57 protein-coding genes and 1 pseudogene (1 of these 58 cut by a window edge) are annotated in these 53,506 nt (G+C 71.0%); 28 read left to right on the top strand and 30 right to left on the bottom strand.

Going from position 1 to position 53,506, the window contains the following annotated elements; all coding sequences use genetic code 11:
* The 3 genes from IEZ27_RS55380 to IEZ27_RS38580 form a co-directional block, all read left to right on the top strand.
* A protein-coding gene (locus tag IEZ27_RS55380; protein WP_308427337.1) for a helix-turn-helix transcriptional regulator crosses the window boundary here: on the top strand, window positions 1-2,761 show its 3' portion. It extends 95 nt beyond the left edge of the window; the window shows 2,761 of its 2,856 coding nt (coding positions 96-2,856); its start codon lies off the left edge, out of view; the stop codon is at window positions 2,759-2,761.
* Window positions 2,762-2,845: 84 nt separating this feature from the next.
* Window positions 2,846-4,264 (top strand): aldehyde dehydrogenase family protein, encoded by a 1,419-nt coding sequence (locus IEZ27_RS38585; protein ID WP_189651799.1) that lies wholly within the window; start codon window positions 2,846-2,848, stop codon window positions 4,262-4,264.
* Window positions 4,265-4,443: 179 nt separating this feature from the next.
* Window positions 4,444-5,289 carry an aldehyde dehydrogenase family protein gene (locus tag IEZ27_RS38580; protein ID WP_189651798.1) on the top strand — a complete coding sequence of 282 codons (846 nt, stop codon included), beginning with the start codon at window positions 4,444-4,446 and terminating at the stop codon, window positions 5,287-5,289.
* On the opposite strand, the gene IEZ27_RS38575 is transcribed toward IEZ27_RS38580, so the two are convergent.
* From IEZ27_RS38575 to IEZ27_RS38565, 3 genes are read right to left on the bottom strand one after another with little or no spacing between them, the layout of a single operon-like run.
* Window positions 5,286-6,725 (bottom strand): amidase, encoded by a 1,440-nt coding sequence (locus IEZ27_RS38575; RefSeq protein ID WP_189651797.1) that lies wholly within the window; start codon window positions 6,723-6,725, stop codon window positions 5,286-5,288. The two genes, IEZ27_RS38580 and IEZ27_RS38575, sit on opposite strands and share 4 nt — an antisense overlap.
* Window positions 6,726-6,744: 19 nt before the next feature.
* Window positions 6,745-6,918 carry a hypothetical protein gene (locus IEZ27_RS38570; protein ID WP_185845077.1) on the bottom strand — a complete coding sequence of 58 codons (174 nt, stop codon included), beginning with the start codon at window positions 6,916-6,918 and terminating at the stop codon, window positions 6,745-6,747.
* Window positions 6,911-7,741, bottom strand: a complete 831-nt coding sequence (locus IEZ27_RS38565; protein ID WP_189651796.1) for an SPFH domain-containing protein — start codon at window positions 7,739-7,741, stop codon at window positions 6,911-6,913. The genes IEZ27_RS38570 and IEZ27_RS38565 overlap by 8 nt, the downstream gene beginning before the upstream one ends.
* 57 nt (window positions 7,742-7,798) lie before the next feature.
* Between IEZ27_RS38565 and IEZ27_RS38560 the strand changes: the two genes are divergently transcribed.
* The gene (locus tag IEZ27_RS38560) at window positions 7,799-8,977 is read left to right on the top strand and encodes a threonine synthase (RefSeq protein WP_229824736.1); all 1,179 of its coding nucleotides are present in this window, start codon (window positions 7,799-7,801) and stop codon (window positions 8,975-8,977) included.
* A 22-nt stretch (window positions 8,978-8,999) separates the two neighbouring features.
* Here the strand turns inward: IEZ27_RS38560 and IEZ27_RS38555 are convergent, their stop codons facing one another.
* The 3 genes from IEZ27_RS38555 to IEZ27_RS38545 are packed head-to-tail and all read right to left on the bottom strand — an operon-like array spanning window position 9,000 to window position 12,383.
* Window positions 9,000-9,689: a hypothetical protein gene (locus tag IEZ27_RS38555; RefSeq protein WP_189651794.1), complete on the bottom strand. Its 690-nt coding sequence runs from the start codon at window positions 9,687-9,689 to the stop codon at window positions 9,000-9,002.
* On the bottom strand, window positions 9,686-12,079 hold the full coding sequence (gene hrpB / locus IEZ27_RS38550) for an ATP-dependent helicase HrpB (RefSeq protein WP_189651793.1): 2,394 nt from the start codon (window positions 12,077-12,079) through the stop codon (window positions 9,686-9,688). Before hrpB ends, IEZ27_RS38555 begins: the two co-directional genes overlap by 4 nt.
* Complete coding sequence (locus IEZ27_RS38545) at window positions 12,066-12,383, bottom strand: ArsR/SmtB family transcription factor (protein WP_125643432.1); 318 nt, start codon at window positions 12,381-12,383, stop codon at window positions 12,066-12,068. The genes hrpB and IEZ27_RS38545 overlap by 14 nt, the downstream gene beginning before the upstream one ends.
* Before the next feature lie 85 nt (window positions 12,384-12,468).
* Here IEZ27_RS38545 and IEZ27_RS38540 point away from each other — a divergent pair, with 85 nt between their 5' ends.
* Window positions 12,469-13,620: an MFS transporter gene (locus tag IEZ27_RS38540; RefSeq protein ID WP_189651792.1), complete on the top strand. Its 1,152-nt coding sequence runs from the start codon at window positions 12,469-12,471 to the stop codon at window positions 13,618-13,620.
* Here IEZ27_RS38540 and IEZ27_RS38535 read toward each other — a convergent pair.
* A complete protein-coding gene (locus IEZ27_RS38535; RefSeq protein ID WP_189651791.1) occupies window positions 13,569-14,183 on the bottom strand; it encodes a TetR/AcrR family transcriptional regulator in 615 nt (204 codons plus the stop codon). The genes IEZ27_RS38540 and IEZ27_RS38535 overlap by 52 nt on opposite strands.
* A gap of 71 nt (window positions 14,184-14,254) precedes the next feature.
* Between IEZ27_RS38535 and IEZ27_RS38530 the strand changes: the two genes are divergently transcribed.
* Complete coding sequence (locus IEZ27_RS38530; protein WP_189651790.1) at window positions 14,255-15,220, top strand: GumC domain-containing protein; 966 nt, start codon at window positions 14,255-14,257, stop codon at window positions 15,218-15,220.
* An 80-nt stretch (window positions 15,221-15,300) separates the two neighbouring features.
* Window positions 15,301-15,987 (top strand): hypothetical protein, encoded by a 687-nt coding sequence (locus IEZ27_RS38525; RefSeq protein ID WP_189651789.1) that lies wholly within the window; start codon window positions 15,301-15,303, stop codon window positions 15,985-15,987.
* Here the strand turns inward: IEZ27_RS38525 and IEZ27_RS38520 are convergent.
* Together IEZ27_RS38520 and IEZ27_RS38515 are read right to left on the bottom strand one after the other, a co-directional pair.
* Complete coding sequence (locus IEZ27_RS38520; RefSeq protein WP_125643422.1) at window positions 15,979-16,809, bottom strand: undecaprenyl-diphosphate phosphatase; 831 nt, start codon at window positions 16,807-16,809, stop codon at window positions 15,979-15,981. The genes IEZ27_RS38525 and IEZ27_RS38520 overlap by 9 nt on opposite strands.
* 118 nt (window positions 16,810-16,927) lie before the next feature.
* Complete coding sequence (locus tag IEZ27_RS38515) at window positions 16,928-17,740, bottom strand: NmrA family NAD(P)-binding protein (RefSeq protein WP_189651788.1); 813 nt, start codon at window positions 17,738-17,740, stop codon at window positions 16,928-16,930.
* A gap of 75 nt (window positions 17,741-17,815) precedes the next feature.
* Between IEZ27_RS38515 and IEZ27_RS38510 the strand changes: the two genes are divergently transcribed.
* The 3 genes from IEZ27_RS38510 (at window position 17,816) to IEZ27_RS38500 (ending at window position 19,496) form a co-directional block, all read left to right on the top strand.
* Entirely contained in the window at window positions 17,816-18,736 is a 921-nt protein-coding gene (locus IEZ27_RS38510; RefSeq protein ID WP_189651787.1) for an AraC family transcriptional regulator, read from the top strand.
* A complete protein-coding gene (locus IEZ27_RS38505) occupies window positions 18,733-19,242 on the top strand; it encodes an HAD domain-containing protein (RefSeq protein ID WP_189651786.1) in 510 nt (169 codons plus the stop codon). The genes IEZ27_RS38510 and IEZ27_RS38505 overlap by 4 nt, the downstream gene beginning before the upstream one ends.
* Before the next feature lie 62 nt (window positions 19,243-19,304).
* The gene (locus IEZ27_RS38500) at window positions 19,305-19,496 is read left to right on the top strand and encodes a PspC domain-containing protein (RefSeq protein ID WP_125643413.1); all 192 of its coding nucleotides are present in this window, start codon (window positions 19,305-19,307) and stop codon (window positions 19,494-19,496) included.
* A 21-nt stretch (window positions 19,497-19,517) separates the two neighbouring features.
* On the opposite strand, the pseudogene IEZ27_RS54395 reads toward IEZ27_RS38500, so the two are convergent.
* Window positions 19,518-20,870: pseudogene (locus IEZ27_RS54395) on the bottom strand (FAD-dependent monooxygenase); the annotation flags it as partial.
* Between the two features lie 67 nt (window positions 20,871-20,937).
* Between IEZ27_RS54395 and IEZ27_RS38490 the strand changes: the two are divergent.
* Both IEZ27_RS38490 and lipB read left to right on the top strand, forming a co-directional pair.
* Window positions 20,938-21,486: a TetR family transcriptional regulator gene (locus IEZ27_RS38490; RefSeq protein WP_189651785.1), complete on the top strand. Its 549-nt coding sequence runs from the start codon at window positions 20,938-20,940 to the stop codon at window positions 21,484-21,486.
* Entirely contained in the window at window positions 21,483-22,118 is a 636-nt protein-coding gene (lipB, locus tag IEZ27_RS38485) for a lipoyl(octanoyl) transferase LipB (protein ID WP_189651784.1), read from the top strand. Before IEZ27_RS38490 ends, lipB begins: the two co-directional genes overlap by 4 nt.
* A 4-nt stretch (window positions 22,119-22,122) precedes the next feature.
* On the opposite strand, the gene IEZ27_RS38480 is transcribed toward lipB, so the two are convergent.
* The 4 genes from IEZ27_RS38480 to IEZ27_RS38465 form a co-directional block, all read right to left on the bottom strand.
* Entirely contained in the window at window positions 22,123-22,677 is a 555-nt protein-coding gene (locus tag IEZ27_RS38480; RefSeq protein WP_125643408.1) for a TetR/AcrR family transcriptional regulator, read from the bottom strand.
* The gene (locus tag IEZ27_RS38475) at window positions 22,670-23,506 is read right to left on the bottom strand and encodes an alpha/beta fold hydrolase (protein WP_189651783.1); all 837 of its coding nucleotides are present in this window, start codon (window positions 23,504-23,506) and stop codon (window positions 22,670-22,672) included. The genes IEZ27_RS38480 and IEZ27_RS38475 overlap by 8 nt, the downstream gene beginning before the upstream one ends.
* A 248-nt stretch (window positions 23,507-23,754) precedes the next feature.
* A complete protein-coding gene (locus IEZ27_RS38470) occupies window positions 23,755-25,284 on the bottom strand; it encodes an amino acid permease (RefSeq protein WP_189651782.1) in 1,530 nt (509 codons plus the stop codon).
* Between the two features lie 98 nt (window positions 25,285-25,382).
* On the bottom strand, window positions 25,383-26,420 hold the full coding sequence (locus IEZ27_RS38465; protein WP_189651781.1) for a zinc-binding dehydrogenase: 1,038 nt from the start codon (window positions 26,418-26,420) through the stop codon (window positions 25,383-25,385).
* Window positions 26,421-26,518: 98 nt separating this feature from the next.
* Between IEZ27_RS38465 and IEZ27_RS38460 the strand changes: the two genes are divergently transcribed.
* Window positions 26,519-27,073 (top strand): TetR/AcrR family transcriptional regulator, encoded by a 555-nt coding sequence (locus IEZ27_RS38460; protein ID WP_189651780.1) that lies wholly within the window; start codon window positions 26,519-26,521, stop codon window positions 27,071-27,073.
* Between the two features lie 15 nt (window positions 27,074-27,088).
* Here IEZ27_RS38460 and IEZ27_RS38455 read toward each other — a convergent pair whose 3' ends face one another.
* Window positions 27,089-27,634, bottom strand: coding sequence for a type 1 glutamine amidotransferase domain-containing protein (locus tag IEZ27_RS38455; protein ID WP_189651779.1), 546 nt, complete (start codon window positions 27,632-27,634; stop codon window positions 27,089-27,091).
* 111 nt (window positions 27,635-27,745) lie between these two features.
* On the opposite strand from IEZ27_RS38455, the gene IEZ27_RS38450 reads away from it, so the two are divergent.
* Window positions 27,746-28,012: a heavy-metal-associated domain-containing protein gene (locus IEZ27_RS38450; RefSeq protein WP_125643398.1), complete on the top strand. Its 267-nt coding sequence runs from the start codon at window positions 27,746-27,748 to the stop codon at window positions 28,010-28,012.
* Window positions 28,013-28,019: 7 nt separating this feature from the next.
* Here IEZ27_RS38450 and IEZ27_RS38445 read toward each other — a convergent pair whose 3' ends face one another.
* On the bottom strand, window positions 28,020-28,373 hold the full coding sequence (locus tag IEZ27_RS38445; protein WP_189651778.1) for a ribosomal maturation YjgA family protein: 354 nt from the start codon (window positions 28,371-28,373) through the stop codon (window positions 28,020-28,022).
* 147 nt (window positions 28,374-28,520) lie between these two features.
* Here IEZ27_RS38445 and IEZ27_RS38440 point away from each other — a divergent pair, with 147 nt between their 5' ends.
* From IEZ27_RS38440 to IEZ27_RS38420, 5 genes are read left to right on the top strand one after another with little or no spacing between them, the layout of a single operon-like run.
* Window positions 28,521-30,338 carry an ABC transporter substrate-binding protein gene (locus IEZ27_RS38440; RefSeq protein ID WP_189651777.1) on the top strand — a complete coding sequence of 606 codons (1,818 nt, stop codon included), beginning with the start codon at window positions 28,521-28,523 and terminating at the stop codon, window positions 30,336-30,338.
* A complete protein-coding gene (locus tag IEZ27_RS38435) occupies window positions 30,335-31,390 on the top strand; it encodes an ABC transporter permease (RefSeq protein ID WP_189651776.1) in 1,056 nt (351 codons plus the stop codon). The genes IEZ27_RS38440 and IEZ27_RS38435 overlap by 4 nt, the downstream gene beginning before the upstream one ends.
* Window positions 31,387-32,268, top strand: coding sequence for an ABC transporter permease (locus IEZ27_RS38430; RefSeq protein ID WP_189651775.1), 882 nt, complete (start codon window positions 31,387-31,389; stop codon window positions 32,266-32,268). The genes IEZ27_RS38435 and IEZ27_RS38430 overlap by 4 nt, the downstream gene beginning before the upstream one ends.
* Window positions 32,265-33,245 (top strand): ABC transporter ATP-binding protein, encoded by a 981-nt coding sequence (locus tag IEZ27_RS38425; protein ID WP_189651774.1) that lies wholly within the window; start codon window positions 32,265-32,267, stop codon window positions 33,243-33,245. The genes IEZ27_RS38430 and IEZ27_RS38425 overlap by 4 nt, the downstream gene beginning before the upstream one ends.
* Window positions 33,242-34,246, top strand: a complete 1,005-nt coding sequence (locus tag IEZ27_RS38420; protein ID WP_189651773.1) for an ABC transporter ATP-binding protein — start codon at window positions 33,242-33,244, stop codon at window positions 34,244-34,246. Before IEZ27_RS38425 ends, IEZ27_RS38420 begins: the two co-directional genes overlap by 4 nt.
* Before the next feature lies 1 nt (window position 34,247).
* Here IEZ27_RS38420 and IEZ27_RS38415 read toward each other — a convergent pair whose 3' ends face one another.
* A complete protein-coding gene (locus tag IEZ27_RS38415; protein WP_189651772.1) occupies window positions 34,248-35,072 on the bottom strand; it encodes an NmrA family NAD(P)-binding protein in 825 nt (274 codons plus the stop codon).
* Between the two features lie 61 nt (window positions 35,073-35,133).
* Window positions 35,134-36,309 carry an FAD-dependent monooxygenase gene (locus IEZ27_RS38410; RefSeq protein ID WP_189651771.1) on the bottom strand — a complete coding sequence of 392 codons (1,176 nt, stop codon included), beginning with the start codon at window positions 36,307-36,309 and terminating at the stop codon, window positions 35,134-35,136.
* 73 nt (window positions 36,310-36,382) lie between these two features.
* Between IEZ27_RS38410 and IEZ27_RS38405 the strand changes: the two genes are divergently transcribed.
* Window positions 36,383-36,955: a TetR/AcrR family transcriptional regulator gene (locus IEZ27_RS38405; protein WP_189651770.1), complete on the top strand. Its 573-nt coding sequence runs from the start codon at window positions 36,383-36,385 to the stop codon at window positions 36,953-36,955.
* A gap of 22 nt (window positions 36,956-36,977) precedes the next feature.
* Here IEZ27_RS38405 and IEZ27_RS38400 read toward each other — a convergent pair whose 3' ends face one another.
* From IEZ27_RS38400 to IEZ27_RS38380, 5 genes are all read right to left on the bottom strand, one after another.
* The gene (locus IEZ27_RS38400; RefSeq protein WP_189651769.1) at window positions 36,978-37,616 is read right to left on the bottom strand and encodes a maleylpyruvate isomerase N-terminal domain-containing protein; all 639 of its coding nucleotides are present in this window, start codon (window positions 37,614-37,616) and stop codon (window positions 36,978-36,980) included.
* A gap of 101 nt (window positions 37,617-37,717) precedes the next feature.
* A complete protein-coding gene (locus IEZ27_RS38395; protein ID WP_189651768.1) occupies window positions 37,718-38,464 on the bottom strand; it encodes a nucleotidyltransferase domain-containing protein in 747 nt (248 codons plus the stop codon).
* A gap of 53 nt (window positions 38,465-38,517) precedes the next feature.
* Window positions 38,518-39,456 carry a ribose-phosphate diphosphokinase gene (locus IEZ27_RS38390; protein ID WP_189651767.1) on the bottom strand — a complete coding sequence of 313 codons (939 nt, stop codon included), beginning with the start codon at window positions 39,454-39,456 and terminating at the stop codon, window positions 38,518-38,520.
* 18 nt (window positions 39,457-39,474) lie between these two features.
* Window positions 39,475-39,918 (bottom strand): GNAT family N-acetyltransferase, encoded by a 444-nt coding sequence (locus tag IEZ27_RS38385; protein ID WP_189651766.1) that lies wholly within the window; start codon window positions 39,916-39,918, stop codon window positions 39,475-39,477.
* Between the two features lie 68 nt (window positions 39,919-39,986).
* Complete coding sequence (locus IEZ27_RS38380; RefSeq protein ID WP_229824735.1) at window positions 39,987-40,640, bottom strand: HAD family hydrolase; 654 nt, start codon at window positions 40,638-40,640, stop codon at window positions 39,987-39,989.
* A 133-nt stretch (window positions 40,641-40,773) separates the two neighbouring features.
* Here IEZ27_RS38380 and IEZ27_RS38375 point away from each other — a divergent pair, with 133 nt between their 5' ends.
* Complete coding sequence (locus IEZ27_RS38375) at window positions 40,774-42,573, top strand: alkyl/aryl-sulfatase (protein ID WP_189651765.1); 1,800 nt, start codon at window positions 40,774-40,776, stop codon at window positions 42,571-42,573.
* Window positions 42,570-43,619, top strand: a complete 1,050-nt coding sequence (locus IEZ27_RS54390) for an MBL fold metallo-hydrolase (RefSeq protein WP_229824734.1) — start codon at window positions 42,570-42,572, stop codon at window positions 43,617-43,619. Before IEZ27_RS38375 ends, IEZ27_RS54390 begins: the two co-directional genes overlap by 4 nt.
* A gap of 13 nt (window positions 43,620-43,632) precedes the next feature.
* Here the strand turns inward: IEZ27_RS54390 and IEZ27_RS38365 are convergent, their stop codons facing one another.
* Window positions 43,633-43,860: a hypothetical protein gene (locus IEZ27_RS38365; protein ID WP_125643373.1), complete on the bottom strand. Its 228-nt coding sequence runs from the start codon at window positions 43,858-43,860 to the stop codon at window positions 43,633-43,635.
* A 51-nt stretch (window positions 43,861-43,911) separates the two neighbouring features.
* Window positions 43,912-44,802, bottom strand: coding sequence for a maleylpyruvate isomerase N-terminal domain-containing protein (locus tag IEZ27_RS38360; RefSeq protein WP_189651764.1), 891 nt, complete (start codon window positions 44,800-44,802; stop codon window positions 43,912-43,914).
* A gap of 183 nt (window positions 44,803-44,985) precedes the next feature.
* On the opposite strand from IEZ27_RS38360, the gene IEZ27_RS38355 reads away from it, so the two are divergent.
* The gene (locus IEZ27_RS38355) at window positions 44,986-45,738 is read left to right on the top strand and encodes an NAD(P)H-binding protein (protein ID WP_189651763.1); all 753 of its coding nucleotides are present in this window, start codon (window positions 44,986-44,988) and stop codon (window positions 45,736-45,738) included.
* Window positions 45,739-45,789: 51 nt separating this feature from the next.
* On the opposite strand, the gene IEZ27_RS38350 is transcribed toward IEZ27_RS38355, so the two are convergent.
* From IEZ27_RS38350 to allB, 4 genes are all read right to left on the bottom strand, one after another.
* Entirely contained in the window at window positions 45,790-46,125 is a 336-nt protein-coding gene (locus IEZ27_RS38350; RefSeq protein ID WP_189651762.1) for a paraquat-inducible protein A, read from the bottom strand.
* Between the two features lie 64 nt (window positions 46,126-46,189).
* Window positions 46,190-46,993: an inositol monophosphatase family protein gene (locus tag IEZ27_RS38345; protein ID WP_189651761.1), complete on the bottom strand. Its 804-nt coding sequence runs from the start codon at window positions 46,991-46,993 to the stop codon at window positions 46,190-46,192.
* 119 nt (window positions 46,994-47,112) lie between these two features.
* Complete coding sequence (alc, locus tag IEZ27_RS38340) at window positions 47,113-48,255, bottom strand: allantoicase (RefSeq protein ID WP_189651760.1); 1,143 nt, start codon at window positions 48,253-48,255, stop codon at window positions 47,113-47,115.
* Complete coding sequence (allB, locus tag IEZ27_RS38335; RefSeq protein WP_229824733.1) at window positions 48,252-49,214, bottom strand: allantoinase AllB; 963 nt, start codon at window positions 49,212-49,214, stop codon at window positions 48,252-48,254. Before allB ends, alc begins: the two co-directional genes overlap by 4 nt.
* Here allB and IEZ27_RS38330 point away from each other — a divergent pair.
* Entirely contained in the window at window positions 49,167-49,550 is a 384-nt protein-coding gene (locus IEZ27_RS38330) for a FadR/GntR family transcriptional regulator (protein ID WP_229824732.1), read from the top strand. The genes allB and IEZ27_RS38330 overlap by 48 nt on opposite strands.
* A 17-nt stretch (window positions 49,551-49,567) precedes the next feature.
* On the opposite strand, the gene IEZ27_RS38325 is transcribed toward IEZ27_RS38330, so the two are convergent.
* The gene (locus IEZ27_RS38325; RefSeq protein WP_189651759.1) at window positions 49,568-50,062 is read right to left on the bottom strand and encodes a hypothetical protein; all 495 of its coding nucleotides are present in this window, start codon (window positions 50,060-50,062) and stop codon (window positions 49,568-49,570) included.
* Between the two features lie 403 nt (window positions 50,063-50,465).
* On the opposite strand from IEZ27_RS38325, the gene IEZ27_RS55150 reads away from it, so the two are divergent.
* The 4 genes from IEZ27_RS55150 to IEZ27_RS38310 all read left to right on the top strand — a co-directional run bounded on the left by IEZ27_RS55150 (window position 50,466) and on the right by IEZ27_RS38310 (window position 53,460).
* A complete protein-coding gene (locus IEZ27_RS55150) occupies window positions 50,466-50,588 on the top strand; it encodes a hypothetical protein (protein ID WP_268246114.1) in 123 nt (40 codons plus the stop codon).
* A gap of 166 nt (window positions 50,589-50,754) precedes the next feature.
* On the top strand, window positions 50,755-51,270 hold the full coding sequence (locus IEZ27_RS38320) for an RNA polymerase sigma factor (protein ID WP_229824731.1): 516 nt from the start codon (window positions 50,755-50,757) through the stop codon (window positions 51,268-51,270).
* Window positions 51,267-51,848, top strand: coding sequence for a hypothetical protein (locus tag IEZ27_RS38315; RefSeq protein WP_189651757.1), 582 nt, complete (start codon window positions 51,267-51,269; stop codon window positions 51,846-51,848). Before IEZ27_RS38320 ends, IEZ27_RS38315 begins: the two co-directional genes overlap by 4 nt.
* Window positions 51,849-52,827: 979 nt before the next feature.
* Window positions 52,828-53,460, top strand: coding sequence for a hypothetical protein (locus tag IEZ27_RS38310; RefSeq protein WP_189651756.1), 633 nt, complete (start codon window positions 52,828-52,830; stop codon window positions 53,458-53,460).
* The last annotated feature ends 46 nt before the right edge of the window (window positions 53,461-53,506 follow it).

Genomic DNA, 53,506 nt, shown 5'->3' with positions numbered 1-53,506 from the left:
GACGGCCGTGCTGATGGGCGGAGAGGCGGGGGTCGGCAAGAGCCGGCTCGTGCAGCGCTTCGCCGAGTCCTGTCTGGCCGACGGCGCTCAAGTGCTGATCGGCGGGTGCGTGGAGCTGTCGACCGAGGGTCTGGCGTACGCGCCCTTCACCGCCGCGCTCAGGCAACTCGTCAGGGAGCACGGACCGGCCGCGGTGGCCGCGCTGCTGCCCGAGGGGGCCGAGCGCGATCTGGCCAGGCTGCTGCCGGAGTTCGGCGAGCCCAGCGGCGACGGGGAGACCGACACGGGCCGCGCCCGGCTCTTCGAGCAGTTCCTCACTCTGCTCGAACGGCTCGCGGACAGCCGCCCCACGGTCCTCGTCATCGAGGACATCCATTGGGCCGACCGGTCCAGCCGCGATCTGATCGCCTTCCTCAGCCGCAACCTGCACGCCCCGCAGGTGCTCATCCTCATGACCTACCGCTCCGACGACCTGCACCGGCAACATCCGCTCCGCCCGGTCCTGGCCGAGCTCGGCCGGGTCAACGGCGTGCACCGCCTGGATCTGCCCCGCCTGTCGCGGGACGAGGTGGCCGCCCAGATGGCCGGCATCCTCGGCGCGGCCCCCGAATACGTGAAGGTCCAGAAGGTCTACGAACGCAGCGAGGGCATCCCGCTGTTCGTGGAGGCCCTGCTCGACGGCGGCGAGGACTGCACGTTCCCCGAGTCGATGCAGGACCTCATACTCAACGCCGTCGAACGGCTGCCCGAGGAGACCCAGCGCCTCCTGCGCATCGCCGCCGCCGGCGGCAACCGGGTCGGCCACGCGCTGCTGGCCGCCGTCAGCGGTCTGTCCGACCTCGACCTGGAGGCGGCCCTGCGGCCCGCCATCGCCGGGAACGTGTTGCAGATCGCCGACAACCGCGCCTACGTCTTCAGGCACGCGCTGATCCAGGAGGCCGTGCACGAGGAACTGCTGCCCGGCGAGTACCAGCGCCTGCACGCCCGGTACGCCGAGGAGATCTCCAAGGACCGCACGCTCGTGCCGCCCGGCCGCGCCGCCCTCGAACTGGCCCACCACTGGTACGGCGCCCGCAACGACCTCTGGGGCCTGGTCTCCGCCTGGGAGGCCGCGCAGAAGTCGTTCAAGGCGTACGCCTACACCGAGGCCGTGCCGCTGCTGGAACGCGTGCTCATGCTCTGGGATCGGGTCCCCGACGCCGCCCGGCGCATCGGCGCCGACCACACCGCCGTGCTCGAACGCGCCTCCGAGGCCGCGAACGCCGGCGGCGAGGTGGACAAGGGCGTGAAGTTCGTCAAGGCCGCCCTGGCCGAGCTGGACGAGACCGAGGAACCCGGCCGGGTCGCGCAGCTCATCGTGCGGCAGGCGTCGTTCAAGGTGTCCAAGGGCCAGATGGGCGTGATCGAGCTGCTCAGGCACGCCCTTCGGCTCGTCCCCGAGCCGGGCCCGGTGCGCGCGGAGGTCGCCATGACGCTGAGCAGGCAGCTCATGCTCCGCGGCAACATCGCCGAGGCCGAGGAGCTGATCGTCGAAGGGCTCGACCTGGTAAGGCGGTCCGGCGACCGATGCCTCGAAGGCGACCTGCTGATGAACCTGGCGCTCGGCCACTCGCTCAGAGGCGAGCTGGAGCAGGTCATCGCCGTCAACGAGCAGGCTACGGGGCTCGGCAAGGCCGGCGGCTCGGGCCGCATCATCGTCAGGGCGATCGGCAACAACATCGACTCCCTGATCGACATGGGCCGCGCCGAGGAGGCCCTGCGCCTGTCGGAGGAAGGCTGGCGGTACGCCAAGAAGTACGGCCGGCTGCGCGGCAGCGGGCTGTTCATCCTCAACAACTGGGCCGAGGCGCTGGAGTCGCTCGGCCGCTGGGACGAGGCGCTCGACCTGGTGGAGAGCGCGCTCAACTACGGCCCCAGCCTGCGCACCCAGTACGCCCTGCTGCGCGTGCGGGCCGACATCGGGCTGGCCAGGGGCGAGCTGCAGCTCGTCGAGGGCATCCTGTCGGAGATCGGCGTGCTCAAGGACCGCCCGGAGGACTTCGTCCAGGACGTCATCAGCAACGCGCGCCTGCACATCGGCTGGCACCTGCTCAAGGGCGAGCCGTGGGCGGCGCTGGCCGTGGCCGAGCGGGCGCTGTCGCATCCGCGGTTGCCGAGCAAGGCCATGCTGGGCTGGCGGCTGCTCTCGCTGCTGCGCACGGTCTGCGACGCGGCCGAGGACCTCGAACCCGGTCGTACCGCCGCGGTCCGGGCGCACGCCGCCGAGGTGGCGGCCGAGCTCACGATCAGCGGGCCGGTGGCGGAGGCGTACCGGCTGTCCTACAGCGGTGACTTCGACGCCTCCGCGGCGGCGTGGGAGCGGCTGATGCGTCCGCACAACCAGGCCAAGGCCCTGCTGCGGGCGGCCGGCTGCGCGGCCACGAGCGGCGACAGGGAGGGTGCGGCGGTCCGGCTCGGGCAGGCGCGCCCGCTGGCCGTCGCGCTGCGCGCCACCCCGCTGGTCGAGCAGATCGAGGCGCTCTCACGCCGCGTGGGCGGCGGCCAGCAGGCCCAGGAGGCGACGTCGGAGGTGCTGACGCCGCGCGAGCTGGAGGTGCTGCGCCTGGTGACCCAGGGCCGGACGAACAGGGACATCGCCGCCGAACTGTTCATCTCGGCGAAGACGGTGAGCGTGCACGTGTCGAACATCCTGGCCAAGCTGGGCGTCACCACCCGCGGAGAGGCCGCCGCGGCGGCGCATCGCCTGTCACTCCTGTCCTAGAGGCTCCGCGCCCCTCTGAGCACTCGGACCGACCGTCTACGCTGGCAAGGTGATGTCCCTATACCTCACCCTGGGCTGACGCCGATGTTCGACTACGCACCCGCGCCAGAGGCGCGCGACATTGTCGATCTGAAGCCGTCGTACGGGTTGTTCATCAACGGTGAGTTCGTGGACGGCTCCGGCTCCTCCTTCAAGACGATCAACCCGGCGACCGAGGAGAAGCTGGCGGAAGTCGCGTCCGCCTCCTCCGACGACGTCGACCGGGCCGTGCAGGCGGCGCGCAAGGCGTTCGGCGTGTGGAGCGCCCTGCCCGGCGCCGAGCGGGCCAAGTACCTGTTCCGCATCGCGCGCCTGATCCAGGAGCGGGCCCGCGAGCTGGCCGTCCTGGAATCCCTCGACAACGGCAAGCCCATCCGCGAGTCCCGCGACGTCGACGTGCCGCTGGTCGCGGCCCACTTCTTCTACTACGCGGGCTGGGCCGACAAGCTGGCCTACGCAGGGTTCGGCACCAAGCCGCTCGGTGTGGCCGGCCAGGTCATCCCGTGGAACTTCCCGCTGCTCATGCTGGCCTGGAAGGTCGCGCCCGCGCTGGCCTGCGGCAACACCGTCGTGCTCAAGCCGGCCGAGACGACCCCGCTGACCGCGCTGCTGTTCGCGGAGATCTGCCGGCAGGCCGAGCTGCCGCCCGGCGTGGTCAACATCATGACCGGCGCGGGCGAGACCGGCGCCGCCGTGGTGGCCCACCCCGACGTCAACAAGGTGGCCTTCACCGGCTCGACCGAGGTCGGCCGGATCATCGCCCGCGCGGTCGCGGGCACCGACAAGAAGCTCACGCTGGAGCTCGGCGGCAAGGCCGCCAACATCGTGTTCGAGGACGCGGCCATCGACCAGGCGGTCGAGGGCATCGTCAACGGCATCTTCTTCAACCAGGGCCACGTCTGCTGCGCGGGCTCCCGGCTGCTGGTGCAGGAGTCCGTCCACGACGAGCTGCTGGAGTCGCTGAAGCGGCGGCTCGGCACGCTGCGGCTCGGCGACCCGCTCGACAAGAACACCGACATCGGCGCGATCAACTCGGCCGAGCAGCTCGCCAAGATCCGCGAGCTGTCCGAGGCCGGGGCCGACGAGGGCGCCGAACGGTGGTCGCCGGCGTGCGAGCTGCCCGACCGGGGCTACTGGTTCCCGCCGACCCTGTTCACCGGGGTCGCCCTGTCCCACAGGATCGCCCGGGAGGAGATCTTCGGGCCGGTGTTGTCCGTGCTGACCTTCCGCACGCCCGCCGAGGCCGTGGAGAAGGCCAACAACACCCCGTACGGGTTGTCGGCCGGGGTCTGGACCGAGAAGGGGTCGCGCATCCTGTGGATGGCCGACCGCCTGCGGGCCGGGGTCGTCTGGGCCAACACGTTCAACAAGTTCGACCCCACCTCGCCGTTCGGCGGCTACAAGGAGTCGGGCTATGGCCGTGAAGGCGGGCTCGCGGGGCTGGAGGCCTACCTTGACGTGTGATCATCGCCGTGCCGGGCGGGCCGGGCGGCGTGCCCAGGCCACCCGCGGCCACGCCTTCGCCCGCGCCGGGCGGCCCGTACGCGTCGGCTGGTACGCCCACCGCTGCGGCGTCAGCCGGTGCGGCCAGGTGTTCGCCCCGGTTCAGACGTCGCAGGAGTCCACGTGGAGAGGTCGGGGCGATGAGTAGGTTGTCCGTCAGAAAGACCTACAAGCTGTACATCGGCGGGGCCTTCCCGCGCTCGGAGAGTGGGAGGTCCTATCCCGTGACCTCGCCCAAGGGTGACTTCCTCGCCAACGCCTCACGCGCCTCGCGCAAGGACGCGCGCGACGCCGTGGTGGCCGCGCGCAAGGCGTTCCCCGGCTGGTCGGGCGCGACCGCCTACAACAGGGGGCAGATCCTCTACCGCGTCGCCGAGATGCTGGAAGGGCGGCGCGGGCAGTTCGCCGAGGAGCTGGGCACGGGCAAGAAGGCCGCCCTGGAAGCGGTGGACGCGGCGGTCGACCGGCTGGTCTGGTACGCGGGCTGGTCCGACAAGATCACGTCGGTCCGCGGGGCGGCCAACCCGGTGGCGGGGCCGTACTTCAACCTGTCCTCGCCGGAGCCGACCGGGGTCGTGGCCGTGGTCGCGCCCGCCGATCCGCTGCTCGGGCTGGTGTCCGTGGTCGCGCCCGTGATCGTGACCGGCAACACGTGCGTCGTGGTCGCCTCCGAGCCCTCGCCGCTCGCCTCGATCACGCTGGCCGAGGTGCTGGCCACGTCCGACCTGCCGGGCGGGGTGGTCAACGTCCTGACCGGGCGGCAGGCCGAGCTGGCGCCCTGGCTGGCGGCCCACATGGACGTCAACGCGCTCGACCTGACCGGGGTCGAGGACGCCGACCTGGCGTTGCGCTGCGAGCAGGAGGCGGCCGAGAACCTCAAGCGCGTGCTGCGGCCCGTACACGAGGACTGGACGGCCGATCCGGGGATCGGGCGGATGACCCGGTTCCTGGAGACCAAGACCGTCTGGCATCCGGCCGGCGTCTAGGAGAAACCGGGCGGCCGCAGCGGCGGGTGGGCCGCCTGGAGCTGGGCGGCCAGGGCCAGCAGGTGCGGCTCGCCGCCCGGCGGCGCCACGAGCTGCACGCCGATCGGCAGCGCGCTGGAGTGGGTGGCGACCGGCACCGTGATCGCCGGCCAGCCGCACATGTTCCAGGGGCCGGTGGCGGGGGCGTACCTGACGTTGGCCAGCAGGTTGCGCACAAGGCCGCGCCGGCCCCAGCGTTCGGCCCGCGGCGGGAGGGCGGCCAGCGCCGGCGTGATCAGCACGTCGGCGTCGCCGAACCAGGTGTCGGCGCCGTAGCCGCTCCAGCGTTCGCGCCCGCGACGGCCGTCCAGGTTGAGCGCGGTGAGCACCCGTCCGGCGCGGGCGAGCGCGCGGGTGCGGCGTTCGAGGAGGCGCGCGTCCAGGCCGCCGGTCGCGGCGGCGGCCCGGCCGAGCCAGGTGGCGACCGTGGCCGGGCCGAGCCAGGCGGGCAGCCGCCGCGGGTGCTCGACGACCGTGTGCCCGGCCTGCCGCAACGTCTCGGCCGCCGCCCGTACCGCGGCCTGGAACTCCCGGTCGACGGGCAGTCCGGCGGGCAGCGGCTGCGGGGCGTAGGCCACCCGCAGGTCGAACGGCTCGGGGCTGTCCTGGGGCGGCTGGGGCTCCCACACCTCGTCGTCGTCCGCCCAGACCGAGCGGAGCATGCGCGGCTTCGGCTCGACCCGGCGGCCGGTACGCCACGCCTCGGCCAGCGCCGGGTCGGCGGCCAGGACGGACAGCGCGAGCGACAGGTCGGACGCGGTCGTGGCGAGCGGGCCGTTCTCGCTGAGCCCGTCCCAGTCGTCGGCGGGCGGCGGGACCAGGCCGGTGCCCGGCTTGACGGCCAGCACGCCGCAGCAGGCGCCCGGGATGCGCAGCGATCCCATGCCGTCGTTGCCGAGCGCAATCGGCGTCATCCCGGCCGCCACCGCCGCCGCGCTGCCCGAGGACGAGCCGCCGGCCGTACGGGCGGGGTTCCAGGGGTTGCGGACGATCCCGTACGTGCTGTCGCCGAAGCCGACCAGCCCCAGCTCCGGCAGGTTCGTCAGGCCGACGACCACCGCGCCCGCCGCGCGCAACCGGGCCACGGCGGGATGGTCCTCCAGGGCGGGGACGTCGGAGGTGCCGGCCGAGCCGCCGCGGGTGGGTTCGCCGGCCACCTCCAGGTTGTCCTTGACCGCCACCGGGACCCCGGCGAGCGGCAGGTCGGGCAGGTCGCGGCGTTTCCCGACGGCCCGCGCCTCGTCCACCGCCCGCTCCCTGACCAGCCGGAACGCCCCGACCCGGGAATCCCGTTCCGAGATGCGGTGAAGGTGCTCCTCAACGACGGTCGTGGCCGTGACGTCGCCGCGCCGGACGGCCGTCGCGATCTCGATGGCGGTCCTGCCTGCCCACAACATGTCTAGAGTGTGCAGGTTTTCACTCTTCCTTGCGAGAGCTCCTGCCCGGCTCCCGCCCGGCCTCCTTCAACGCCAGCCGCAGTGCGAACTCGATCTGCGCGTTGATGCTGCGCAGGTCGTCGGCCGCCCACTTGGCGATGGCGTCGTAGACGGCCGGGTCGAGGCGGAGCAGGAGCTTCTTGCGCTCAGCCATACAGACTGCCGGTGTTCACCACCGGCTGAGTCGCCCGGTCACCGCACAGGACGACCAGGAGGTTGGAGACCATCTGGGCCTTGCGCTCCTCGTCGAGGTCCACGACCCCCTCGGCGGCCAGCCGGTCGAGCGCGAGCTGGACCATGCCGACCGCGCCCTCGACGATCCGGGTGCGGGCGGCGACCACCTGGCTGGCCTGCTGGCGCACCAGCATGGCCTGGGCGATCTCGGGCGCGTAGGCCAGGTGGGTGATGCGGGCCTCCAGGATCTCGATCCCGGCCAGCTCGGTGCGCTCGCGCAGCTCGGCGGTCAGCTCGCCGGCGACCTCGGCGCCGTCGCGCAGGCTGGTGCGCTCGGGGTCGTGCGAGTCGTACGGGTGCGTGGTGGCGAGGTGGCGCACCGCGGCCTCGGACTGGATCGCGATGTACTCCTCGTAGTCGTCGACGGAGAAGGCGGCCTTGGCCGTGTCGCTGACCTTGTAGACCACCACCGAGGCGATCTCCACCGGGTTGCCGTCGGCGTCGTTGACCTTGAGCTTGGCGGTCTCGAAGTTGCGCACCCGCAGGCTGATCCGGCGCTTGGTGGTGAACGGCGCCACCCACTGCAGGCCCGGCACCTTGACCGTGCCGACGTAGCGGCCGAGGAACTGCACGACCTTCGCCTCGTTGGGGTTGACCACGGTGAAGCCGGTGGCGGCGAGCGCGAAGAGCACGACCCAGGCGATTCCGAGCGTCTCGATCGAGACCAGCGCCGCGCCGCCCGCCAGCACGAGGAGGACGAGCAGGACCAGGAATCCGTTGATCCGGAAAGCACGACGTTCCATCGCGACTCCTTGCTATCGAAGTGATATCACCATGATAGCCATATAAACTCCATGCGCGTGAACGGATCTTCGCTTGCCATCCGCCAGCGCTCGCTGGGCGACCCTTCGATCGAGTTCCCGCTGTCTCCGCCGCTCACGAGGGGCTGCCCGCGCACCAGCACCGACGAGATCGCCTACCCGGTCGAGGTCGTCTACGACTACGCGCGCCTCGACAAGGGCCTGTTCGACCAGGCGCCGGGGCCGGACATCGGGCGCTGGTCGCCGCTGCTGCCGCCGCTGGAGGCGCCCACGCTGGGCGAGGGCGGCACGCCGTTGCTGGAGTTCGACGGGATCTACCTCAAGGACGAGTCGCAGAACCCGACCTGGTCCCACAAGGACCGGCTCAACCGGGTCGCGATCAGCGCGGCCCTGACCGAGGGCGCGCCCGGCGTGGTGGTGGCCTCGTCGGGCAACCACGGCGCCTCGACGGCCGCGTACGCCGCCCGCGCCGGGCTGCCCGCCATCGTGCTCGCCTCGGCGCAGTCGCCGGCCGGCGTGCAGGCGTTCGTCCGGGCGTACGGGGCCCAGGTGTACTCCGTACCGGTGGACGAGCGGTGGCCGCTGCTGCGGGAGATCGTGGACCGGCTGGGTTACCACCCGATCAGCAACCAGACGGTCACCCACACCGGGCACCCGTACGGGCCCGAGGGGTACAAGACGATCGCGTACGAGCTGTTCCTGCAGCTCGGACGGGTTCCCGCGGCGGTCTTCGCGCCCACGGGCTACGCCGAGTTGTTGTTCGGGACGTGGAAGGGCTTCACCGAGCTGCGGCTGCTCGGGCTGGCCGGGGCGACGCCGCGGATGTTCTCCTGCGAGCCGGCCGCGGGCGGCCCCAACGCGCGCGCCCTGGCCGAGGGGACGCCCGCGGCGATCGTCGAGCTCGGGGCCAGCGAGGCGTACGGCATCGCGGGGTCGGTCGGCGGGCACCGCGGCGTGCTGGCGGTCCGCGACAGCGGCGGCGAGGCGGTGCTCGTCACGGACGAGGAGATGCGCGCGGCCCAGCGGGACCTGGCGCGGCAAGGGGTGTGGCAGGAGTTGTCGGGGGCGGCGGGCCTGGCGGGCTACCGGAAGCTGCGGCGGGACTTCGACGGGCCCGTGGTGTGCATAGGCACGTCCAGCGGGTTCAAGGACATGGGGGTGGGCGAGGAGGTCTTCCCGGTGCGGGCGGGCCTGACGGTCGCCGACCTCGCCCCCTGACGCCCCTGCGCGGGGACGGCCGTCAGGGCTTGAGCCAGACGCGGAGAGGGCCGAGCGTGGTGAAGCCGTGGGCGAGGGCGTCGGAGGGGTCGCTCTCGTAGCCGACCAGCGGGCGGCCGGGGAACAACTCGGCCGCCGTCGCCACCGTGCCCGCCCAGGCGGCGGCCAGGTCGCAGCCGGAGGCGAAGACGTTCGAGACGCCCGTCACCGTGCCGCTCGCGTTGAGCACGGCGCCGCAGACGACGTCGCCCCCGATCCGGCCGCACAACACCCGTACGTCGGGGTCGTCGAGCAGCGCGGGCGGGAACAGGTCCGGCGCGCCGCCGGAGAAGCAGGCGTCCGCCCACTCGCGCAGCGCGCCCGCGTCGGCGGCCACCTCCCACGCGATCGGGTCGCCGGTGGCGGCCAGGAGGGGGCCGCGCGGCGCCTCCGGCGCGGGACGGTGGATCCACTCGGCCGAGAACAGCACGTCGAAGCCCGGCAGGTCGAGCGTGGCGAAGCTGTCCTTGACCGAGGCGCCCGAGGACGCGTCGATGCCGCCGAGCACGTCGGCCGCCCCGGCCTCGGGGGAGAGCGTGACGGCGTCGGGATAGAACAGAGGGGTTCTGGCCGGGTTCGTCCAGGCGAGTGGGCCGAAGACGCCGGGGCGGCCGTGCGCCCGGCACATCGACTCGCACCAGGCGGCGTTGTTGCGGACGGCTTCGTCGATCATGGTCGGCTCCGGTTGGCGCGGCGGGTGGGCGGCGCGGTGAGCGGGTCCTCCGGCCATGGGTGTTTAGGGTAGCGGCCCCTCATCTCGGCCCGTACGGACCGGTAGCCGTCACGCCAGAACGAGGCCAGATCGGCGGTCACCGCCACCGGACGCCCCGCGGGCGAGAGCAGGTGGACCAGCAGCGGGACGCCGGCGATGCGCGGGGCCTCGTCCCAGCCGAACAACTCCTGGAGCTTCACCGCCAGCACCGGCTGCTCGCCCGAGTAGTCGATCCTGATCTGCGAGCCGCTGGGGACCTCGACACGTTCGGGGGCCACGTTCTCCAGGCGTTCGCTCCACGGGATCAGGCGGCGCAGGGCGGCGGCCACGTCGATCCGCTCGACGTCGGAGCGGCGGCGGGCCCTGGACAGCTCCGGCTCCAGCCACTGGTCGGCCAGGGCGATCAGGTCGTCGGTGGCGGGCCACGGGGGGCCGGCCGCGCGGTGGGCGAAGGTCAGGCGGTCCTTCAGCTCCTTGGCCTGCCGCGTCCAGGTCAGGAGGTCTTCGGTGCGCAGGCCGTGCAGGATGGCGGGGCGTACGTCGGCGTCCTTGAGCGGGGTGGCGGACAGCTCGATCGCGCCCAGGCGTTCGACCACGCGGGCCGACACGTCGCCGCGCCGCTCGCCCGGCGGGACCCGCCAGGTGACCTCCTCCTCGACCACGGCGGGCAGGGCCAGCCGGGCGATCTCCTCGTCGATCACGACGGCCTGGCGTACGCGGGCCGAGGCCGAGCCGGTGGGCCTGTCGGCGACCGCGATCGCCAGCCAAGGCGCGGTGGCCAGGCCGGAGCCCTCGGCGAGCTGGGCCTGCGTGCCCGAGGCCATGAGGTAACCGCCGCCGCGCCGCCGTGCCACCCGCTCGGGGAACGCCAGCGCCACTGCCATTCCGGCCAGCACGTCGTCGCTCACCTCGCGCCGGTCGTCCGGAGGACGGCGATCGGTGACGCGGGTCAGGCGGGCGGTCTCCTGGCGCCAGCGGGCGGCGAAACCCGTGCCGCCCCTCCGGGCCGCGCGCCAGACCTCGGCCAGGTCGTCCCCCGCGTCCCTGGGCAGTTGCTCCGACAGCAGCGCCACCACCTCCGCCGCCCGCGGCCCGAGGTCGAGCAGGGCCCTGGCCAGACGGGGATGCACGCCCGCGAGCGCCATCCGCCGCCCGCGCGCGGTCACCCGCCCGGACTCCAGCGCTCCCAGGACCTCCAGGGTGCGGAGTGCGGCCGTCATCGCGGCGGGCGGCGGCGGGTCGAGGAGGGCGAGGCCGACGGCGTCCGCGTCGCCCCAGCAGGCCGCCTGGAGGGCGAACCCGGTCAGGTCGGCCAGCGCGATCTCCGGCCGCGCGTGGTCGGCCAGCCGCTCGTGCTCGGCGGCCGACCAGCAGCGGTAGACCGCCCCCTCGGCCTCCCGCCCGGCGCGGCCGGCCCGCTGGTCGGCGGACGCCTTCGAGACCCTGACCGTGGTGAGCGAGCCGAGCCCCCGGGCATGGTCGGTACGGGGCTCGCGGGCCAGCCCGGAGTCCACCACCACGCGGACGCCCGGCACCGTCAGGCTCGACTCGGCCACCGACGTGGCCAGCACCACCCGGCGGGCCGTACCGGGCGACAGGACGGCGTCCTGCACGCGGGCGGGCGCCTGGCCGTGCACCTGGAGCACGTCGAGGTCGCCCAGCATCCCGGCGACCCGGGCGATCTCGCCCACGCCGGGCAGGAAACACAGGACGTCGCCGTCGCGCTCGGCGTAGGCACGCCGTACGACCGAGGCCACGTGGGACAGCAGCGCGGGATCGACGCGCAGGCCGTGCGGCGGCGCGACCGGGCGCTCCGGCGGCGCCCACACGGTCTCCACCGGATGGACGGACCCGGAGGCCGCCACCACCGGCCCGCCGAGCAGCATGGACCACGGGGTCGCGTCGGCGGTGGCCGAGGTGGCCAGCAGGCGCAGGTCGGGCCGGAGCGTGTCGCGTACGTCGAGCAGGAACGCGAGGGCGGTGTCGGCGTCGAGGTGGCGTTCGTGGCACTCGTCGAGCATGACCGCGTCCACCCCGGCGAGCTCCTGGTCGCGCTGGAGCCGCTGGAGCAGCACGCCGGTGGTGACGACCTCGACCATGGGGTTCGCGCCGGTGTGCCGCTCGCCGCGGATCGTGTAGCTGACGCCCATGCGCCGGGCCGCCGCGCGTACGGCCAGCCGCCGCGGTTCGGCGACCAGCACCCGCAGCCCGGCCTCGGCCAGCGCCAGGGGCACGACCGTGGTCTTGCCCGTGCCGGGCGGCGCGGTCAGCACCGCCGTACGGTGCCGGTCGAGTGTGGCGAGCAGCTCGGGGAGCGCGTCGTGGATGGGGAGCCGGTCAGGTCGTGACATGCGAGGCCGACAACACCGAGTCGAGCAGACCGGGGAAACGTTCGTCGAGGTCGTGGCGGCGCAGGCTGATGAACTTGAGCCTGCCCTCCTGCTTGGAGACGATCACGCCTGCCTGCCGCAGCGCGCGGTAGTGGTGGGAGGCCGTCGACTTGTGGACGCCGAGGTGGTCGCCGGCGGCGCTGCACGTCATCTCGCCGAGGGTGGCCAGGCGGATCACGATCTCCAGCCGGACGGGGTCGGAGAGGGCGCGGAGAACCTCGGTGAGCTGGATGTCCTCCTTCGAGGGGTGCGGTAGCAGGCGCATGGTGGCACCCTACCTCCCTCCTATTGTTTGACAACTATCCAACCATGATGACAGTTTGACGTGCGTCCAACTGTGTGGAGGTTTCATGAGTTCCCGGCTTTATCCCCTCGCCGCCGGAAATTTCGCTGTCGGTACGGGCATGTTCGTCACCGCGGGGCTGCTCACCCCCATCTCCGCGGACCTCAAGATCTCCACGTCGGCGGCCGGGCAGCTCATGACCGTGTTCGCGCTGGCGTACGCGGTGTTGTCGCCCTTGCTGGCCGCGTTCACCGCGCGACTGTCGCGCAAGCGGGTGTTGCTGATCGCGCTGGCCGTGTTCGTCGCGGGCAACGTCCTGACCGCGCTGGCTCCGACGTACACGCTGGTCATGGTCACCCGGGTGATCGCGGCGGCCGGCGCGGCGATGTTCACGCCGACCGCTTCCGGTGTGGCCAACGCGCTGACCACGCCGGACCGGCGCGGGCGGGCGCTGGCGCTGGTGATGGGCGGGCTGACCGTCGCCTCGGCCGTCGGTGTGCCGCTGGGGACCTGGCTGGGCTCGGCCTCGGGATGGCGGGCGACGTTGTGGCTGGTGGTCGGGCTCGGCGTGATCGGGTTCGCCGGGGTGGCGGCGCTCGTGCCCGACGTCAAGATCGCCGTGTCGGGACGGCTCGGTGAGCGGTTCGCGCCGCTGGCCGACCGGCGGGTGCTGGTGGTGCTGGGCACGCAGTTCCTCATGTTCGGGGCCGGGTTCACCGCCTACACCTACATCGGGTCGCTGTTCGACCTGCCGCTGCCGGCCGTGTTGTGGGCGTGGGGGGTCGGCGGCATCGTGGGCAACCAGCTCGGCGGGCGCCTGACCGACTCGTACGGGCCGCGCGCCATGGTCCTGGTCGGCCTGGGCGCCGCCACGGTGTTCATCGCCCTCATCCCCGTCGCGAACCTGGCCCTGCCGATCGCCCTGGTCTGGGCGTTCCTGTGGGGCGCGCTCGGCTGGCTGGTCGCGCCGGCTCAGCAGTTCAGGACGGTCGCCGCGGTGCCGGACAACGTGCCGATCGGCCTCGGCCTGCTGTCGTCGGCCCAGTACATCGGCCTGTTCGCGGCCGGGGTCGCGGGCGGCCTGGCACTGGACGGGTACGGCCGGACCGGGGTGGTCGTGCTGGCCACCGGGGTCGGCGCGCTGGCGTTGTTGTTCACCCTGGTCACCTATCCGCGGGCGGCGGCGGTCTCGTCCAGGGAGAGCGCGCCGGTCAAATAGCGCTGGACGTTGGGCGCCGCCGCGGCCGCCACCTGGCGGGCGGGCAGCGAGGCCAGCGGCTCGACCTTGAGCAGGTAGCGCATCATGGCCAGGCCGATGAGCTGCGAGGCGGCCAGCAGCGCCCGGACCTCGGGATGGTCGCCGGACAGCCGGCGGGCTACCGGGGCCAGCAGCTCGCGGCTCATCAGCTCCTTCAGCAGCGCGGCCGTCGCCGGGGTGGCGGCGGCCGCGTGCAGCACGGCCGCGAGGCGGGGGCCGTGCGCCGGGTCCTCCCACAACTCCAGGTAGCGGGTCACCAGCCGCTCGCCGAGGCCCGACTCGTCGCCGTCGAGGGCGCCGACCATCAGCGCGACCGGCATGCCGGCCTTGATCGCGGCCTCGAACAGGCCGTCCTTGTTGCCGAAGAAGTGCATCACGAGGGCCGGATCGACGCCCGCGGCCCGCGCCACGGCCCTGATCGTGGTGCCGCCGTAGCCGTGGGCGGCGAACGACCGCATCGCCGCCTCCAGGATCTCGTCCCTGGTCTGCGGGTTTCCCGGTCGTCTTCCGCGTTCCTCGGCCATGGGGCTATTCAACCACGTGGAATTCATCTACCTTGGAATTCAACATCGATGAAGTCATCAGGTGGTGAAAAATGGGCAGGATCATTGGACTCGTCGTCGGGGTCGCCCTGCTGGGGATGCTCTTCGCCGGATCGTTCCTCGGGGCCTTCCACGCTCCCGAGCCGCACGGCGTGCCCGTCGCCGTCGTCGCGCCCGCCGAACAGGTCAGGCAGCTCCAGAACGGCGTCGACCGGCGCAGGGCGGGGGCGTTCGCGCTGAGCGGGTACGCCACGGCGGGGGAGGCGCGGGCCGCGCTGCTGGACAGGCAGGTCGACGCCGTGCTCGTCCCTCAGGAGGGCACGCTGGTGGTGGCGAGCGCGGGCGGCCGTACCGGTGCCACGGTGATCACCGCGGCCTTCCAGGGGGCCGCGCAGGCGCAGGGCCGCACGTTGCGGGTGGAGGACGCCGTACCGCTTCCGCCCGGCGACGCCGGCGGCATCGCCGGCATGTTCTACGTGCTCAGCGTGGTCCTGCCGGGGATCGCGCTGCCCGTGCTGCTCACCCGGGCCGCGCCCGGCCTGGGCGCGGCGGGACGGATCGGCGTCCTCGCGGCCGGCTCGCTGGTGGCGGGCACGGCGAACGCGTGGCTGGCCGACGTCGTGTTCGGCGCGCTGCCGGGGAGCTTCGGGCCGCTGGTGGCGGTCTCGGCGGGCATCTCGCTCGCCGTCGGCCTGGTCGTGGCGGGCCTGGTCAAGGTCGTCGGCACGCCGGGCGTGGGGGTGGCGGCGCTGCTGTTCATCCCGATCGGGCTCCCGGCCGGCGGCGGGCCGCTGGGCGCCCGTTACATCCCCGAGTGGTACGCCGCCGTCGGCCGGATCCTGCCCGTCGGCCCGGCCGCCGAGGCGGTGCGCAACACGGTGTTCTTCGGCGGCGCCGCCCTGTGGACGCCGCTCGGCGTGCTGGCCCTGTGGGCGCTGCTCGGCCTGGTCCTGCTCGCCCTGCCGGGACGCCGGGCGCAGGCGGCCCCCGCCGTACCGCGCACGCCGGTGGCGGCCTGATCTTCTCCTCCTCGGAGGTGACCTGCGGTCGCTCCGCAGGCGGACGACGGCCGGCGGCGGCGGAACGTACCGTCGCCGGCATGTTCAGGAATCAGGTGACCTTCCGCCGCGTCGCGGCGGGCACATTGCTCATCGTGGCCCCGCTCCTCCAGGCCATTGCCGTCGTCCTCGACCCCGGCACCTGGGGCGACTCGCGGGAGGCGGTCAGCTACGGCGACAACCCCGCCCTCGCCCAGACCGAGTCCGCGCTCTACCACTGGAGCTGGCTGCTCATGGGCCTGGCGGCCATCGGCCTGGTGCACCTCACCCGGCGCAAGGCCACGGTGTTCGGCCACATCACGGGCGCCGCGACGGCCATCGGCTACCTCTCGATGTCCGCGCTGCTGATGATGGACCCGGTCGAGTGGTGGCTGGGCCGGCACAACCCGCCGGACCAGGCGCAGAAGATCCTCGACGAGATGCTGAACCTGCCCGGCGTGATCTTCGGCTTCCAGGTGCCGTGGATGTTCTTCGGCCTGTTCGGCCTGCCGCTGCTGGTCACGGCCGTGTGGCGGGCCGGTTTCGTCGGCTGGTGGGTGCCGCTGCTCGTCTTCGTCGGGTACGTCGTCTCCTTCCCCATCGAGTACGGCCCCCTGACCGTGCTGTTCTGGGCCCTGCCCGTCGCCGGCCTCGGCTGGACCGGCGTGAAGGTCCTGCGGATGGGCGACGAGGCGTGGGCCGCCTACTACCCCACGCCCGCCCCCGACCGCACGGCCGTGTCAGCCTAGGGCCGGGATCCAGCCCAGGGTGACCGCGAGGATGACGAAGAACCCCAGGATGATGCGGTAGATCACGAACCCGGTGAAGCGGTGGGTGCTGATGTACTTGAGGAACCAGGCCACCGCCGCGTAACCCACGGCGAACGAGATCACCGTGGCCAGGATGGTGGGCCCCCAGGCGGGGGCCTGGCCCTCGCCGATGTCCTTCAGCTCGAACACGCCGGAGGCCAGGACGGCGGGGATGGCCAGCAGGAACGAGTATTTGGCGGCGTCCTCGCGGCGGTAGTCGAGCAGGAGGCCCGCCGTGATCGTGCCGCCCGAGCGGGAGACGCCGGGGATCAGGGCCAGCGCCTGCGCGAAGCCGTAGACGATGGCGTGGGTGAAGCTGAGGTGCTTCTCCAGCGTGAGCTTGTTGCGCGCGGTGCGGTCGGCGAACCACAGGATGCAGCCGAAGACGATCAGCGTCGTGCCGACCAGTCGCAGGTCGCGGAAGACGGTCTCGATCTGGTCCTTGAACACCAGGCCGAGCACGCCGATCGGGAGCGAGCCGACGATGACGTACCAGCCCATGCGGGCCGCCCAGTGGCCGCGCAGCTCCTTGTCCCACAACGAGCGGACCCAGGTGGAGATGATCTCCCACAGCTCCTTGCGGAAGTAGATGATCACCGCGGTCTCCGTGCCGAGCTGGATGACCGCCGTGAAGGCCGCCCCCGGGTCCTGCCAGCCGAAGAAGGCCGAGACCACACGGATGTGGGCGCTGGAGGAGATCGGCAGGAACTCCGTGAGCCCCTGGACGAGCCCCAGCACCACCGCTTCGAGCCAGCCGATCACGACTACACCTTCCGGTTACAAGAGTGACCAGGGTGAGGTTAGCGGAAACGGGGGCCGCGCAGTTGCCCACCCGGTGCGTTCGCGCGCGGCCGCTGCCCGGCCCGGTGCCGTCGCCTCTTCAGCTCCGGGCCCAGACCGGCGCGTTGGCCCTGGCGTAGTCGGTGAAGTCGCGGGCCGGGCGGCCGAGCGCCTGGCGCACGCCGTCCTCCAGATGGGCGTTGCGGCCGTCGAGGACCTCGGTGAACAGCCCGGTCAGCCCCTCGGCCTCCTCCTTCGGCACGCCCACCTCGACCGCCGCGGCCACGTACTCCTCCGGGGTGACCTGGACCGAGGTGATCGTGCGGCCCGTGGCCCGCGACAGCTCGGCCGCCGCGTCGGCGAACGTCAGCAGCCTCGGGCCGGTCAGCTCGTACAGGCGGCCCGCGTGCCCGTCCTGGGTGAGCGCGGCCACGGCCACGTCGGCGATGTCATCGGCGTCCACGAACGGCTCGGCCACGTCGGCCACCGGGATCGCCAGCACGCCGTCCAGAACCTGGTCGAGAAGGAAGCCTTCGCTGAAGTTCTGCATGAACCAGCCGCAGCGCACGATCGTCCACTCGGCGCCCGACTCCCGTACGGTCCGCTCGCTCGCCTCGGCGCCCGGCTCACCGCGCCCCGACAGCAACACCAGCCGCCGCACCCCGGCCTCCACGGCGAGCCGGGTGAACTCCCGGACGTCCTCGTACGCGCCGGGCAGCGCCAGGTCGGGGTAGTAGGACACGTACACGGCCTCGACGCCGTCGAGCGCGGCCGGCCAGGTGGCGCGATCCGCCCAGTCGAAGGACGGGGTGGCCGAGCGGGAGCCGATCCGCACGGGGAGGCCGAGAGAGGTGAGCCGGTCAGCGATGCGGCGGCCGGTCTTGCCGGTCCCGCCCAGAACCAAAATCGTCATGCATCCAGTAAGCCCTCATACCCATAAGACTCTCCATGGTTGAGAAGCGCGTTCCCATATGCGATCGTCTAGCCCATGGATCAGCTCGCGGCATTGCTCGACGGACCGAGAGCGCGGAGCGCCTTCCTGCTCCGGTCCATCCTCGACCCGCCGTGGTCGATGCGCATCCAGGACGAGGCGCCGCTCACGCTCGTGGCTCTGGTGTCCGGAGCGGCCTGGGTGCTGCCGGACAAGGGTGACCCGCAGAGCCTGGGTCCCGGGCAGGTGGCGATCCTGCGGGGGCCGGAGCCGTACGTGGTGGCCGACGAACCCGCCACCGCGCCGCAGATCGTCATCCACCCCGGCCAGCGCTGCACCACCCTCGACGGCGAGTCGATCTACCAGTCGATGGACCTCGGCGTGCGCACCTGGGGCAACGACGCCGAGGGCGCCACCGTGCTGATCACCGGGACGTACACGATGGAGGGCGAGGTCAGCAGGCGGCTGCTCGACGCGCTGCCCGCGCTGCTCGTGCAGCCCGGCGGGCCGATCATCTCGCTGCTCGGCGCCGAGATCGTCAAGGACGACCCGGGTCAGTCCGCGGTGCTCGACCGGTTGCTCGACCTGCTGCTGATCGCGGTGCTGCGGTCGTGGTTCGCCACGCACGAGGCGCCCGCCTGGTACCGCGCGATGGGCGACCCGGTCGTGGGCAGGGCGATGCGCATGTTGCACAACAACCCCGCCCACCCATGGACGGTCGCCGCGCTCGCCGCCGAGGTGGGGGTGTCCAGGGCGGCGCTGGCCAGGCGGTTCACCGACCTGGTCGGGGAGCCGCCGATGTCCTTCCTCACCGACTGGCGCCTCGCGCTGGCCGCCGACCTGCTGCGCGAGCCCGACGCCACGATCGGCTCGGTGGCCAGGAAGGTCGGTTACGGCAGCCCGTTCGCCCTCAGCGCGGCCTTCAAGCGGGTACGCGGCGTCAGCCCCCAGGAACACCGGGCAGGAGCGGCACGATGAAGCCGCTCCTGCTGCTCGACGTGGACGGCGTGCTCAACCCCATGGGCCGCCCCACGATCGACTACCGGCGTTACCGGTGCACGATCGGCACCGAGGTCTACACCGTGCACCTCAACCCCCGCCACGGCCGCAGGCTCCTCGACCTGGCCCTGTCCACCGGCTCCGAACTGGTCTGGGCCACCACCTGGGAGCACCACGCCAACGAGTGGATAGCCCCCAGGATCGGCCTGCCCGCGCTCCCGGTCATCACCATGGGCCCCGGCCGGCCGCGCAGCGAGCACGGCGAGATGTTCAAGACGCCGCACGTGGCCGCCTACGCCGGGCGTCGGCCGTTCGTGTGGTTCGACGACCAGGTGTGGGCGGAGGACGAGGAGTACCTCAGGGTGAGTCAGGGTCTGCGGGATTTCCTGCTGGTCCACGTCGATCCCAGACATGGACTGACCAGGGAACATCTGGGCATGGCACATGAATGGCTGACCCTTACAGGGTTTTCTCAGGGTCCCTAGCGGGATATCGGCGGCGCTGCTGTCCGTTTTACCGGTAGGTCATCACGACACGGAGGAACAGCATGTACCGCTCAAGGGAGCACAGGATTCTGGCCGGCGTCTGCGGCGGGCTCGCCGACAAGATGGGCCTGCCCCCCACCCTCGTCCGGATCCTCTGGCTGCTGCTGTCGCTCATCCCGGGCCCGCTCTGGGTGGTCTACGTCGCCATGTGGATCCTCATCCCGGAGGAGCCGAGGGGATACAGCGCCCACTGACGTGCCCGCAGGCTCGCCGAACCACCGCGTGAGCGCCGCCTCGGCAGGCTCCGCACAGGGTTCGGCCCAGGCCACGTAACCGTCGGGCCGTACCAGCAGCCCGCGGTCCCCGCGTACGACGTCCACCCGATCGGCCCAGCCCGTCCCGGCGGCGAGCAGGGCCGGGTCGGGGGTGACGAGCAGCCCGCGCCCGTCGTCCAGCCGCAGGCCCTCGGGCATGAAGGCGCCGACGAGCGGGTTCGGGCCGGGCGCGTAGCGCACCGACACCGCGCTCACGTCCTCGGCCAGCAGCCTGTTGGCCTCCGGCACGGTCATGAGCTGGGTGAACAGGTCGCGCAGCCGGGTCGTCCCGGCGTCCGGCGCGGCCAGTTCGACCTGCTGCAACGTGTTCGCCAGGACGGCGGCGCCGACCGGGTGGCGTTCGGCGTGGTAGCTGTCGAGCAGCCCGGCGGGGGCCGTCCCGCGTACCGCCAGGGCCAGTTTCCAGCCCAGGTTGACCGCGTCCTGGAGGCCCGTGTTCATCCCCTGGCCGCCGAACGGCATGTGCACGTGCGCCGCGTCGCCGGCCAGGAACACCCGGCCGGACCGGTAGCACTCGGCCTGCCTGGCGGCGTCGGAGAAGCGGGACAACCAGGTCGCCCCGGTGATCTCGGGTGCGGCGTCCCCGAGGTGCCGGCGCACGCTGGCCGCGAACTCCTCGATCGTCACGGGCGCGTCCTTGTCCTCGTGCACCCGGCCGTGGTCGACGGTCAGGATCCTGGTCGAGCCGTCGGGCCGGACGAACGGCCATTGGAACAGGCCGTGGGCGGTGCGTAGCCAGCCGGTCGGCGTGCCGCCGGCGACCGTGACGTCCGCGACGTAGGCGGCGAGCGTGGCGGAGGTGCCGGGGAAGGCGATCCCGGCCAGTTTGCGCACCGTGCTGCGGCCGCCGTCGCAGCCGACGAGCCAGCCCGCCCGGTACGCCGTGCCGTCGCCGGTCTCGACCGTCACGCCCGTCCCGTCCTGCGTCAGGCCGGTCACCGCCCGCCCTCGGACGATCTCCGCGCCCAGTTCCAGCGCCCGTGCCTCCAGGATCTCCTCCACCCGCGACTGCGGGACCAGCAGCCCGTACGGGTGCGGGGTGCGCGTGGCCGTCAGGTCGAGCACCCGCATGCCCGCGAAGTGCTGCAACTCCAGTTGGGGCGCGTCCCCGAGCCGGTCGAGCAGCCCGCGCATGGCGAAGGTGTCGACCGAGCGCGGGTGCAGGTTGAGCGCCCTGGACAGCCCGGTCGGGGCGGCGACCCGGTCGAGCACCAGCGTGCGCACGCCGCGCAGGCGCAGCTCGCAGGCCAGCATCAGCCCGACGGGACCGGCCCCGGCGATGACGACGTCCATCCGTGCCTCCTTATCAACGATAAGTGCTTATCACCGATAAAGCCTTATCTTTGATAAGTTGTCAAGCGTGGAACGGAGGACGGTGGTCCGCGCGGCCCTGCGGCTGCTCAACGAGGTGGGCATCGACGGGCTGACCACCCGCAGGCTGGCCGACGAGCTGGGCGTGAAGCAGCCGGCCCTCTACTGGCACTTCAAGAACAAGCAGGAGCTCCTCGACGAGATGGCCGAGGAGATGCTCGCCGGCACGCTGGACCTTCTCGACGTGCCCGAGCCGGGCCAGGAATGGGACAACTGGCTCATGGCCCGCGGGCGGGTGATCCGCCGCACACTTCTGTCGTACCGGGACGGGGCGCTCGTACACGCCGGGTCCCGGCCCACACCGGGACGGGTGGCGGAGATCCCCGCACTCATCAGGCCGCTGGTCGAGGCGGGCTTCACCGGGGAGCAGGCGATCAGGGCGCTGATCGCGGTCGGCAGGTTCGCGCTCGGCTCGGCCGTGGACGAGCGCGGCGCCGCCGTGCCGCTCGACGTGCGGCCGGAGGAGGACCCCGACGGCGACTTCGAGTTCGGGCTGCGTGCGCTGGTGTCCGGGATGCGTCTTATCCTCGAAGAATGAGGGCAAGGCCGCTGACACTCATCCAGGACGATCTCGTCGACTACGACTCGGCGATGGAGCGCATGACCGACCTCGTCGGGCAGCGCCAGCGAGACGAACGACCCGACACGCTCTGGCTGCTCAGCCACCCGTCCGTCTACACCGTCGGCCGGCGTACGGCTCCCGAGCACCTGCCCGACCCCTCGCGCGGCATCCCCGTGCTGGAGACCGGGCGCGGCGGGCAGCTCACCTACCACGGCCCCGGGCAGCTCGTCGGCTATCTCATCGTCAAGCTCACCGAGGACCAGGGCATCGTCGACTACGTGCGCGAGGTGGAGCTGCGCCTGGTCGAGGCGCTGGGCAAGCTCGGCCTGCCCGCCGAGCGGCGCGACACCCCGCCGGGCTCGGAGCTGCTGACCGGCGTGTGGACGTCCGGGACGAGCCGCAAGATCATCTCGATCGGCATGCGGCAGAGCAGGGGCGTCACCAGCCACGGGTTCGCGCTCAACGTCGACGGCGACCTCACGCCGTGGGACTGGGCGGTGGCCTGCGGCATGCCCGAGGTGGACATGACCTCGCTCAAGCGCGAGCTGGGCTCGATCACCATGGACGACGTGCGGTCCGTCGTGGCCGCCGCGTTCGAGGCGTCCTGAGCCGTCAGCGGGGGGCCGTCAGCCCGGCCACGATCATGTGCTTGAGCAGGTCGTAGCTCTCGTCGAGCCGTTCCGGCAGGCCGAACGCGCCCGACGCCTCCAGCACCGCGAACCCGTGCGCCGCCGCGCGCATGCAGCGGGCCGTGTGGATCGCGTCGGAGTCGGCGAGCCCGTAGCCGCGCAGCGTCGCGAGCATGATGCCCATCAGGCGCTCGCCCGCCGTCCGCATGCTGGGGTGGGGCTGCTGGATGACCACCGCGTAGCGGTTGGGGTGGCGGGTGACGTAGGCGCGCCAGGCGTCCATGAACGCGCCGACGGCCTCCTCGCCCGAGCGGCCCAGCACCGCCGGGCCCAGCTCGTCGGAGATCTCGTCGATGATCCGCACCGACAGCAGCTCGCGCAGCTCGGCCAGGTTGCGTACGTGCTTGTACAGCGACGGCGTCGCGACCCCGGCGCGGGCGGCCACGGCCGACAGCGTCAGGGCCTCGGGGCCGCTCTCGTCCACCAGGGCCACCGCCAGGTCGACGACCGTCTCCTGTGACAGCGCCGCCCTAGCCACGCACGCGCTCCTTGATGAACGGCACCACCGCGGCGGCCACCTGCGACGGGAACTGGGCGTGCGGGTAGTGGCCGGCGCCGTCGATCATGACGACGGTGCCGCGCCCGGCGGGCATCTCGGCCACGATGCCGTCCGCCTCGGCGCGCGGGTCGGCCCAGTCGGGGTCGAGCGTGCCCATGATCACGAGGGCGTCGGTCCGGAGGCGGGGGAGCTCGGCGCCGGCGTCGGTCGGGGCGGACTGGCCCATCTTGGCGACCACGGCCATCCGGCCCGGCCTGCGCAGATCGGCTTCGAGCGCGGTCATGTAGTCGCCGTAGTCGGCGGGCCTGGTGCCCGGGTAGGCGTGGTCGAGGTATTTCCTCCACAGCCCGACGCTGCGCGTGATCGCGCTGCCGAGCAGCAGGAGGGCGCCCTTGCGGTGGTGGCCCTGGCGCAGCAGCGCGCCGCCGTCGATCTTCTGCGCCCGGGTGAAGGGCCCGAGCTCCACCAGCGCGCTGACCAGCTCGGGGGCCTGTGCCGCGGCGATCGTGGCGGCGCCGCCCGCGAACGAGTGGCCCACGATCGCGGCGGGGCCGCCCAGGTGGCGGACCAGCGCGAGAATGTCGCCGGCCACGTCTGCGCGGGTGTAGGAGGGCCAGTCGCGGCTGGACTCGCCGTGCCCGCGCAGGTCCATGGCCGCCACCCGGAAACCGGCCGCGACCAGCTCGGGCGCCAGGAACCGGTACGCCCGCCGGTCGTTGCCCATGCCGGGCACCAGCACCACCAGCGGCCCTTCGCCGGTCACGTCGTACGCGATCTGCCCGTCGCCGATCGTCAGAAGCTCGGTCATGCCCATCTCCTCAGCTAAGCTCTGTAGCCACAAAGCTAAAGCCTTTAGCCTCCTTCGTCAAACGATGTCCGGAAATGGGGCGTGATGATGGGCGCTGTCCGTACATGGGGCGTGCGCGCCGAGCTCTGGCCGTCTGGGAGGGCCTGGAGCATCGGGAGATCGCCAAGGCGCCGGGCCTGTCGCGTGACGCCGTCGTGAAGGACTGACCGGCCGGGTACGGCCCCGGGGGAGCCGTACCCGGCGAGGCGTCAGGCGGCCGGGACGTCGTCGATGGTGCGGCGCGGTCCGGTGAACCAGCGCTTGGCCGACAGGGCCCACCACAACCAGATGCCGATCAGCACGACCCCGACGGCGATCGGCGCGTAGTTGACCGAGGTCCAGGTGAAGTCCTTGTTGCCGGGCACGCCCGCGGGCGAGAACGGCATGATGAAGTAGACCGACACGATGACGATCTCGACGCAGGCGATCCAGCCCAGCACGCGGTACTTGCGGCCCAGCGTCCACGGGCCGGGCTTGAAGGCGTCGCCCATGCGCAGGCGCAGCCAGATCGGGATGAGGAACGCCAGGTAGAGGCCGATGACCGCGATCGACACGACGGCGTAGAAGGCGACCGGCGTGGTCGAGCCCGCGGGGGCGTACAGGGCGGGGAGGGTGATCAGGGCGGCGATGAGGCAGCCGGCCAGGATGGCGTTGACCGGGGTGCGGTTGCGGTCTACCTTCGACCACAGCCGCCATCCGGGCACCGCGCCGTCGCGCGAGAACGCGTACGTCATGCGCGACATCGAGGTCACGCAGCTCATCCCGCAGAAGAACTGGCCGATCGTGGAGATCGCGAAGATCGCCGTGGCCAGCGGGGAGGAGAGCGCGGTCTCGAAGATCGCGCCGACGAAGCCGGACTGCTTGTTGATCTCGTCCACGTTCGTCGCGGCGAACAGGAACGACAGCAGCAGGATCCAGCCGCCGATCGCCGAGTAGAAGATCGACTGCCACAGGCCGCGGGCGGCGGTCCTGGCCGCGCCCTGCGTCTCCTCCGACACGTGGGCGCAGGCGTCGAACCCGGTGATCGTGTACTGGGTGAGCAGGAAGCCGAGCGGGAGCACGTACAGCCAGAAGGGCAGGCCGCCGTCGCCGTCGCCGAAGCCGGAGTTGTTCAGCGTGCCGCCGAACACGAAGCCGAGCGACTGGTGCTCGGACGGCGCGAAGACCAGGATGGCGACGATGACGACGGCGCCCGCCACGTGCCACCACACGCTGATGTTCTGCAGCAGCGAGATGAGCCGGTGGCTGAAGATGTTGATGAGCGCGTGCAGGATGAGGATGATCACGAACAGCAGGAACGCCTGGGGGAGCGTGCCCTCCCAGGCGCCGGCGGTCAGGCGGCTGATCGTGATGTTGAGGAACGTGGCGCAGCCGTAGTCGACCGACGCGGTGACCGCGATGAGGCCGATCAGGTTGAGCCAGCCGGTGAACCAGCCGTGGATCGGCTTGCCCATGGTGGCGGCCCACCAATAGATGCCGCCCGCCGTCGGGAACGCCGAGACCAGCTCCGACATGCAGAAACCGATGATCAGGATGAACAGCGAGATCAGTGGCCAGCCCCACGAGATGGCGATGGGGCCGCCGTTGTTCCACGCCTGTCCGAAGGTCGTGAAGCAGCCGGCGAGGATCGAGATGATGGAGAAGGAGATCGCGAAGTTGGAGAAGCCGCTCCAGGTCCGGGCCAGCTCCTGCTTGTAGCCGAGCTCGGCGAGTCGCCTGGAATCCTCTTCGATGGACATTGAGGTCTCCCTGGGGGGCGCGGAGGACGCTCTATTTGGTCTACGTCTAGACCATTTCTCCCCGGGGGACAAGGTGTTACAGGTGAGTTTCGGTGCGGTCAGGAAGGGACGTGGTCCGCAGGGGCGATGTCCAGCACGATCTTCCCGGTGATCGTGCGGTCGAGCTGGGCCGCGGCGGCCTGCTTCAGGCGTTCCCACGACTCGCGGCGGCCGATCTCGACCGACAGCCTGCCGGCGGCCACGAGGTCGAACAGGAAGGTCAGGTCGGGGCCGGGGGAGGTGACGTCGCCGAAGGAGTTCAGGGATCGGGCGGGGCCGAGGGAGAAGGTCGAGCCGGGTGGGAAGACGGCAGGCCGTCCGGAGGCCCAGCCGACGCTCTGCAGGTTCCCGCCCGGCTTCAGCAGGCCCCACGCCGCCACCAGCGTCTCCCCGCCGACCACCTCGATCACGACATCCACAGGCGCGACCCCGTCCAGCCCGACGACGACCTCCACGGGCGCGACCCCGTCCAGTCCGACGACGACCTCCACGGGCGCGACCCCGTCCAGTCCGACGACGACCTCCACGGGCGCGACCCCGTCCAGCCCCACGGCGATCTCCGCCGGGGGCGCGGTGACGGAGGGGGGTAGGGTGCGGGCGCGTTCGGGGGTGTTGACCGATGCGATGACGTGGGCCCCGGCCAGGCGGGCGAGCTGTACGGCGAGCCGCCCGACCGAGCCCGACGCGCCCGTGACGAGCACGCGCGAGCCCGGCGAGGCGCCCGCCGCGCGCAGCGAGCGCAGGGCCGTCAGGCCGGACATCGGCAGGGCCGCGGCCACCGCCAGATCCACCCCGTCGGGCACCGCGGCGATCGAGCCGGTGTCGAACGCCGCCCGCTCCGCCCAGGCCCCCGCCCCGAACGCCGCCACCCGCGTGCCCTCGGCCGGGCCCGTGCCGTCCGCGGCGGCCCGGAGCACCACCCCGGCGGCGTCGTAGCCGAGCACGGTGCCCTCCGGCAGGCGGCCCATGTGCCGCAACTCGCTGAAGTTGATCGACGTCCGGTGCACCTCGACCAGCGCCTGCCCGGGACCGGGCGCCGGTTCGGGCACGTCGGCGAACCGCCCTTCCGCCCCCGGACCGACCACCAGTGCGCGCATACGACCACGGCTCCTCTCGCCGACAGGCGGACCGATGGTCCGCTTCGCTGCCGGGATACTATGAGGACCGACAGTCCGTTTGCAAGGGAGAGGTCCGGATGCGATCAGACGCGACCCGTAACCGCGAGGCGATCCTGCGGGCCACCGAAGAGCTGCTGGCCGCCCACGGCGCCGAGCACATCTCGCTCGACCGGGTGGCCACGGCGGCGGGGGTGGGCAAGGGCACGCTGTTCCGGCGCTTCGGCAGCAGGACCGGCCTGTTCCAGGAGTTGCTGGCCGAACGGGCGGCCGCCCTGGCCGAGGCCATCGAGTCGCCCGGCTCGCCGCTCGGCCCGGGGACGCCGCCGGAGGAACGGCTGCTCGCCTTCCTGGATGAGCTGGCCGGGCTGGCCGAACGCAACCTGGCGCTGTTCGCCGCGCACGAACGGGCCTGCGCGGCGGACAAGTACCGCGACCCCACCTATCTGCGCTGGCACGCCCACGTGACGGCGCTGATCGCGGCGGCGGCTCCTGAGCTCGACGCGGGGTTCGCCGCCCACACCCTCCTCGCCTCCTACGACGCCGACCTCGCCCGGCACGTGATGTCCGAGGGCGGGGCGGACCGGCTCAGATCCTCGGTCCGCGGCGTCGCGCGAGCGCTCCTGCGCGGCTGAGGCGGCTGAGGCGGCTCAGACCGCGAAGGCGTCCGTGGCGGCCTGGCAGAAGGCTTTCAGGTCGCCCGGTTTGCGGCTGGTGACCAGTGTGTTGGGGCCGTCCGTGCAGACCACGACCTCCTGGTCCTTCCAGGTCGCGCCCGCGTTGCCCAGGTCGGTACGAAGGCTCGGCCAGGACGTGAGCGTACGCCCGCGTACGACGTCCGCCTCGATCAGCGTCCACGGGGCGTGGCAGATGGCGGCCACCGGCTTGCCGGCGTCGAAGAAGGCGCGCGCGAACCGTACGGCCCCCGGCACCGTACGCAGGAAGTCGGGATTCGCGACACCCCCGGGGAGCACCAGGCCGTCGAATCCGGCGGGGTCGGCGTCGTCCACCGTGGCGTCCACGGCGAACGTGCCCGCCTTGTCCAGATGCTTGAACGCCTGGATCTGCCCCGAAGACGTGGAGACCAGCCGCGGCGTGCCGCCCGCCTGCTTGACCGCCTTCCACGGCTCGGTGAGCTCCACCTGCTCGACCCCTTCGGGAGCGACCAGGAACGCGATGGTCTTGCCGTTCGCCATGACTGTCCCTTTCGTTCTCCCTCCCCCTATCCGGACGGTCCGGATGTATGCGTTTTTACCCCCGGGGGGTATAGAGTGGGCGGCGTAACCGGGAGAGTGAGGAGTTCGGACATGGTGATCACCACTGCGTACCAGGTCGAGGGCATGACCTGTGGCCACTGCGTCAGCTCGGTGCGGGCCGAGGTCGGCAAGGTCGACGGGGTCCAGGTCGTCGAGGTCGACCTCGCGGCCAAGGAGATGGTCGTGACCAGCAGCGCGCCGATCGACCTGGCCGTCATCGAGTCGGCCGTGGTCGAGGCCGGCTACGAGCTGGGCGGGGGCCGGGAGCTGCTGCCGCAGGCGGGGTCGTGCTGCGGCTCGGGCGGCGGTTGCTGCTGACCCGCCTCTAGGGGGTGGACCGCCGGGATCTCCACAGGGTGTGCGCGGCGCACGCGAGGGCTGCGCCGACGGCGTACCAGAGCAGGTCGGGCGGGTTGAAGGTGCTGCCGAGCAGCGGTCGCAGGAACGGGGGGATCTCGCCGAGCTGGGCGAACTCTATCGCCCAGCTCAGCCCGCCCGCCACCGCCGCGGCGACCCACGGCCGCACGCGCGGCGCGGCCAGTACGACGAGCGCGTAGATCAGTACGGTGTAGAGCGCGTCACCTGCATACTTGGGCACGGGACCGTCCCACAGCAGCCGGACGGCGAGCCCGGCCACGATCGTCAGCACGGCGGCGAGGAGAACGGGCAGGCGGGGCACCGAATCAACGTAGTGCCAAGCGTACTGAAAATTTACACCGCAAAAGGAAACGAGAATGAAACAATTCTCCGCTGCTCGTTGACACGCGGTCTCCGTATGGTGTGCCTTCTTCTACACGGGAACCCCCCGCCTGAAGGTGAGGCATTCATGAGGAAATGGTTCGCACGCCTGGCAGTGCTGGGTGTTGCGCTGTTAGTGGCCGGCCAGGGTGCCACGGCGGCCCAAGCCCAGGAACCTGCGGCGGGGAAGAAGGTCCTGCGCGTCGGTGCCACCCAGGCGATGGACCACATGAACCCGTTCACGGCGGTCCGGCTGGTCTCGACCTCGATCCACCGCTGGATGTACGGCTTCCTCACGGTCCCCGACTCCAAGACGCTCCAGCCCAGCCCCGACCTGGCTGAGTCGTGGACGACGTCCGACGACGGGCTCACGTGGACGTTCAAGATCCGTAACACCAAGTGGTCCGACGGCCAGCCGGTCACGGCCGAGGACGCCGCCTGGACGTTCAACAAGATCATGACGGACGAGGCGGCCAAGACGGCCAACGGCCCGGCCGTGGAGAACTTCGAGAGCGTCACCGCCAACGGCCAGGACCTGGTCATCAAGACCAAGGCGCCGCAGGCGTCCATGCTGGACAACCCGATCCCGATCATGCCCAAGCATGTGTGGGAGAAGGTCACCGACATGACCACCTTCGAGGGCGACACGTACCCGACCGTCAGCAGCGGTCCGTACCTCGCGGTCGAACACAAGAAGGACCAGTACGTCAAGCTGCGGGCCAACCCCGACTACTGGCGGGGCAAGCCCAAGATCGACGAACTCCAGGTCATCTTCTACGACAACCCGCAGGCCGCCGTCGCCGGGCTCAAGAAGGGCGACATCGACCTGCTCGGCCGTATGACGCCGCCGGAGTTCGAGGCCATCCAGAACGACCCGAACATCGAGGCGTGGAACACCCAGGGCCGGCGGGCCGCGTACCTGCAGATCAACCACGGCGCCACCACCACGGACAACAAGCCCGTCGGTGACGGTCACCCGGCGCTGAAGGACCCGAAGGTGCGCCAGGCGCTGCACTTCGCCATCGACAAGCAGAAGCTGGTCGACGAGGTGCAGAACGGCCTGGCCAAGCCGGCCGACGGCTCGATCATCCCGCCCATGTACAAGGACTTCTTCTGGGAGGCCACGGGCGACGAGAAGGTCACCTACGACGTCGCCAAGGCCAACAAGATCCTCGACGACGCCGGCTACAAGAAGGGCTCCGACGGCGTCCGTACGATGCCCGACGGCAAGCGCAAGCTGGAGTTCCGCTTCAGCATCCACACCGACACGCCGACCGAGGACAAGCTCGCCGAGTACCTGACCGGCTTCTTCAAGGAGATCGGCGTCACGCTGACCACCAAGAAGCTCGACTCCAGCAAGTTCACCGAGGAGACCGGCGTCACGGCGCTGTTCGACATCGCGATCAGCGGCTGGTCGGTCAACCCCGACCCCGAGGAGATCCTGGCCACCCACCTGTGCAGCCGCAGGCCGGCGCCGGGCGGCGAGGGCGGCGGCACCGAGTCGTTCTACTGCGACCCGACCTTCGAGAAGCTCTACCAGGAGCAGCTCAAGGAGCTCGACCGGCCCAAGCGTGCCGAGATCATCAAGCAGATGGAGCAGCGGCTCTACACCGACGCCCCCGTCATCGCGATCTACTACCCCAACGACCTTGAGGGTTACCGCAAGGACCGGATCACCAGCATCACCCCGATCCCCGAGGACAAGGGCCTCCTGTACGGCGGCAGCGGCTACTGGCCGTTCTACACGGTCGACGTCAAGGCGAGCGCGGCCTCTGGCTCCGGCGCCGACGGCGGCGGCTCCAACACCGGCCTCATCGTCGGGGTGGTCGGCGGTGTGGTCGTCATCGGCCTCGTGGCCTTCCTCCTGACCAGGCGGCGTAAGAGCGCCTCCGACGAGCGCGAATGACAACACCGCTCGAAGCAGCGGAACCCGTCGCCGTCCAGGCGGCGGGTTCCGGTGAGGACCGCCCCGCGGGCCGCGGCACGCTCAGGTACGCGTTGTCGAAGGCCGGCGGGGCGCTGTTCAGCATCGCCGCGGTGATCGTCGGAACGTTCTTCGTCTTCCGGCTGTTGCCCGGCGATCCCGTGCGGAACCTGGCGCAGGGCCGCAACATGACCCCCGCGCAGCTCGACCTGGAACGCCACCGGCTCGGCCTCGACAAGCCGGTGCTCGACCAGTTCTTCGACTTCGTCGGCAAGACGCTCAGGCTCGACCTGGGCCTGTCGTACGAGTACAAGCGGCCGGTGCTCGACCTCATCGGCGAGCGCATCGGCCCGACCCTGCTGCTGGCCGGCACGGGCACGATCCTCGCGGTCTCGCTCGGCATCTGGCAGGGCACGCGGGCCGGCTGGCGGCACGGCAGCAGGTTCGACCGGTTCTCCACCGGCGTCTCGCTGGTGTTGTGGTCGGTGCCCACCTTCTGGCTCGGGCTGCTCCTGCTCATGGTGTTCGGCGTCGGCGTCGGGCCGATCCCCGGGCTGTTCCCCTTCCGCGGCATCGAGAGCGTGGACGCGCCCGACGGGTTCGCGTACCTGCTCGACGTGGCCTCGCACATGGTGTTGCCGTGCCTGACCCTGGTGGCGGTGGTCTACGCCCAATACCTGCTGGTCATGCGGTCGTCCCTGCTGGAGGAGGTCAGCCAGGACTACGTGACCACCGCCCGCGCCAAGGGCCTGCGCGACGAGGAGGTACGCCGCCGGCACGCCGTCCCCAACGCCCTGCTGCCCACGGTGACGCTGGTCTTCATGCGTATGGGCTTCGTGGTCGGCGGCGCGGTGACCGTCGAGTACATCTACAGCTGGCCGGGGCTCGGGCAGTTGTTCTACCGGGCGATCGAGGTGCCGGACTTCACGCTCATGCAGGGCACGTTCATGCTGATCACCGTGGCCGTGATCCTCATGAACACGCTGGCCGACGTGGTCTACCACTTCCTCGACCCGAGAGTGAGGTCGGCATGACCAGCGTCGCTTGGGACCGCAGGCGGCACGCGTTCGGCCGCTTCTGGGGCACCTTCCGCCATCAGCGGGCCGGCATGGTCGGCCTCGGGGTGCTCGTCGTGGCGGTGGTGCTGGCGCTGATCGCGCCGCTGTTCATCGACGAGGGCGTGACCAACGTGGTCCGCGCCACCGGCGAGAAGATGGCCCCGCCGAGCCTCGACCACCCGTTCGGCACCGACGAGTCGCGGCGGTCGATCCTGCTGATGATCTGGTGGGGTTCGCGTACCTCGCTGCTCATCGGCTTCCTCGCCGCGCTGCTCAGCATCGTGATCGGCATGGTCGTCGGCATCGCCGCCGGGCACTTCCGCGGCTGGTCCGGGGCCGTGCTCATGCGGATCACCGACTGGTTCCTGGTGCTGCCCTCGCTGATCACGGCGCTGGTGCTGGCGGCCATCCTGGGCGGCAGCACGTTCACGATCATCATGGCCATCGGGATCACGACCTGGCCGTCCACCGCCCGCCTGATCAGGGCGCAGACGTTGTCGGTCGAGGCGCGGCCCTACATCGAACGTTCCAAGGCGCTGGGCGCGGGCCACTGGCACATCACCACCCGGCACGTGTTGCCGAACGTGGCGCCGCTGCTGCTGGCCAGCACCACGCTGGAGGTGGCCAGCGCGATCGTCACCGAGTCCACGCTCGCCTTCCTCGGCGTCACCGCCAACAAGACCTCGTGGGGCACGATGTTGCGGGCCTCCTACGACTTCGGCGCGGCCACGTACGGCGCCTGGTGGTACATCCTCATCCCGGGTCTGTGCATCCTCGCCGTCGTCATGGCGTTCACGCTGTGCGGCAGGGCGCTGGAGGCCGTGCTGAACCCAAGGCTCAGGAGGGCGGCATGAGTCTCCTCGAACTGGACGACCTGTCGGTGACGTACCGCATCGCCTCGGGCGAGGTGCCCGCGGTGCGCGGTGTGTCGCTGTCCCTCGACCCCGGGGCGGCACTCGGGGTCGCCGGCGAGTCGGGGTCCGGCAAGTCGTCGCTGGCCATGGCGCTGCTCAGGCTCCTGCCCAAGAGCACGCGGGTCGGCGGCCGGATCCTGCTCGACGGCGAGGACATTCTCGCCATGAAGTGGGGCCGTATGCGGGCCGTGCGCTGGGCCGAGGCCTCGATCGTCTTCCAAGGCGCGCAGCACGGCCTCAACCCCGTGCGCAGGATCGGCGAGCAGATCGCCGAGCCGCTGCTCGTGCACGGTCTGGCCAAGCCCGACGGCGCCCGTAAGCGCGTCGCCGAGCTGCTCGAACAGGTCGGCCTGCCCGCCTGGCGGGCCCGCAGCTACCCGCACGAGCTGTCCGGCGGCCAGCGGCAGCGCGTGATGATCGCGATGGCGCTGGCCTGCTCGCCCCGGCTGATCATCGCCGACGAGCCGACCACCGCGCTCGACGTGATGGTCCAGGCCCAGGTCCTGACCCTGATCAAGGAGCTGATCGCCGAGCACGGCATCTCCCTGATCATGATCTCGCACGACCTGTCGGTCCTGGCCGACGTCTGCGACCAGCTCGCGGTCATGTACGCCGGCCGCGTGGTCGAGCACGGTCCCTCCCGCGAGGTGTTCCACGACGCCCGCCACCCCTACAGCCGGGCGCTGGCGGCCGCGTTCCCGACCGTGGGCGACCCGGTCTCGCGGCTGGCCCCCAAGGGCCTCGGCGGCGACCCGCCGGACCCGATGCAGCTCCCGGCAGGCTGCTCGTTCCACCCGCGCTGTCCGGTCGCGGTGGAGGAGTGCGCGGGGCTCGACGTCGAGCTGTGGCCCGCCGGTCCCCGCCACGCCGCCGCCTGCGTGCACGTACGGACCAAGGAGGAGGTCGAGACGTCATGACCGAGACGCAGACCGCGGCCGAGACCGTCTCGACGGGAAAGGGCGCGTTGCTGGAGGCCCGTGACCTGCATGTCGCGTTCTCCGCGCGAGGCCGCAGCGCCCGCGCGGTGGACGGCGTCAACCTGGCGATCGGCCAGGGCGAGATCGTGGCCCTCGTCGGCGAGTCGGGCTGCGGCAAGACCACGCTGGCCCGCACGCTGCTCGGCCTCGAACGCCCCACCTCCGGCGAGGTCCGCTACGACGGCTCCCCGCTCCAGTACGGCTCCAGGGCGCTCAAGTCCTACCGGCGTCAGGTCCAGCTCGTGCTGCAGGACCCGATGGGCTCGCTCAACCCCCGCCACACCGTCTACGAGGCGGTCGCCGAGGGCCCGCGCATCCACGGCCTGCCCGACGAGCAGGAGATCGTGGCCTCGGCCCTGTCCAGGGCCGGGCTGCGGCCGCCGGAGCGCTTCTTCCTGCGTTACCCGCACGAGCTGTCCGGCGGCCAGCGGCAGCGCGTCGTGATCGCCGGCGCGCTCGCGCTGAACCCGAAGGTGCTGATCGCCGACGAGCCCGTCGCCTCGCTCGACGCGTCCGTACGCGGCGAGATCCTGGCCCTGATGCTCAAGCTCAGGGCCGACCTGGGCCTCTCGGCGCTGGTCGTCACCCATGACCTCGGCCTGGCCTGGAACATCGCCGACCGGGTCGCGGTCATGTACCTCGGCCGGATCGTCGAGTCCGGGCCGGTCGAGCAGGTGCTGACGGCACCGCGGCATCCGTACACGCAGGCGCTGATGTCGGTGTTGCCGGAGTCGCCCGAGCGGATCGTGCTGACCGGTGAGCCGCCGGACCCGACCAGGGTGCCGGGTGGCTGCCGGTTCCATCCCCGCTGCCAGGTGCTCGCCTCCGGCAGGGCGGCCGAGGCGGGCGTGGACGCGGCCTGCCGGTCGGAACCGCTGAGCATCCTGCCCGCGGTGCCCGACGCCCAGGCCGCCTGCCACTTCGCGGCGGTCGGCGGGTAGTTCAGCCGCGGAAGGCGTCGGCGTGCTCCCGCGCCCACTCCGCGAAGTCGCGCGCGTCCCGGCCGGTGATCTCACGGACGGTCGGGACAACCGTGTAGCCGACCTCCGGCGTGTTGCCGAGCGCGCCGACGAGGAACTCGATGGTCTGCTCGCCCATGCCGTCGGCGCGCCACTTGGCCCGCGCCTCGTCCACGGTGAGCTCGACGAACTCCACGTCCCTGCCGACGGCCTCGCTCAGGATGGCGACCTTCTCCTTGAGGGTGATCGCGCGGGGGCCGGTCAGCACGTACGTCCTGCCGCCGTGGCCGCCCTCGGCCAGGACCGTCGCGGCCACCGCGGCGATGTCGCGCTCGTGCACCAGCGCGCTCAGGCGCTCGCCGAACGGCTCCTTGATGACGCCCTCGGTCCTGATCGTGTGGGCCCACCACTGAAGGGTGTTGGCCATGAACTCGACCGGGTGGAGCAGCGTCCACTCCAGGTCGGTGGCGGCGAGGGCCTGCTCCAGCTCGCCGTCCTCGCGGCCGCCGAGCACGGTGACCCGGCGTACGCCCGCCTTGACGGCCAGCTCGGCCAGCCCGGCGCCGTCGGGGAGCGGGGAGTAGTCGTCGCCGGCGAAGTTGATGAAGTGCACCCCGGTGACGCCCTCGAAGGCGGCGGCCAGGGACGCGGGCTCGGCGAGGTCTCCGCCGACGACCTCGACGCCCTCGGGGAAGGCGGCCTTGGCGGGGTTCCTGGTCAGGGCCCGGACCTGCTGACCGGCCTGAAGCAGCTCCTCGACGACGAGACGGCCGACGGTTCCGGTGGCACCGGTGACGAGGATGGTCATGGCAAACCCCAATTCATGTGGAACGGAATGTTCTGCTCTTACTATAGCAGAACGGAACGCTTCATTCCATGTAGTTCTTGAGGCTGATCGCCACGGCCGCCCGGTGGATCGCCCCGGCGACACGCTCGACGACCTTCTCCTTGCCCGGCAGGTACGGCAGCAGCTTCAACATCCTCATCTGGATCCAGAGCGCCAGCCGTGAGCCGATCACCATGCCCTTGACGTTCGCCGGGCCGAGCTCCTGGTTGACCCGTACGAACTCGCGCATCTCCCGCTCGTAGCCGGCCGCGCCGCCGCCCCGGGCCAGCTCGCCCGCCAGCACGTACGCCCCCACGATCGCCAGGCTCGTGCCCTGCCCCGAGGCCGGCGAGGCGCAGTACGCGGCGTCCCCGACCAGCACGACCCGGCCCTTCGACCACTGGTCCATGTGTACCTGGCTGACCGAGTCGAAGTAGAAGTCGTCGGCGCCGCGCACCGCGCCGAGCAGTGCGGGCACCTCCCATTCGGCCCCCGACATGGCCTCGGTCAGCAGGTCCTTCTGGTGGCCGACGTCGCGGTGGTCGTAGGCGAGCGGCTGAGAGGCCCACATGAACAGGGCCTTGGCGTCGCCGTCCCGTCCGGTGCTGTAGACGTTGGCGGTCCTGCCGGGGCTCGCGTGCACGGCCTCCTCGCGGTCCAGGCCGAGCGTGTTGGGGACGGTGCAGATCGAGATGTAGTAGCCCAGGTCGCGGACGAACCCGGCGTCCTCGCCGAAGGCGATCCTGCGCACGTTGGAACGCATGCCGTCCGCGCCCACGACCAGGTCGAACCGGCGCGGCGCCGCGTGCTCGAAGGTGACCAGGCCGTCGTCGGCGATGGCGGTGACGGAGTCGCCGAAGAGGTATTCGACGTCGTCGCGGGTGAGGTCGTACAGGAGGTCGTTGAGGTCGCCGCGCATGATCTCGACGTCGTCGCCCGTACGCCCGCCGAACAGGTCGGCGTCCATGGTGGCCAGCGGCCTGCCCTTGCGGTCGTAGTGGGTGGCCACGCGCATACCGGTGGCGCGGGCGGTGACCGCGCCCGTGAGGCCCATGCGGCCGATCACGTCGAGGGCGGCGCCTCGGATGTCCACCTTGTAGCCGCCCTCGCGGACGGCCGGGGCGCGCTCGACGACGGTGACGGTGAAGCCGTGGCGGCGCAGCCAGTACGCCAGCGAGGTGCCGGCGATGCTCGCGCCGGAGATCAGGACGTTCTTCATGCCGTGAACGGTACACCTGTCTCAGACGCTTGTCTAGGACGAATATCTAAGACGCCTGTGTTACTGTCTGGGCATGGGAAACAGGGAAGATCTGCTGGCCGGAGCCAAGCGGTGCCTGATGGAGAAGGGCTACTCGCGTACCACCGCGCGCGACATCGCCACCGCGTCGGGCGTGAGCCTCGCGGGCATCGGCTACCACTTCAAGTCGAAGGACGCGCTGATGAACGAGGCGCTGTTCGAGGTGATGAAGGAGTGGGGCGACGATCTGGGGCGCATCCTCACCGCCGACGTCAAGGCCGACGCCTCACCGCTGGAGCGGTTCGCGGCGGGCTGGGACGGCGTGGTGGACTCGTTCGCCCGGCTGCGGCCGCTCTGGATCACCCAGTTGGAGCTGCTCGGGCAGATCGATCACCTGCCCGAGATGCGGGAGCAGCTCGTACCGGCCATCAAGGAGGCGCGCCTGGGGCTCGCCGAGCTGTTCCAGGACGTACGGGCGGAGACGGACCCGGAGCGGGCCCGGCTGGTGGGCTCGTTGTACCAGGCCATGCTGACCGGGTTCCTGGCGCAATGGCTGCTCGACCCGGACAGCGCGTTGTCGGGGCACGAGGTCGCCGAGGCCCTGCGCCTGGTGGGCGGCGGGTCGTAGCGTACGGCCCGCCGCGGGGGCCTCAGAAGGCGCTTATCGTGGCGGGGGCCCGCTCGGCCCTGCTCAGGGTGCGGATGACCGCCGTCGCGCCGTGTCGGTGGACCGCCAGGCGGGCCAGCAGCTCCACCACGGGCTCGTTGATCGACGGCGGCAGCTCGGGGGTGCCGATGCCCACGCTCGCGGCCAGGTCGTCGGAGTGCACGACCAGCTCCATCACCCTGGTGAGCAGGAAGTCGTCGAGCCGCAGCGACCAGGCCGCCCACGGCAGCCGTACGACCCGGTCCTCGGGCTCGGCGGGCAGCTCGGTCAGCAGCCGGTCGAGCAGCGCCTGCGTACGCTCGACGAGCGCGGCGTGACCGTCGGCGGCGGCGGCCTGCCCGCCCACCCGGACGCTCACGTTGCTCTCGTGGTCGAGGCCCGCCTGAACCCACGGCGACCTCGTGTAGTGCTCGATGAGCGGGATCGGCTCGTCGGCCCTCTCGCCGCAGTCGAGCACGTCGATGACCCGGACGATCTGGTGGGCCAGATGCCCGGCCAGGCCCGCGACACTGAACTCGGTCAGCGCGCTCGGCTTGTCCCACGCCGTCCGTACGGCCGGGTCGCGCAGGAGCGAGACCGCCGACGTCGCGGCCACCAGATAGGACTGCCTGATCTCCGCCATATGCCGCCCTTTCCCCGGTACGGGTGGTAAGTCGGGCCCAAGACTATCCCCGGCCACCGACCGTGAGGGCCGCCGTCCTGCCCACTGAGACACCGCCGCCGTCAGGCGTCGTCGCGGCTCTCCGCCAGCGTCTTCCCGATCGCGGACCTGACGAAGGCCCGCGTCAGCCGGCCCCTCCTGAACCGGCTCAGGACCGGCCGTGGGGTGCCGTACCGGCGGGCCTGTACGTCGGCCAGCACGACCTCCGGCGCGCCCATCCCGGCCAGCACGTCGAGCGCCTCGCGCTTGGTGATCAACCGGTTCTCCCGCAGCGTGACCGAGGCCCGCGCGACGGTCAGCAGGCCGAGGTCCACCCAGACGTCCCGCAGCCAGCGCCGGCGTCCCATGGTCTTGTCCAGCCAGAACAGACGCAGGTCCGTACGGACGAAGTCGGCCAGCTCGGCGTCGGAGACCGGCGGCAGTAACTCGGCGGGCGGCGGCCCGGCCAGCACGAGAGGGGCCGTGTGCAGCTCGCGGCGGGTCACGGCGGTGACCTGGCGGCGGAAGATCTGCTCGTGGGCCCACGTGACGTGCTCGGCCGGCAGGTCCGCCAGCTCCTCCAGGGACATGTAGGAGCAGTGGAGCAGGTCGGCGAGCGGCAGGCCGAGCCCCCGGTGCAGCCCCTTGATCCGGCGCCATTGCTCCATCGTGACCGGTGTCTCGACGATCGCGATCAGGTCGAGGTCGCTGCGCCCGGGCTGGTAGTCACCCGCGCCCAGTGAGCCGTGCGCCCACAGGGCGACCAGGGGCACGACCTCGCCCACACCATCACGGAACCGCCGGAGCAGGACGTCTGTGGCCGCATGCATGATGTCCACTATGATCCATTCCCGGCCGTCCCGGAAGATCACCGGGCAGGCCGTCAGGATGTGCCGAACAGCGCGCTCACCGACTCGCCGTCGTGGATCCGCCGCATCGCCTCGGCCAGCGCCGGGGCGATCGACAACACGGTCAGTTTGTCACTGGGCTTGGGCGGGGGCACGGTGTTCGTGCAGACGATCTCCATGACCTCCGGGAACGCGCTCAGCCGCTCGATCGCCCCGCCCGCGAACAGCCCGTGCGTACAGGCCAGGCGGACGGAGTTCACGCCCTGCTCGCGCAGGCGGCCGAGCAGCTCGACGACCGTGCTGCCCTTGGCGATCTCGTCGTCGAGGATGATCACGTCCTTGCCCGCCACCTCGCCGATGACCGAGCTGATCACCACGCGGTCGTCGGGGAAACGTTGTTTGGCGCCCATGGCGACGCCGGTGCCGAGCAGCCGGGCGAAGTGCGCGGCCTCCTTGGCGTTGCCCAGATCGGGGGAGACGACGACGGTGTTCGACAGGTCGTAGCGGCGGAAGTGCGCGGCCAGCTCGCGCAGCGCGTGCAGGTGGTCGACGGGGACGCTGAAGAAGCCGTGCACCTGCGGCGAATGCAGCGTCATGGCCAGTACGCGGTTGGCGCCCGCGGCCACCATCAGGTCGGCGACCAGCCGCCCGCCGATGGAGATGCGCGGCGCGTCCTTCTTGTCCGAACGGGCGTAGGCGTAGTGCGGCAGGACGACGGTCGTCCTGGCCGCGGAGGCGCCGCGGGCCGCGTCGATCATGAGCAGCAGCTCGACCAGGTTCTCCTGGGTCGGCGGCACCAAGGGTTGGATGAGGAACACGTCACGCTCCCGGCAATTGGCCTGGAGCTGCACTTCAAGCGCATCGTTGGCGAAGCGGTCGACCTTGACGGGATGGAGCTTCGTGCCGAGGTGGGAGCAGATCTCCTCGGCGAGCTCGGGGTGGGCAGTTCCACTGAAGACCGTGATGTCTCGCACGATTCACAAAGGATAGCTTCACGGGCTCACATAGTGGTGAAGGAGAGCGGGTTCGCCGGCGGCGTTGAGCCATCGTGCGCGGCTGCTGCGGACGCGGCGCCAGCCCAGCCGCTCGTAGAGCGCGATGGCGGCCCGGCCCTCGTGGGAGACCTCCAGGAGCACGGGCGTGCCGGCGGCCTCGCGTACGGTGGCGAGCAGGCGCGGGGCCAGCCCGCGGCCCCTCGCGGCGGGCGCGACGAAGAGCCGTGTGACCTCCGGGCCCTCGGGAGTGTCGGCCAGGCCCACGTGGCCGAGCACCCGGCCGTCCTCGTACGCCACCCAGGCGCGCAGGAGGCCGTGGGGCGTCAGCCAGCCTTGGGGGTCGCCCGGCCAGTCGACGGGGTAGCGGTCGGCGGCGTGCACCAGGGCCAGGGCCTCGGCGCAGGCGTCGAGATCGGCCGGCGTCCGAAGGCGGACCGCCACACCGCCGCCTTCGCGGGCCGTCACGTCTGGGCTTTCACGGGTCGTCACGTCTGGGCCTTTTTGGGATGTCACGTCAGCAGCTCGACGGTGAGGGCGTCGAGGTCGGGGAGCACGCGCCAGGCGATGGCGAGGGCGTCGTCGTCGGGCGGGTAGTCCGCGTGCGGCACGGCGATCACCCGCATGCCGGCCGCGTGCGCCGAGCGCAGCCCGTTGCTGGAGTCCTCGACCGCCACGCAGTCCTTCGGGTAGATCTCCAGCCGCCTGGCCGCCTCCAGGTAACCGTCGGGGGCGGGCTTGCCGCGCGCGACCTCCTCGGTGGAGACCGTGGTCACGAAGTACTCGCGCAGCTCGGACGCGTCCAGCACCACGTCGATCAGCCGCCGCGGCGACGAGCTGGCCAGGCCGAGCGTGAACCGGGCGGCCAGCCGCTGCACGGCCTCGCGCGCCCCCGGCAGCAGCGGCACGCCGTCCTGGTAGCGCTCGGCCATCTGGTCGATCACGCTTTCGGCGATCTCGTCGGGCGTCAGGCGCACCCCCAGCTCGCGCAGGTAGGCCGCCCCCTCGCCGGTGCTCATGCCCATGAGCCTGGACTGCGTGTCGGGCTGCCAGGTGCCGCCGTGGTCGGCGACGTAGGCGCGCCGCACCTGCTCCCAGACGGGTTCGGAGTCGACGAGTACGCCGTCGAGGTCGAACACGCACGCTTCCATGACCACCCCCAGCACGATCGGACTGGAACCACCCAATCACACCGCCGAAGCCGGTACGCCGCCCCGCCCTGCCCTTATTGCCCGAGTTTCATGCTATTGGGGCTGGTTGTTGAGCTACGACTTCCCGATCGGGGGCATGCGAGCAGACATGGCAGACCTTCCATTTCATGACACGGGTGACTTCGAGGACGCGGATCGTGGCTTCATCGCGAAGCTGACCCCCGGCGTGGTCACGTCGCGGAACGGCAAGGTCGTCTGGGACAACGACGCCTACACCTTCCTCGACGCCGAATGCCCCGACACCGCCCATCCCAGCCTCTGGCGGCAAGCCCAGCTCTGCGTCAAACAGGGCCTCTACCAGGTCACCGACGGCATCTACCAGATCCGCGGCCTCGACCTGTCCAACATGACCCTCATCGAGGGCGACACCGGCGTCGTCATCATCGACCCCCTCATCTCCACCGAATGCGCCGCCGCCGCACTCAGCCTCTACCGCGCCCACCGCGGACCCCGGCCCGTCACCGCCGTCATCTACACCCACACCCACGTCGACCACTTCGGCGGCGTACGCGGCGTCACCACCGGCGACGTCCCCATCCTCGCGCCCGCCGGATTCATGGACCACGCAATCTCCGAGAACATCCACGCCGGACCCGCCATGAACCGCCGCGCCACGTACATGTACGGCCAAACCCTCCCACCGACCCCCGGCGGCCAGCTCGGCTGCGGCCTCGGCATGACCACCTCCAGCGGAACCGTCTCCCTCATCCCGCCCACCGTCCACATCACTCACACGGGTCAGGAAGAGACCATCGACGGCATCCGCATCGTCTTCCAGCTCACCCCCGACACCGAAGCCCCCGCCGAGATGAACATGCTCTTCCCCGACCACAGGGCCCTCTGCATGGCCGAGAACGCCACCCACAACCTCCACAACATCCTCACCCTGCGCGGCGCCCCCGTCCGCGACGCCCACCGATGGGCGCGCTACCTCACCGAGACCATCGACCACCTCGCCGCCCACGCCGACGTCGTCTTCGCCTCCCACCACTGGCCCACCTGGGGCACCGCCCAGCTCACGGCCTTCCTCACCGAGCAACGCGACCTGTACGCCTACCTCCACGACCAGACCCTCCGCCTCCTCAACAAGGGCCTCACCGGCCCCGAGATCGCCGAACACCTCCGCGTCCCACCCGCCCTCGAACGGGCCTGGCACACCCACGGCTACTACGGCTCGGTCAACCACAACGTCAAAGCCATCTACCAGCGCTACCTCGGCTGGTACGACGGCAACCCCGCCCACCTGTGGGAACACCCGCCCAGGGAAAGCGCCATCCGCTACGTCGAGTGCATGGGCGGCGGCGCGGCCGTCGTGGCCTTCGCCAGGAGGTACGTCGAGGAGAACGACCTGCGCTTCGCCGCCCAGCTCCTCAACCACGCGGTCTTCGCCGACGAGGGCAACAAGGCCGCCAGGGACCTGCTGGCCGAGGTCTACACCCGGCTGGGCCACGGCGCCGAGAACGCCACCTGGCGCAACGCGTACCTGACGGGGGCGATGGAACTGACCGACGGCATCGTGCCGACCCCGCTCAGCACCACCTCGCCGGACCTGGTCGCGGCCCTGACCGTGGAGCAGATCCTCGACTCGCTCGCCATCCGCGTGGACGGTCCCAAGGCGTGGCACGAGAGCCTGTCCATCGACTGGCACCTGACGGACCTGGGGGAGCTGCACCGCACCACCCTGTCGAACGGCGTGCTGGTCCAGCGGCTCAACCCCCCGGACGAGCCCGTGGACCTGACGCTCCGCCTGACCCGTACGCAGCTGCTCGGCCTGGTGGCAGGGAAGGGTGTGGAGGGGGTGGAGCGGGAGGGGGACATCACGGCCCTCCAGCGGCTGGTCGCCATCCTCGACTCACCGACCCGCGACTTCGCCATCGTGACCCCATGAGCCATCGTGACCCCATGGGCCGTCGTGACCCCATGGGCCGTCGTGACCCCATGGGCCGTCGTGACCCCATGGGCCGTCGTGACCCCATGGGCCGTCGTGACCCCATGGGCCGTCGTGACCCCATGGGCCGTCGTGACCCCATGACCGGTCCGCATCCGCCGGGGCGGCCCGTCTCGGCGCAGCTCATCCGGAGCTTCTCCGTCGGGACGCTGTCGTGCGCCCTCATCAGCGACGGCCAGATGGAACCGCCGTGGGAGCCCGCGCTGGCCGACTTCTTCACCCCCGACGCCGGCGTACCGGAGGACGAGCTGCGCGCGGCCGAGCAGCACGAGGAGCACGGGCGCACCACGCTGGCCTGCGGCTACAACTGTCTGTGCGTGGAGACCTCGGCCGGACTCGCGGTGATCGACACCGGCCTCGGCCGGAACTTCCTCGGCTACGGCCCGGACATCTCACCCCTGGTCGGCCAGCTCGGCGCCGGGCTGCGCGCGCTCGGGTTCACGGCCGCCGACCCGGCCGCCGTCGTCCTGACCCACCTGCACGAGGACCACGCGCGCGGAGCCGTCTGGTCAGGCCGTCCGACCTTCCCCGAGGCGACCGCGTTCGCGCACTCGGCGGAGATCGCCTACTGGTCGGACGCCGCCTCGCAGGCGCCCGGCGAGCAGCGCGGCCCGGCGCAGGAGGCGATCAGGCTCTTCGGCGAACGGCTGCGCCCGGTCGAGTACGACACCGAGATCCTGCCCCATGTGCACACCGTGAACGCCGCCGGTCACACGCCGGGGCACATGGCCGTCCTGCTGAAGTCAGGACGGGAGCGGCTGCTCTGCGTGGGCGACTCCTTCTACGACCGGCTCCAGCTCAGCCACCCCGAGTGGCGCACCCCATGGGATCTGGACGGCGAGCGCTCGGTGCGCAGCCGCCGCCGGATCCTGGAACGGGCGGCGGCCGAACACCTGCCGGTGCACGCCTACCACATGCCCTTCCCGGGCCTGGGCCTGGTCGAACGCCAGGGATCGGCGTTCAGGTGGAAACCGATTCTGTTCTGATCCCATCGGCCTCTCAGAGCTTGTACAGCTTGTTGAACGGTGTCGGGATCCGCTCCTGCCGTGAACCGAAGTCGACCAGTACGGCGACATCGTCCTCCACCCCGATGACGACCCCGAGGCCGTAACGGTCGTGGCTCACCCGGTCGTGCATGTCGAACCGCTCGGCGGGTGGGGCCGGAGGCGGCGGCTTGAAGGGACTTGTGGGCAGGTGACGACGAGAATCGCCGCTAGCTCGCTTCATCTCCTCCAGTATGCGCCCCCTTGAGGGATACTCGGGATCGAACCTCGCTTTTCACACCCGTACGGACTCGGTGTGCGAGCGCGGGCGGGTCGTCGTGGGCAGGCGTACGAACCGCAGGAAAGCCGGCAGCAACCACGGACGGCGCCCCCAGACGGCGAGTTTGCCGGTGAGCGCGGCGCGCGTCCTGGAGACGCGGCCGAACAGCAGGAGGTTCAGTGTCGCCGGGTCGAACCGCACGTGCGCGTCCACTCCCGCGTCCACCTCGGCCACCGACACCCGCCCGTGGTCGAGCACCAGCGCCGCCGGCGCGGTGTGCGCGGAGTGGAACCCGACGGCGATCCGGCGGCGCGGCGCGGGCGAGCCGGTGTCCATCAGGCTTCCGTAGTCGTTCCTGATCATCCCGACGAGGAACAGGTCGAAGAACAGGCCGGCGTCCCGCGCGGGCAACGCCCATGGGGTACGGGTCGCGCGGGCGACGTCCCAGCCGTGCAGCAGCAACTCGTTCACCAGGTGGGCCAGCACGCCCGCGATGGGCACCCGCGCGTCGCCGAGCCACGGGACGGGGGTCGCCGGGTCGACGTCGGCGGTGACGCGCAGGATCTCCCGGATGTCGTCGCGCAGCCGGTCGGCCAGGACCAGCGGGTCGCGTTCTGCGGAGTGCCCGAACGCCAGCTCGTTGAGCGTGCTCACCGTGTCCACGTTGGCGCCGAGAATCGCCTCCTCCAGCCCCGGGAACGGCGACGGCACCTCGCCCGGCCGCACTGTGGAGGTGTAGAGCGTGGCGATCATGCCGACGTGGGCGGCGGTCTCGGCGACGGTCCATTCCCCGGTCGCCATGGTGTGGGGGTCGACGATGGAGATCAGCTTCGCGAACCGGTCGCCGGTCGCCTTGAGCGAGCCGCGCGCCGACGCCCATTTGTCGTACGTGATGTGCCCGGCCATGTTCGCTCCCTTCCGCTCAGCGGGCGGGGTCACGATCACGGTAACCCGGGTGATCTGGCCAGGTTTCTCAAGGAATGCTCCCTTTCGGGGCTGCCGTGGGCGCGGATTATGCCGTGGAAAAAGCAGTGGCGTCCCGTCACGCCCGGCAGTTCACTTTGATCACTCATTCTCAGAGGGAGATCCATGATCGTAATCTCGGCCGCGTCGGGCGTGCTCGGCCGTCTCGTCATCGACCGGCTGCGTACCAGGGCGGACGTCGTCGCCGCCGTACGCGATCCCGCGCGGGCCCCGGAAGGCGTACCGGTGCGGCGGGGCGACTACGACGACCCGGCGAGCCTGCGTACGGCCTTCGAGGGCGCTGCCCGCCTGCTCCTGATCTCCTCCCCGGAGCTCGACCCCGCCCGCAGGACCGCCCACCACCTGGCCGCCATCGCCGCCGCCGTGGACGTGGGTGTGGGCGCCGTCGCGTACACCAGCTTCCTGGACGCCGACACCGTCGCCACCGGCATGACCGAGGCCCACCACGCCACCGAGCAGGCCCTCATGCGCAGCGGCCTGCCGTACACCGTCCTGCGCCACCCCTTCTACAGCGACGCGTTCGTCCCTCGTGTGTCGGACGGCGTACTGGCCGGGAGCACCGGAGGGCGTGGCCTGAACACCGCGTTCCGGTCCGACCTGGCCGAGGTGGCGGCCGACGTACTGACCGGCGAGGGCCACGAGGGCCGCGCCTACGACCTCACCGGACCGCTGTGGACCCACCCGCAGCTGGCCGAGGCCCTGGGCGTGCCCTACCGCGAGGTCCCGGACGCCGCCCCCGGCCCGATGGCCTGGCTCAACGCCCGGATCCGCACCGGCGCCCTGGAACGCCAGACCCCGGACCTGGAACGCCTCCTGGGCCACCCCGCCAAGACGATGCTCTCCCACGTCCTGCCGTGACAGGTCGCACCGCTGGCGTACCCGGCGAATCGCTCAGCGAACGGGCAGGGGTCAGGGCAGCTCGCGGCGTACCAGGGCCTTGGCGAACGGTTCGCCGGTGGCGCGGGCGTGTGCCATTCGGGCGCGGGCCGCACTGAGCGTGCGCGGACGGTAACCGGGCCCGCCGCAACAACTCTTGTGGAACCGGACGTCCGCGTTCAGCAACAGCGAGAGCACCCGCCACGCCGCGGTGTCCCGCCGGCGCGGGGCCGCGAAGGCGGAACCCACATGGATCAGCGACTCGCCGCACCGCGGGCACGTCCGGCCCTTGTCCCCGGGAAGCGGATAGGGCTGCTTGTACGAGGCGCGGCAAGGCAGGCAGACGAACGACGTCTTCGCATGACCCATACGCCCAGAGTAGCTTTGATCAACAGAAATTCCGCGTCGCCGAGCAAGCCGGGAAGATGCGGAGCTATCCGGCAGCCTGCTGTGCCTCCGCGAGGATTGCCACGAGGTCGGTCACCAGCTCGGGGCCGGCGGCGATCGTCGCCTGGGAGGCCATGTCGTGCGGGCTGCCGTCGAGATCGACCACCACGGCTCCCGCCTCGCGGGCGATGACGACGCCCGCCGCGGTGTCCCACGGGTTGTTGCTGAGCATGACGTTGGCGTCGATCCGGCCGTCGGCCACCCATGCGAGATCGATCGCGGCCGAGCCGAACATCCGGACGCGCTGGACGCGGGCGGCCAGTCCTTCCGTCAGGGCGAAGCGGGGTCTGTTGCGTTCCGGCGCGTTCTCGCCGACCGCGTAGTCGCCGAGGGCGACGATGGCGTCCCGCAGGTCTCGGGCGCCGCTGACCTGGATGTGCGATCCGTTGGCCTTCGCACCGGCGCCTTCAGCGGCCGAGTAGCGGAGGTTCAGGAACGGCAGCCCGATGACTCCGAGCAGGGACGTGTCCCCGTCGACCAGGCCCAACGAGACTCCGCACAACGGGATGCCGTGGAGGAAGTTCGCCGTGCCGTCCACGGGGTCCAGCACCCACGTCAAGCCTTCGCCCGCCCGGCTTGTGCCCTCCTCCTCGCCGAGGAAGCCGATCTCGGGTGTCTCGCGCGACAGGAACTCTCGTACGGCGTGTTCCACGGCGAAATCCACCTCCGTGGCCATGTCACGGTCGCCCTTGGCGGTGACGACGCCCGGAGCCTTGCTCGTGATGATCGCGCCGGCGATCGACGCGGCTTGCTCGGCGACGGGAAGAAGTGTTCGGACGTCGATGGTCATGCAGGTTCGCTCCGCTCTCGCGTACAGGGTGGAACCAATACTCTCGATGAGAGCGGCATGGGGTTCGGTGCGCCGGGCCGGGTGGAGGGCCCACCGCTCGTACCCTCCTGAAGGGCCGACTACGAGGCGGTGGTCATCAGCAGGGACATCACTGCTGGAGGCAGTACGTCGCCGCCGGTGAACGGCCGCCGGTTTACGAGTTCCTGCGCGGACACACCGGGCACACCGGCCCCGCGAAGCACCTCGACGGCGTGTCCGGCCGGGAGCAGGTCGAGCCAGCGGAGTACGGCCGCCCGATGGGCGTCGGCGACCAGCTCGCCGTGCACCCTGAGCCTGGCCAGGCCGCCGTCCGGGAAGACGCCGAGGCGGACGTGCGTCACGGGCGCGGCCGACGCCGAGCGGAGGAAGTGACGGGTGTCCGGCTGGAGCCGGGTCTTCGGAACCAGGTCGAACCACTCCGCGTCTTCGTCCGGACGGTCGGCGTCTGTCCCGCTCAGCGAGGCCCAGCCGGCCGCGTTGCCGACGAAGTACGACGTGTCGATCTCCACCCGGCGCACCCGTCCGCGGGCCGCCAGCCTGACCGTCACGTAATCGTTGCCGCCGTCGCGGCGGCGGGCGTTCTCCCAGCCGTCGCCCATGATCCTGGCCCTGCCGGGCAACAACAGTTGCAGCGGCGCGGAGTAGAACGTGTTCGAGCAGGCCACCACGTCTCCGCCGTGCTCCAGTGCGGCCAGGTCGATCGTGCCGTCCAGGAACCGTGGGTCCGGCACCGGCTCGCCGTGCACCCGAAACCGGGCCACCCCGCCGTCGGGGTAGATGCTCAGCCGGACGTGCGTCCAGCGCCGCCGGTCCGCCACCTGGAACGTGTTCTCGGCGTCGCCCCTGATCTCGCTCTTCCCGACGATCGTCTCCCAGCTCGCCCGCTCCAGTTCGTCGGGTGACGGCGCTCCCTCGACGCTGGTCGCCTCCACCGAGGCGTACGGCGGATAGTTGCCCTTGAACCAGGCGGTGTCGATCACCACGCCGTGCACCACGCCGGGGACGCCGAGCCGGACGATCGCGTGATCGTGGCCGGGTTCGCGCCGGCGCCGGGTCTCCCAGCCGTCGTACACCTTGCCCTTGTGGCCGAAGTCCTCCGTCGAGAACACGGCGGGACCAGCCTTGATCAGGTTCTCGCGCTCGGCGAACAACTCGTCGTTGGCGTACACGACGCTGCCCGCCAGCGTGCGCGAGGCCAGGTCGGGAAGGTGGGTGAAAGTCATGTTTCTCCTCGGTTGAGCAGCCGGCCCCGCGAAGGGCCGTCGATGCCGATCCGTACGCCCCGCAGCCAGCTTCCGCGGACCACGTCTGCGAACCGGCGGCCGTGGTAGGGCGTCACGGGGTTGCGGTGGTGCAGCCGGTCCTTGTCGACCACGAACACCTCATCGGGCGCGAACACACAGAAGTCGGCCTGAAAGCCCGGCGCGATCCGGCCCCTGCGGGACAGCCCCGCCACCTCCGCGGGACGTTCGGCCATCCAGCGCACCACGTCGGCCGGCGTGTGGCCGCGGCGCCGGGCCTCGGTCCACACCGCGGGCAGGCCGAGTTGCAGCGACGCGATGCCGCCCCACGCGAGGCCGAAGTCGCCGGTGTCGAGCCGCTTGAGCTCCGGCGTGCACGGCGAGTGGTCGGAGACCACGCAGTCGATCGTGCCGTCGGCGAGCCCCTGCCAGAGCGCCTCGCGGTTGGCCGCCTCGCGGATCGGCGGGCAGCACTTGAACTCGGTGGCCCCCTCGGCGATCTCCTCGGCGGTGAACACCAGGTAGTGCGGGCAGGTCTCCACGGTGATCCGGACGCCGTCGTGCCGGGCCGAGCGGATCATCGGCAGCGCGTCCGAGCTGGACAGGTGCAGGATGTGCACCCGGCAGCCGGTCCGGCGGGCCAGCTCGACGATTTGCGCGATCGCGAGGTTCTCCGCGCCGCGCGGCCGGGAGCGCAGGAAGTCCCGGTAGCTCGCGCCGTACGCGGGCGGGGCGTGGTCGATCACCTGCGGGTCCTCGGCGTGCACGATCATCAGCGCGTCGAACGCCCGGATCTCGCGGAGCACGTCCGCCAGGTCGTCCGGCTCCAGATGGGGGAACTCGTCCACGCCCGAGTGCAGCAGGAAGCCCTTGAATCCGAAGACGCCCTCGTCGTGCAGCCCGCGCAGCTCACGCAGGTTGCCGCCCGGCTCGCCGCCCAACGACGCAAGCCGTCAGACCTCGACGAGCTGAGGAAGGCGCTGGAGCGGTGCACCACCGCTCACCAGGCCGCGGACCTCGACGCGTTCGCCGACGCCGACGTGGACTTCCACCTGGCCATCGCCGCGGCCTCGCACAACCCCGTGCTGCTGGACCTGTATCGCGGCATGAGCGAGGCGGTGCGCGACACGGTCCGCCGCGATCACTGCATGGAACGTGCCGTGCTCGGCTCCGACACCACCCACCAGGACCTGTACGAGGCGATCGAAGCCGGCGACGCGGCCGGCGCGGCCACGATCGCGCTCGCCATCCTCAACGAGCAGGAACGCGACCTCTGACAACCCCGCTGGCTGATCTACTCCACCCACCACCAGCCGTCGCCCAGGTCCCGTACGGGGCTGCCGAGGTCGCCGGACGCGGTCTGGACGAGCGTCCGGGAGGTCGGCGGGGCCGGCAGGTGGGCGATCCCACTGCCGGTCTCCGCACGCCAGTCCTCGAACACCGGTAGGTAGAGCACCTCTCCTTGCTGCTGCACCTGGCCGTCCATCGACAGGTACTTCATCCACCACGGCACCGTGAGTGGCCGGCCGCTCTCGTGCTCCGCCACAAGGGCGGCGAACTCGTCCCGGTGCAGCCAGAACTGGCCGTCGATGTAGAGGGTCTGCCAGTCGATCCTGAAGATGACCACCCCCAGGAGCGCCGCGATCGTCAGCGTGACGAAGGAACGTACGTGCCGCTTGAGCGACAGATAGGTCATCACCGCGGCGAAGGACCAGAGAACGGCCCATGCCCAGGCCGCCGCGATCGCCGGCATGCTGAACCACCAGATCGCCTGGAACAACTTCTCCACATCCTGATCCAGCGTTCTGGTCGTCTACCTGGACGGTTGACGGGGAGCGAGGCCACGTGTGATCCTCGGCTCACCGTTCTGGACGCTGGATTCTGTTTTGTGGGTGCGCGGTCGCCGTGCATGATGCGTTGCAGGCTCCAGCGACAGACACCGATGCCGAGAGGTGGCTCTGTCGTGTCTCTGCCCTTCGCTGTCCTGATCCCGGTTCTGCCCTGGCTGGTGCTCGGCTCTGTCGCACTCGTACGTGCGCGGCGGGAGGACATCCCGACGATCGTTCGTGCTCTCGCCCGATGGGGACGCCGCTGACAACACGGAAGCCGCCGCGTCCGTCACCTGCGATGCGGAGGGCCGGCGAGGGCCGCAGTGTCCCGGGCACCACTGCGCGGTTCTCCCCGGAGGCCACGTGGAGACGACTCTCACCGGGAAGATCGAGCGGCTGCTCCTCACCGGCTCACACGATGGCCGGCCCGCCTTCTGCTTCCTCATGCGGGACGTCGACGGCGTCCCGTCACTCTCGAGCACCTGAACCTGCACCCCGAGCCGCGCACGCTGCCTCGTAGGAAGTCCGGTCGGTCGCGAAGGGGTCTGACCTGCGAATGTAACCCTTTTGTCGGTTCTCACCAAGCAGGGGCGAATCGACGAAGGGAGCATGACCGGTGCGTCGTAAACAGGCGGAGATAGCCACAGATCCTGTGGCCTTCGAGGCCTTCTACCGGCGGAACGTCGATGCGGTCACCCGATTCCTCGCCCGCCGCGTGGACGACCCGCACACGGTCGCCGACCTGGTGGCCGAGGTGTTCGTGGCAGTGCTCGACTCGGCCCACACCTACCGAGCCGAGCTGGGCTCCGAGATCGCCTGGCTCTACGGCGTGGCACGCAAGACGATCTCCGCCGAGCGGCGGCGGGCGTACAAGCAGTACCGGTTGACGGACCGGGTGAGCGGACGACGCTCGCTCGCCACCGACGACGTCGCCAGGCTCGAGGAGCGCATCGACGCGGAGCGGCACGCCAGGCAGGTGTTCGAGGCCATGGCCGAGTTGCCGAAGGGGGAGCGCGCCGTACTGGAGCTGGTCGTGATCGACCAGCTCACGGTCACGGAGGCAGCGCTCGCCCTCGGAATCCGGCAGAGCGCCGCCAAGGTACGCCTGCACCGCGCCCGCCGGACACTGCGGAACCTGCCCTTCGTCATGAGTGGAGCATCAGGATGACATTCGAGGAGCAACTGCTGATGGAACTCAAGGCCGAGATCGCGGGCCGCGCAGAGCGGCACCGGCGCGTCACCCGCCGACTGTACGCGGGAGGCGTGGTGGGCCTCCTCGCCGCGGCGGCCGCGTTCGCCGTCCCCATGCTTACGGGGACGGAGACCCCCGCGTACGCCGTGAGCAAGAACACCGACGGCACAGTGCGAGTGGAGATCAACGAGTTCAAGGACGCCGACCAGCTGGAGCAGGACCTGCGCGCGGCAGGCGTCACGGCCGACATCAGCTACCTCCCGTCCGGCAAGGAGTGCAAGACCGGCAGGGGGAAGACGGTGGGCGCGGTGACGGCCATGGGACCGGGCTCCGACGCGGCCGCCCGCATGCGCGACGGCGGCCTCGACATCAATCCCCGGCACATCGGCAAGGACCAGACGCTGGTGCTGGAGTTCGCCGGCACGGAAAAGGAGACCGCCGAGACTCGTAAGCAGGAGGTGTTGTGGCGGCTGACGGCATCCATGATCACTGGCCAGGTCGGGCCCTGCGTCACGATCGAAGACCCGACGTGGAACGGCGGCAGCCGAAACTGACGTGAGCCTGCCCAAGGCTCGCCCCTGACGGACACCTGTGTGCGGCACCGCGCCGCCGGCTTCGGCGGATGAGCACCCAGCCCCTGTCCCGAGGTTGTCCGGCCCAGCTCAGCTCAGCTCGATGAGTGGCTTCCGCGCACCCACCATGGACGGCTCACATCCAGAGACGCCGGGGCAATGGCGTGGGGCGCGTGACCGCCGTCCTCAAGTCACATACCGATCCTGCTCGCGGCACGCAGCGGGGCGAATTTGCCGCACACCCGGGACGCGGCATGATCCGCCCACCGGACCTCCGCGAGCGCATGGAGACGTACGCCGAGAGCGGGATCTCCCTTCCATGATCTCCGTCACACCGCAACACCTTTGTGGTCCGATCCTGCGCGGCCCCACGAGACCTGTTACCCCGCACGGGCACTCTTCCATGAGGGCCACCGGGCCCGGAAGATCGAAGAAGCCATGGAAACGCTCAAAGCCAGGTCGAGGACCAACCCTTGACCTGGCTTCTCGTCCTTAGAAGGGGTGACGGGAATCGAACCCGCGCTGCCAGCTCGGAAATCGGCGGGATCTCGGCTTGTCAGGGGGGCGTTCGCCTGGGGCTGGGGCCAGTCCTGAGTGACCGTGGTTGACTCCTTGTACCCCGGCTAAACGGTACGACGATCACAGCTGCGAACAGGGATTCGTTCTGTCGGCCCTCTGCTCTACGGTGTGCCACTACGACTCGTCTGTTGTGATCGGAGTGGTGAGCATGGGGTTGACGACGCCCTCGGCGCCGTTCGATGTAGGAGCTGTCTTCCCTGAACTGGCAGGTCAGCACCGGACCACGGTTCGGCTGCATCCACGCCGGGGAGAGCCGGCCATCACGGACAGTTCCATGGGCGGGCCGTTGTTGTGGCCTGCGGATGAGCCTTGGCCGATCTGTCCTGAGCCGCTGTCTCATCACCCCTCGGAGGGTTGGGACCCGCTTCCACTGGTCCCGGTCATGCAGCTGTTCGCCCAGGACGTTCCCGAGCTGCCCTTCCCCGATGACACCGACACCCTCCAGGTGTTGTGGTGCCCGCTCGATCACGAGCCGTACTTTCAGCCTCATACGATCGTGCGCTGGCGTAAGGCGGAAGAGGTCGGAAGTCTGCTCACTAAGGCCCCCGAGCCGGATCCTGACAGCGACGACTCGTATCTCCCTACGGCTTGCGTCCTGTCGCCGGAGCGGGTGGAGGAGTACCCGGATGGCTGGGAACTTCCCGCTGAGCTCAGGGCTCGGATCTGGGCATGGGAAAAGGATGCCGCGACCCCTGACAACTGGAATTACTTCCCGCACCTCTCGGCTGCTCCGGGGAGCAAGGTTGGAGGCTGGGTGGACTGGATCCAGGATCCGGTGCAGTTCGAGTGCGGCAGAGGCCACGAGATGGCACACCTGCTGACCATTGCGAGCTGGGAACTCGACATCCTGAGCAGCAGGCGTTGGGCTCCCGTCGAAGAACGTCCACTGCTCACCCCTCACGCCCCTCCGGAAGTGCAGAACCCCACCGATCTCATGGTCCAGGACGCTGGATCGCTCTATGAGCTTCCCCCTGTAGCACGGACACCTGAGGTGAGGTCACTCCACGGTGTCTGACGGCCTGTAGAGGCCCTCGAACGTGACGGGGCTGTGCATTCCGATG

Source organism: Nonomuraea spiralis, assembly GCF_014648435.1.
Classification (GTDB): domain Bacteria; phylum Actinomycetota; class Actinomycetes; order Streptosporangiales; family Streptosporangiaceae; genus Nonomuraea; species Nonomuraea spiralis.
Note: the sequence above shows the minus strand (reverse complement) of the source record. Positions and strands in the feature narration are given on the sequence as shown.

What these genes read in the sequence shown, in the direction of transcription:
- IEZ27_RS38415 (WP_189651772.1), bottom strand. Translation starts at nt 35,072, where the DNA reads ATGACCATCCTCGTCACCGGTGCCACCGGAACCGTCGGCCGTCTCGTC.
- IEZ27_RS38400 (WP_189651769.1), bottom strand. Translation starts at nt 37,616, where the DNA reads ATGGCGGAGATCAGGCAGTCCTATCTGGTGGCCGCGACGTCGGCGGTC.
- IEZ27_RS38375 (WP_189651765.1), top strand. Translation starts at nt 40,774, where the DNA reads ATGGCAGACCTTCCATTTCATGACACGGGTGACTTCGAGGACGCGGAT.
- IEZ27_RS38575 (WP_189651797.1), bottom strand. Translation starts at nt 6,725, where the DNA reads ATGTTGTGGGCAGGCAGGACCGCCATCGAGATCGCGACGGCCGTCCGG.
- IEZ27_RS38315 (WP_189651757.1), top strand. Translation starts at nt 51,267, where the DNA reads ATGACATTCGAGGAGCAACTGCTGATGGAACTCAAGGCCGAGATCGCG.
- IEZ27_RS38395 (WP_189651768.1), bottom strand. Translation starts at nt 38,464, where the DNA reads ATGCATGCGGCCACAGACGTCCTGCTCCGGCGGTTCCGTGATGGTGTG.
- IEZ27_RS38425 (WP_189651774.1), top strand. Translation starts at nt 32,265, where the DNA reads ATGAGTCTCCTCGAACTGGACGACCTGTCGGTGACGTACCGCATCGCC.
- IEZ27_RS38545 (WP_125643432.1), bottom strand. Translation starts at nt 12,383, where the DNA reads ATGCGCCTGCTACCGCACCCCTCGAAGGAGGACATCCAGCTCACCGAG.
- IEZ27_RS38310 (WP_189651756.1), top strand. Translation starts at nt 52,828, where the DNA reads ATGCAGCTGTTCGCCCAGGACGTTCCCGAGCTGCCCTTCCCCGATGAC.
- IEZ27_RS38360 (WP_189651764.1), bottom strand. Translation starts at nt 44,802, where the DNA reads ATGGCCGGGCACATCACGTACGACAAATGGGCGTCGGCGCGCGGCTCG.
- IEZ27_RS38430 (WP_189651775.1), top strand. Translation starts at nt 31,387, where the DNA reads ATGACCAGCGTCGCTTGGGACCGCAGGCGGCACGCGTTCGGCCGCTTC.
- IEZ27_RS38475 (WP_189651783.1), bottom strand. Translation starts at nt 23,506, where the DNA reads ATGACCGAGCTTCTGACGATCGGCGACGGGCAGATCGCGTACGACGTG.
- IEZ27_RS38365 (WP_125643373.1), bottom strand. Translation starts at nt 43,860, where the DNA reads ATGAAGCGAGCTAGCGGCGATTCTCGTCGTCACCTGCCCACAAGTCCC.
- IEZ27_RS38510 (WP_189651787.1), top strand. Translation starts at nt 17,816, where the DNA reads ATGGATCAGCTCGCGGCATTGCTCGACGGACCGAGAGCGCGGAGCGCC.
- IEZ27_RS38435 (WP_189651776.1), top strand. Translation starts at nt 30,335, where the DNA reads ATGACAACACCGCTCGAAGCAGCGGAACCCGTCGCCGTCCAGGCGGCG.
- IEZ27_RS38570 (WP_185845077.1), bottom strand. Translation starts at nt 6,918, where the DNA reads ATGGCTGAGCGCAAGAAGCTCCTGCTCCGCCTCGACCCGGCCGTCTAC.
- IEZ27_RS38450 (WP_125643398.1), top strand. Translation starts at nt 27,746, where the DNA reads ATGGTGATCACCACTGCGTACCAGGTCGAGGGCATGACCTGTGGCCAC.
- IEZ27_RS38350 (WP_189651762.1), bottom strand. Translation starts at nt 46,125, where the DNA reads ATGGGTCATGCGAAGACGTCGTTCGTCTGCCTGCCTTGCCGCGCCTCG.
- alc (WP_189651760.1), bottom strand. Translation starts at nt 48,255, where the DNA reads ATGACTTTCACCCACCTTCCCGACCTGGCCTCGCGCACGCTGGCGGGC.
- IEZ27_RS38540 (WP_189651792.1), top strand. Translation starts at nt 12,469, where the DNA reads ATGAGTTCCCGGCTTTATCCCCTCGCCGCCGGAAATTTCGCTGTCGGT.
- IEZ27_RS38465 (WP_189651781.1), bottom strand. Translation starts at nt 26,420, where the DNA reads ATGCGCGCACTGGTGGTCGGTCCGGGGGCGGAAGGGCGGTTCGCCGAC.
- IEZ27_RS38410 (WP_189651771.1), bottom strand. Translation starts at nt 36,309, where the DNA reads ATGAAGAACGTCCTGATCTCCGGCGCGAGCATCGCCGGCACCTCGCTG.
- hrpB (WP_189651793.1), bottom strand. Translation starts at nt 12,079, where the DNA reads ATGTCACGACCTGACCGGCTCCCCATCCACGACGCGCTCCCCGAGCTG.
- IEZ27_RS38345 (WP_189651761.1), bottom strand. Translation starts at nt 46,993, where the DNA reads ATGACCATCGACGTCCGAACACTTCTTCCCGTCGCCGAGCAAGCCGCG.
- lipB (WP_189651784.1), top strand. Translation starts at nt 21,483, where the DNA reads ATGAGGGCAAGGCCGCTGACACTCATCCAGGACGATCTCGTCGACTAC.
- IEZ27_RS38500 (WP_125643413.1), top strand. Translation starts at nt 19,305, where the DNA reads ATGTACCGCTCAAGGGAGCACAGGATTCTGGCCGGCGTCTGCGGCGGG.
- IEZ27_RS38580 (WP_189651798.1), top strand. Translation starts at nt 4,444, where the DNA reads ATGAGTAGGTTGTCCGTCAGAAAGACCTACAAGCTGTACATCGGCGGG.
- IEZ27_RS38555 (WP_189651794.1), bottom strand. Translation starts at nt 9,689, where the DNA reads ATGATCGACGAAGCCGTCCGCAACAACGCCGCCTGGTGCGAGTCGATG.
- IEZ27_RS38455 (WP_189651779.1), bottom strand. Translation starts at nt 27,634, where the DNA reads ATGGCGAACGGCAAGACCATCGCGTTCCTGGTCGCTCCCGAAGGGGTC.
- IEZ27_RS38420 (WP_189651773.1), top strand. Translation starts at nt 33,242, where the DNA reads ATGACCGAGACGCAGACCGCGGCCGAGACCGTCTCGACGGGAAAGGGC.
- IEZ27_RS38405 (WP_189651770.1), top strand. Translation starts at nt 36,383, where the DNA reads ATGGGAAACAGGGAAGATCTGCTGGCCGGAGCCAAGCGGTGCCTGATG.
- IEZ27_RS38535 (WP_189651791.1), bottom strand. Translation starts at nt 14,183, where the DNA reads ATGGCCGAGGAACGCGGAAGACGACCGGGAAACCCGCAGACCAGGGAC.
- IEZ27_RS38585 (WP_189651799.1), top strand. Translation starts at nt 2,846, where the DNA reads ATGTTCGACTACGCACCCGCGCCAGAGGCGCGCGACATTGTCGATCTG.
- IEZ27_RS38505 (WP_189651786.1), top strand. Translation starts at nt 18,733, where the DNA reads ATGAAGCCGCTCCTGCTGCTCGACGTGGACGGCGTGCTCAACCCCATG.
- IEZ27_RS38565 (WP_189651796.1), bottom strand. Translation starts at nt 7,741, where the DNA reads ATGGAACGTCGTGCTTTCCGGATCAACGGATTCCTGGTCCTGCTCGTC.
- IEZ27_RS38525 (WP_189651789.1), top strand. Translation starts at nt 15,301, where the DNA reads ATGTTCAGGAATCAGGTGACCTTCCGCCGCGTCGCGGCGGGCACATTG.
- IEZ27_RS38515 (WP_189651788.1), bottom strand. Translation starts at nt 17,740, where the DNA reads ATGACGATTTTGGTTCTGGGCGGGACCGGCAAGACCGGCCGCCGCATC.
- IEZ27_RS38470 (WP_189651782.1), bottom strand. Translation starts at nt 25,284, where the DNA reads ATGTCCATCGAAGAGGATTCCAGGCGACTCGCCGAGCTCGGCTACAAG.
- IEZ27_RS38440 (WP_189651777.1), top strand. Translation starts at nt 28,521, where the DNA reads ATGAGGAAATGGTTCGCACGCCTGGCAGTGCTGGGTGTTGCGCTGTTA.
- IEZ27_RS38355 (WP_189651763.1), top strand. Translation starts at nt 44,986, where the DNA reads ATGATCGTAATCTCGGCCGCGTCGGGCGTGCTCGGCCGTCTCGTCATC.
- IEZ27_RS38530 (WP_189651790.1), top strand. Translation starts at nt 14,255, where the DNA reads ATGGGCAGGATCATTGGACTCGTCGTCGGGGTCGCCCTGCTGGGGATG.
- IEZ27_RS54390 (WP_229824734.1), top strand. Translation starts at nt 42,570, where the DNA reads ATGAGCCATCGTGACCCCATGGGCCGTCGTGACCCCATGGGCCGTCGT.
- IEZ27_RS38460 (WP_189651780.1), top strand. Translation starts at nt 26,519, where the DNA reads ATGCGATCAGACGCGACCCGTAACCGCGAGGCGATCCTGCGGGCCACC.